Below are 57,671 nucleotides of genomic sequence, written 5' to 3'. Positions count from 1 at the left end.
TTATGCCGCCAGCCAAGCCCGAGCCCTGGGCAGGAGTTCGCAATGCTCTCCAGTATGGGCGGGTCTGTCTGAATCGCGACTCCGCGCACTTCATCACCGACGGACACAACTCCGCCAGCTCCGACGAAGACTCCTTCGTTCTGCATCGAGGAGCAGCAGCACCCGTCATGGGCGAGGATTGCCTGCGCGTCAACGTCTGGACTCCCGAGATTAACGGCACCCATAAGCGCCCCGTCATGGTCTTCATGCACGGAGGCGGTTATACGAGCGGTAATGCCCATGAGCTACTCTCCTACGATGGCGAAAACCTCGCTCGCAATCACGATATCGTTACAGTCACAAACAACCATCGCCTGAACGTCTTCGGCTATCTCAACCTTGCCTCGCTCGGAGGCAAAGAGTTTGCCGAGTCCGCCAATGTCGGCTTGCTCGATCTTGTTGCCGTACTGGAGTGGGTGCGCGACAACATCGTCAACTTCGGCGGCGACCCGAACAACGTCACCATCTTCGGACAATCCGGTGGCGGCGGAAAGGTCTTGGCTCTCATGGCCATGCCTGCGGCAAAGGGCCTCTTTCACCGCGCAATCGTGCAAAGCGGACCATACCTGAAGGTCCTCCCCCCCGAGTATTCCGCTCGTGTCGCTGAACTCGTTCTAAAGGAGCTTGGCCTTTCCCCATCTCAGGTGGACCAGTTACAGCAGGTCTCAGTCGATCGTCTAGAGGGCGCAGGAGTAGAGGCAATCAAGAAGATGCCTGACATCGAAGGATCGCCCCTGCGTCGCTCCTTCGGATTAAGCGGCTGGGGTCCAACAGCCGATGGCCTTGTACTGCCGCAACATCCCTTCGATCCCGCGGCCCCCGCAATCTCTGCCTCAGTGCCCATGATCACCGGGACCAATCTGAACGAGTTCATCAATGGAGTGGACCGTCCCAACGCAAATAGCATGAGCCTTGCAGAGCTACATCGTCTAATACAGCAGGGCCTCGGCGACAAGAGCCAAGCCATCATCGAAGCCTATCGGCGAGACTACCCCAAAGCCAATCCATTCAGTCTTTATGCAACGATTGCGGCCTCCTCTGTCCGTCATGGATCCTTCGAACAGGCTCGCAGAAAAGCCGCTCTTCACTCAGCCCCGGTCTACAGCTACATCTACTCTTGGCGCACTCCCGTACTCGATGATCGACCCGGCCCCTTCCACGCCGCCGAGCTTGCCTTCGTCTTCGATAACGCCGATATCTGCGACCATTACAGCGCCGGCTCTCCCGAGGCATCTGCGCTTTCCAGACAGATGAGTACAGCCTGGGTAAACTTCGCGCGCACCGGCAACCCAAACCACAACAGCATCCCCCATTGGCCCGAATACACCGCCGAGAATCCTGCGACCATGTACTTCAATACCCCATGCGAAGTGCGCATCGACGCCGAAGGCGAAGGTCTGCGGCTCATCGCTCACACCTAAGAGGAACCAAGGCAAACATGAATCCCCTGAGCAGACGTGAGTTTCTTCAATCCATCGCAGCAGCCGACACAGGGGCTCTTGTTAGCCATATGCTGCCGAATCTTGCTCTAGCCCAGCCAGCTTCCTTCACCACACCTGCATCCATGCCAAAGCGTGCCGACGTGCCCACCGAGCTGCACATCTTCGCCGAAGGCGGCCACGACTGCGGCCCTCGCCTCTCCTCCTCCCCATCTCCTATTGGCCGTCTTATGCCGAGAACTGGCTGCGCACCATTTACATGCTTCCCCTAACCGACTCGAAGTAAGAAGTCCGCACCACAACGCTACAAATATTCTTTCGGAGCTTGCATAGTACCGTTTGCTGATCTATGGTTGCTTTTAATAGAGGACCAAATTAGTCTGCATTTCAGATTGAAGCTTCCGTGGAGTCTTTTGGCGAAGCGCCACGGCAGTTTCGGAGGTCGACGAGGAAGGTTGCCGCGCTGCCCTGCCGGGTCGCTCGACAGCCTTCACCCACAAGGAGATGGCTGCATGGGCAGTAGAAGGCAACCCCAACAAAAGAAAACTCCATTCCACACTCAGCGGCGTCTCTCCTGCGCAGTTTTAATGTTGCGCGGCAGGCATATCCCTGCCGCACAAGACGTTTGAAAACATCACAACGGACGTTCTTTCAGGCAGTCTTTTGGCGAAGCGCCTGGAAGAGCTGGAGATCGATCAACCAAGGTGGAAGGCTCGTTCTTAAAGGGCCTCCTCCGCAACCTCGAAAGGCGAGGCGATGCGAAAAACAGTACTGGCACTTGTTTTGTTGAGCTGTACCTCTCTCTGGTCACAAAGCAGCGGCAGGCATGTCGCGGGACGCGTACTCGATCCCCAGGGCAACGCAGTGGCGCACGCAGAGCTAACCCTGCGCAGCGCCCTGAGCGGTACGGCGCAAAAGACGCAGTCCAACAACAGCGGCAGCTACACCTTTGCAGAGGTCTCCCCAGGCGAGTACATCCTCACCGCCACAGCATCGGGGCTCGCGCCGAACACCCGCTCAGTCCAGGTAAAGTCCAGCAGCATGTCCACACCCGCGGACATCGCACTCTCCGTCGCCACCGTGGAACAGAGCGTCGTCGTGGTCTCCGCATCGCGCGTGAAAGAGCTACAGCAGGACTCTCCCCTGCCCATCGATGTAGTCACCAAACAACGAATCGAGCGTACTGGATTCGAGAGCGTGGCCGACATACTCAGTGAGTTGCCCGGCGTCGTCACTCGCAACAACTCCTCCTACTCAGGCTCATCGCAGGAGCAGATCGACGGCGTCGCCTCGCAGGACATCCTGGTCCTGCAAGACGGCCTGCCCATCGTAGGAGCACGCGGCATCAACAGCGGCATCATTGACCTCGATCAACAAAATATAGGCCGACTGGACCGCGTAGAGGTAGTGCGCGGCGCAGCCTCCTCCCTCTATGGCACCGACGCCATCGGCGGCGTCATCAACATGATCACGCATGAGCCTATCCATCCCATCGAGGGTGGCCTCCGCCTCTCAGGTGGAACCCTGGGAGCCATCGACGGCGATCTAGACCTCGGCACGCAGTGGAAGCAATGGACCGCGTTCACCGACCTCGAGCTTCACCACATCAACTCCTACACATTGTTTCCCGGCGACGAGAGCACCATCGGAGCCAACAACCAGCGTTACGACGGCCTCGTCAAGCTGCGCTACAGCGTCAATCCGCGAGCTTCTATCGGATACACCGGCAACGCCTACCGCAACTCCTCCAACGGCAAGAGCGACGACATGACCGGCACAGCCTCCTCCGGCTACGACTACGCCGCCAGCAACGACAGCACCCAGACCCATGCGCTCGTCGGCGACTTCCTCCCCACCTCGACCACAGCCGTGCAGACTCGCCTCTATGAAGCCCGCTTCGACTCCAACTCTTACTCCGCCCCCATCAGCACGGACAATAGCCAGGGCGCACAGTTCGATTACGGCAACCTCTACGAGTGCTATCACCGCGCCGACGCAACCATATCGCAGCAGATCGGCTCATGGCAGTTCCTCCAGGGCGGCGATGAGTGGTCGCAAGACTCGTATCGCGGCTTGAACCGCATCGTCGGCGACGACAACGGCCAACAGGTCACCACGAACGACGTCTGGCTGCAAGACCGCATCCAGCCATGGAAGAGACTGATCGTCAACCTCGGCGGCCGCTACAACCACCACTCCCTCTACGGCAGCCACGTCGTCCCCAAGATCGGCCTCGTCTACAAGGTCAACGATCACTGGACGCTTCGCAGCGCCTACGGCAAAGGCTTCCGCTCCCCCTCCCTCGGCGAGCTGTACTACCTCCTGCTCCACCCCGAGTACTTCTACCAGGTCATCGGCAACCCAACCCTGAAGCCCGAACACAGCGAGAGCTACTCCGTCGGAGCCGACTATCAGGTCAACCGTTACAGCCTCGGCATCACCCTCTATCGCAACAACCTGAATCACCTCATCAACTACATCGACGCAGGCTTCCCGCCCACCGAAGCCGCACTCGATGCCCTGCTCGCCCAGTACGGCATCCCTCCCTCCTTCGGAGCCATACCCGGCATCGAAACCTTCGTCTACACCAACGTCGATCAGGCCTATACCCAAGGCATCAACCTGCGCGGCAGCCTGCTCCTCAACCGCAACCTGAAGGTCGATGGCTTCTACGCCTATCTCGATCCCTACGACGTCACCGACAAGCAAACACTCACCGAACGCAGCCGCAACTCCGGCTACTTCCGCACCGAATACGTCTCGCACCGCCTCGGTCTCATCGCCAACATCCGCGGCAACTTCTTCGGCAAGTGGCTACTAAGCAATGGTACCCACGAGCAGGCCTACGCCCTCTGGAACCTTTACGCGTCCAAGGATATTCATCGCGGCCTGCAGGCCTACGGAGCCATCAACAACCTGGCCAACAGCCGCGACAGCCTGCTCACGCAAACCCCTCCCACCTACGATCGCACCGACTACGGAAGAACCTTCCGCATCGGCCTGCGTTACACCTTCCCGCACGAATAAACAGGTCTCCGAGATCGCTCGAGGTACACAAAATGGATCGCAATAATGTGACGTTGGCAGAGTACCCCGGATTGGGCAAAGTTCGTCTTTGCGAATGCAGTTCGATCCACCTCAGTCTCGGTCCCGTGACCGTGACGCTTGCCCCGGACGCCTTCGCCCAGGCAGCCGGACTCATCCGCCATGCGATGGAATCGCTTGCCGTCATCGTAGCCGCAGGGGAATTAGACCAGGAACCGTTACAACATCTCAAACCCAATCCCAGCCGATTCACTCACTGACATCCTGGAGTAACGATGAAGAAAACCTTGATACATCCTGCAATTCTGCTCGCCTGTCTTCCAGCTATCGCCTTCGCGCAGGCTCCGCACAAGCCCACGCGCGAAGGCGTGCTTCTGCTCGCACACGGCGGCAGCGCGCAAGAGTGGAACGAAGAGGTTCGCCACGTAGCCGACCAGGTCGATCTCACAACACCCACAGAGATCGCCTTCGGCATGGCCACCCGCTCCACCATGCAGTCAGCCATCAACCGACTTGTGGCGCGCGGCGTTACCGACATAGTAGCCGTGCCGCTCTTTGTAAGCTCGCACAGCTCCGTCATCGACAGCACAGCCTATCTTCTTGGCCTTCGCAAGCAAGAGCCGGAAGACCTGAAGATGTTTGCCTCCATGGATCACGGCAACGGCATGGTGATGGATCACGAAGCGATGCAGCACGACACGGCTGTATCATCCGAAGCCGAAAAACCAATCGTCTCCCCCGTGCCCATTCACATGGCATCCGCACTCGACCATCATCCCATCGTCGCCGAGATCCTTCGCGACCGCGCCGCGTCCATCAGCAGCAATCCCGCGCACGAGGTAGTCATCCTGGTCGCCCACGGTCCCGTGCCGGACGACGAGAACAAGCTCTGGCTTAGCGACATGGGCGTTCTGGCCAAAGAGCTAGGCGAGCAAACACACTACGCCGCAATCCAGTCTCTCACTCTGCGCGATGACGCCGACAAGCCGGTAAGAGATGCCGCCACACAGCAACTGCGCGAGAAGGTCGAACAAGCCAACAAATCTGGCAACACAGCACTGATTGTCCCCCTGCTACTCTCCTACGGCGGCATCGAAGAGGGTCTTCGCAAACGTCTCTCCGGCCTGACCTATAAGATGCCCACACAGGCTCTACTCCCAGACACAAGGATCGTGAACTGGGTCAAAGAGACAGCACGCATCAATGGCGCGGACTTAGCCCAGACACAACACTAAGCAAATGGTTCTTACTCAAGTGCCCATCTCTCTTCTGAGAGATGGGCACTTGAGTCTATAACTAGTGAACCGTCTGATTCGTATTTGTAAATGTCTCACGACGCTGGCACAGCTCACGCACCGCGACAATCTTCGCTTCAAGCGTACTGATCGCCTGGTGATGCAATTCCAACATGACGACAAACTCCTCAAGCGTAACCGAGAAGGCAAGCTCTCCGGCGGTGATGTGGATAGCACCACACTGACAGGCGAAGATCGCCCCCTGTGGAGTATGAGCGAGAAGAATACGTGAATCGGCCATGGATTCCTCCTGGAATCTGCGAGCAGAAGTTCGACTGCAACGGGAGTTGGACTGCGACAGTGGAAAAGGAGAGTGGCCGAGATTCGGAAGCGAGAGCATCACTCCTCGGTCTGCCATACATGAGTTCAGGTACTGAAGATACGAGGGCAGCGGTCTCTGCTGAAGATGCCTCGATACCCCACTTGCGTCATAAGGCTTGGAGGTGAAGTGAATCACATCGCCCGGCCAGAGCATCAAGCTGCCACTCTGCGGCGGATGGCGGTTGACAAGAATCTGCCCTCGTCCGATCAATGCTCTTGCCTCAGCAAAGCTTCCGGCAAAGCCCATGCGAAACGCAACGTTATCGAGCCGTCGCTCGAGCAGACTTACAAAGCCTTCAAGCGGATGCGCAGGATCAAGCGACCAGGCATCCCGCAGCAGCCCGGGAAGATCCTTCTCCTGCAACCCATAGTAAGTAAGCACTGTGGGTTCACGCTGTCGTCGATACGTTAAGCCCCATCGCCAGACACTATCGAGCACACGATCTACATGGAGCAAGCCGAGCATACCCATGCAACTTCTCCTGAACTACGAAGTTGCAGGCGACGACATCGTGCCTCGTCAGCCTGCAGGTTTCGATCTCCCAAATCTCGCAAGGCTTCGCCAAAAGACTCTTGCGGAACTTGTATGGACTTACCGAAGCTACTCGCCTCGACGATATGAGACTATATCGGTCTGATATTAAAAGAAAGCCCACCACAACGAATCATTCCATCCATGCATTGAACGGAACAAAGCACGCAGCGAATGGCAATCCATGTTCAACCGACTTGTCGAACAGCGACAAGAAACGGCCGCCGATTGAACGACTCCTTCAACCAACGGCCATTTCATCTTCTTCCTGTATCGAGAATCCACACTCGCTTGAACCGGCCTCTCACCGGCAACCGCTAGACCGTATCGGCGAGCTGCTGTACATCGCCGCCGCGCCAAAGCCTCCAAGCAAACCTTCTGCTTCCGCTTGTGGAGCGCCTCAGCAGCCTGCTCACGAGCGACTCCGTGCATTGGGTTGTCCTGGTTATCCTGCGCCTGCAACGCAATCTCATTACAAAGAATGCCTTGCAGCGTGTCGATGCCGCCGTGAGGGTGTTCTTGCTGACTTACTCAACCCCCTCAAAGAGAGGCCCCCGCAGCAGTCTTTTTGGCGAAGCGCCACGAGGGCCTGGAGATCGACAACCCGAAGGCTGACGACTATCTCTCATCATAGACGCTTCGGATCAGTCACGGAAACCAGCAACGACACGTTCCCGTCAGCCCGGACTACTCCCTCGCCACGTTGGTCAGGTGAAGCGCAGTGGCATAAAAATCTGCCGCCGCTGCTTCAATCTTCCGAATGGTCCTTCGGCTGGCTGCGAACTCCCGCGCATGCCCCGGCCCAAAATCGAAGTGTACCGCAGCCTCCAACTGCTGCATATTAGCAAGCTCCAGAGAGACCGAGGCGCGTAGCGTCGATAGCGCCCGTGCTGTCTTCTTAGCATCCTGTTGAGCCGCAGCCAAGTGGAGCTTCTGAGCTGCCGACTCAATGCGGCTCAGCACCTCACCAAGCGCCGTACTGGTCCGCACCGGCCACAGTTGATCGAAGATAAACCACATCACCAGGATGCCGATCCCGATACCGATGACACGATCCCGCGCCGGAGCAATCAGAGTAGCAGCACTGAATCCAGGCAGCGTCGTAAGAAAAAAGGCAAAGCCGATCTGCACTCCGACATAGCCCATCCTTGGGCTGCGAAGCACCCATCCCGAGAGCAGCGAGATAGTCCCAACCACCAGCACCAGCGAGGTGATCGAGTCCATATTCGGAAAGAGAAAAGAGACAGTAGTGATGCCAAGCGCACCACCAAGCGCCGCACCCGAGAAGCGATAGATCTGCTTCTGCTTCATCGCACCGGTAGAGCTAAGTCCGGTAAAGAGAACCGTAACGACGCAGGTAAGAATCCCAGGCCATGCGATAGCGTTATAAAACACGTAGCAAACCATAGCTGCCAGGGTCAGCTTAAGTGCATAGAACGCGGCGTCCGCAGTCTGAAAGGCGTTCGGAAGAAAGAACCCCGCAAAGGGCGAAGACGACATACCCGATTCATACACTTCAATAGCCGGCTCTTCCGAAGTTGTCTTGTCGAATACAGAGTATTGCAACAGCTCCGAATACAGCTCCCGCAGATACGCAGGAGCATCGTGCGAAAGCGGTTCACCGATAAAACTCTCCTCGTTCAGCAGACGATCACACTGCGCTGCCACCACGGCGAAGTACATTCGATCTCTTACCGTGCGCTGGCTCGTCAAGCTGATGAGCGCACTCTTTTCCAGCACGCGAGTAAGCAGCCCAATGCGATAGTGAATACCCACCGGGATCTCCGCAATATCGAAGCTGCCATCACGAAGCCGGTTATAGAGCTTATTCAGATGGCGATCCCCCGCATGAGCATATTGCAGAATAGCGTTCTGCAGCGGGCGCAGTTGGATTGACTGAAGAGCAGGATCGCGATCAATCTCCTCCATCTCTTCTTCCATCGCCAGAAGATGGAAGAAGCGTGAAAGCACAGTGAGCCGCCTCTTCAACTCGAGCTGCAACTCACCTGCCGGATGACTCGTTCCAAACAAATATTCGACAGCGATGGCGCTGAGCAGCACAATCCCGAGTGAGGCCAGGTTATACAGGCTCGACGTCACAATCGCGCTGGCGCCACGGTGCGCGTCCCACGAAGAGAGATCTACGAAGCCATAGAAGCCGAAGATGGTAAAGAGCAAGGGATACGTAGTCGCAGCCATGCAGAAGCCTGCCACAAGAACACCCAGCAGCAATCCAAAAAAACGGGCAACCTCGGTGCCATCCATCACCTGCACCCACACAAGAGAAGCAGCACACGCCAGTACTGCTCCGCCAAAGATATTGAGGCCGCTCCGCAGACTCACGCCCGGCCTCTCACGCTGTAACAAAAAGAGCAAAGCCAGCGCCAGCGAGATGCCCGGAACACGAAGCGTCATAGCCAGCACTAGCGCAATCGTGACACCCAGAGCATCGCGCGCGCTTCCGGAGAGCCGTCCCGGAAAGGGAGCAAGCTCCGCCTGCAAAGTACGCGCGATCTTGAGAGTAACGTTGGTCTTCGGCATAGAGAGGCTTTAACGAACTACCGTAATTGCAGTGGCGCCGACGCGGAAGAAAGTAGGATCGGGATCGACTACGCGGATGCGAACAGGAAAGCGCGCCGAGAGATGAACCCAGTTGAGAGTACGCTCAATATCGGGAAATCCTCCCGCAACGCCACCATCCTCAGGAAAGACGCCGCGTCCAACACTGTCGACGACTCCGTTGAAGCGCCGTCCAGGATGCTCCATCAAGTAAACCTGAGCATGCATCCCCGGCTGTATCCGCTTGAGTTTCGACTCGCGATAGTTCGCCAGCACCCACCACGTGCTGGTATCGATCAGCGTAAACATCGCCGTGCCCACATGCGCGTAGGCACCCTGCGAGATGTTCATGTTAGTGACATAGCCATCAAAGGGCGCGCGCACCCTGCACCACTCCAGATTCAACTCCGCCTGCTGCACCCTGGCAGCACGGCTGGGACGCTCCGCCATCAGCGTCTCAAGCGTATCGACTGTATGCTGCGCCTCTCCCAGCTTCGATTGCGAAGCCTGAAAGTTCGCGCTTGCAGCCTGCTTCGCCGCCAGCGCCATCGACTCCTGCGCCTGCGACTGAAGCACCTGTGAGCTAGCCTCACGATAGGCATCTTCAGCAACGCGCACAGCCGTCTGCGCCTGATCCACCTGTTGCGTCGTCACATAGTGCTTCGCAAGCAGAGGCTCGATGCGCTTGTAATCGTTCTGCTCAAAAGCAAGCCGCGCATTAGCCGAAGACTCAGCGGCCTGCGCACGTTCTACAGCAGCCTTGGCGGCAAGATAGCTTCCCTGCGCCGCGCTGATGCTGCTCTGCGAGCCCGCTACCCCAGCACTGGCCGCACCTACCGCACTCTGCTGCGCTGCAATGCGGCGGCGCTCATCATTGATCTGACCTTCGAGCGTAGCCTGATCGGCCTTAGTCTGCGCCAGCGCATATTCAAAGGGCCGCGGATCGATCTCAAAGAGCACATCGCCCTTATGAACGACCTGGTTATCCTTCACGGGAAGACTTACCAGCCTCCCCTCAACCTCAGAAGCGAAGGCAATCGAGTTAGCCCTAACCGTGGCATCGTCCGTGCGCGGATGGCTATCGACCTGAAAGATCGACAGCGTCAGCAGCACAAGTGCAAGCACGACGACGCTGATTCCAATGAGACGACCGAGTATGCGCTTATCGTTGAACATTCTATGAGTCACCTTCAGGCGAAGAAGCAAAGCCAGAGCAGGCAGGTAAACAGCACCACCATGCCGGGATAGATGATGGCAGGATGGCCGATCATGTAGCTGAGTCCCTGCCTGCGCAACAGAGAGTGAGCCGCGAAGCTGAGTCCTACCCCGCAGACAAGCGAGATCATCCAGCCAGGAAAATAAGAGCCGACAATCTCCACGTTGGGATTGCGATTACAACCCGCGACAAACAAGGCGAGCGGCAGTATGGCAAAGAGGCGCAGCAGCGTTCTCACGGATGAACTCCTGTAGGAGATGTAGTGTTCTTGAGCAAGTCACCTGTCGCATAACCGAGCGCCACGGCACTCTGCATAAACTGCGCCTGAGACCGAACAACAGCCAGTCGAGCCTGCGCCAGTTCGCGCTCCGACTGCACGACATCGACAAGCGAACGAACACCATACTTATATGCGTCGAGCGAGGAGTCGTAAGAGGTCTGCGCCGCTTGGAGGAAGCTCTGCGAAGACCTCTGCTGCTCAAGAGCGGTCTGGTAATCGACATACGCAGCCCACACCTCGCGCGTCACCGAGTCCTGCGCAGCGCGCTGCTCTTCTACGGCCGACCTCTGCTCAGCAAGCGCCGCAGCAACCTCATGGCGGCGCGCGCCATTGAACAGCTCCCAACGCAGCTTCACCTCAGCCGACCACGTCGTGACGCTGGCAGGACCAAGCTCACCCCAGTCTGCCGTGGGCCAGGTCGAGGTCTGTCCACCCGTAGCATCAAAACCCACAACCGGAAGGTACGCCGCATGCGCCGCGCGATACGCATCCTTTGCGCGGCGCACCTCCTGCGCCCTGGCGAGCAGATCAGGCCGCGACTTCCACGCCGTCTGTATAAGCTCTTCAACGTTGCGATCCATCGGGTCTGGCGAATCGTTCTGCTGTGGCTGAATCTCAATCTCAGTCGTCGGCTCAACGCCAATAGATTCGGTGAGAGCCAGCTTCGTCTTTTTCACCTCACCCACAGCCGCGGCCAGATCGAACCTGGCCTCAGCCACACCGGCCTGCGCATTCTGCACATCGGGCAAAGTCGCCCGGCCGTTATCGAACTGGGACTGCGCGTTCTGCAGCAGCGTCTCGGCAGTCTGCAAAATCATCTGAGCAGCCTCAAGATGGCCCGACGCCTGCTGTGTCTGGTAGAACCCCGCCGAGGTACTGTAAGCAATCTTCTGATGGACACGGCTAAGGCGCAGCGTCGAGGCAATCTCAAGCGCCTTGCTGCCGTCCACCTTCGCTCCACGGCCAAAGTCCAGCAGACTATACTCCAACTGCAACTGAGCCGCGACAATCGGCTGCTCCACAGTCACATAGCCTCGTGGCGCAATCGGTTTAGGAAAAGGAACAATAGCGCGAACATCGCTTCCCTGTCCCGCCAGCGTAATCAGCGGAAGATAGAGCGCACGATCCACTCCAGCCAGCTCCAGCGACCTCTTCGCTGCCTCCCACGCGATGCGTCCTTCGGGATTTGCCATCTCGGCAATATCAACTAACTCAGGCAGCGTATAGACACGCTTTCGATCCAGAGTCGGGATGGGCCGGTTCGACCGAAAGGAGCCGATACACCGGCTCGCATCTCTGGCCGTCACGATCATCCTGCAGGATGCATCCTCAAGCGCCGGTCGCGCAGTCGAAACCGAGGCAGCGGCAGGACCATTGCGATCCGTGCCTTGCGCCACCGCATAGGTAGCTCCCCAGGCAGCGCAGAGAATCCAAGGCAGAAGTCGGCCACGCCTCACAACGGTCTCAGACAATTGTGCCCCCTCTGCATATCTTCGATTTTTGTTTACACCGTACACAGATGCAAGTATACACCGTAAACAAAAGATGTATAGTAGGAAGTATGGCTGTTCGAGTTTCAGCAACACCTGCAGAAGGCACCGCCCTCCGCGATCGAATCATCGACGCGGCGAGCAAGGTGTTTATTGAAGAGGGCTACGAAAGCTTCTCGATGCGTCGCGTCGCGCAGGAGGTCGGATGTTCGCAGATGGCCATGTACCGTCATTTTGCGAACAAGGAGGCGCTGACCCAGCATCTCTGCAGCGAGCTCTACTCCCGCTTCGCCACAAAGATGAACCGCGAGATAGAGGCGGCCTCCGATCCACGGGAGCAGTTACACCGGTTTATCGCTGCGCTCATTCGCTTCGCCACCTCCTACCCCGACCACTACTCGCTGATCTTCCTCGAGCGCCACACCAACCCCGAGGAAAACTCCGAGCGCGAGCAACTGGGCAAGGAGTTCATCCAGAAGATACACGGCATCGTCCGCAGCCTCCTCGATGCGGACACACCGGACTCCGTGGTGCAGACCAAGCTACGCCAGTTGCTGACCTGCCTGCATGGAACAGCAGCCCTGTTGATCGCCCATCCCAAGGCCTACGGCTTGACCAGACAGAAGGCTCTTGATGACGTGGAAGCTACCTTTCGCGGTCTGCTCGGCTATTGATTCTTCATCAACGCTTGAGCACCGAAGCCAGCAGTACCGAAAAACCATTCCAGGCAATCTGAACCCCGATGCAGAGCAGGATAAAGGCGACCACTCGTAGAATCCCGTGCGCCGTTGAAGGCGAGATCGCGGTCGTTATCTTTCGTGCATAGCTATAGCAGAAATACACCAGCGCGCTAAGAACAAGGACAGCGCAGAACAGCCCCGCATGTCCCAGCAGACTCTGCGCAAACACCCCACTCGAAAAACGCGCACTCAGGGTCAGCATCACCACCAGCGTCCCCGGCCCCGAGGTCACAGGAAACGTAAATGGGTAGAAGGCCTTCTGCTCCAGATCCCTCATGCTTCGATCCGCGCCGATCTGAATCTCGTCCTGCTTACTGTTCATACTGGCCGCGGCACTTTTTTCGTTCAGCACCGACCAGCCGATCGCAGCAATGACGATGCCGCCTGAAACCTGCACAATCGGCAGCGATATCCCAAAGAAGTTCAGGATGGCCGAGCCGAGCAGCTCGAATACTGCCAGGAAGATGATGTTGTTGATGGCAATCTTCCGCGCCAGCGAGCGATACACCGCTGGAGGAGCCTCCCCGACAAGCCCCAGAAAGACCAGGGCTGAACCCAGAGGATTAATCAACGGCAACAGAGCACTAAAGGCGATCAGAAACGAATTCCAAAGTAGCAAGGGGGACTCTCCGCGACAAGATTCCATCCTACGAAATCCTGCTAGTAGTGTAGGAGAATCTTTGCCCCGCCCCAGTCGAGATCGAAAATCATCGAACTCAAACGCTCTCCCTCGGATTATCCCCACATCGATTCGAGTAATACTGCGAGCCCGCCGCCTCTCTATCGCTCTAAATTAGAGCCATGCCTGACTCGACGCCCGCCGCCTCCCACTCCGCGCAGCTTTGGAACACCACAGCCTACGCCGCCAACGGCCGCTTCGTCGCCACCCTGGCCACCGCCGTCACCGACCTCCTCAACCCCCAACCCGGCGAGCAGATCCTCGACCTCGGCTGCGGCGACGGAGCCCTAACCGCCCAGCTCGCCGCCTCCGGAGCCATCCTTCGCGGCGTCGACGTCTCCCCCGCTATGGTCTCCGCCGCCCGAGCCCGCAGCCTCCAGGTCGACCAAGCCAGCATCTCCGACCTCCCCTACTACCAGCAGTTCGACGCCGTCTTCTCGAACGCCGCCCTCCACTGGATACCCCTCGCCGCGCAGCCCTCCGCCCTGGCCTCCATCCACCGCGCCCTCCGCCCCGGCGGCCGCTTCGTTGCCGAGATGGGAGGCCAGGGCAACATCGCCGCCATCCGCACCGCCCTCTCGGCCGTCCTCGCTCCCCACGGCCTCGACTCCGAGGCCCTCGCCGCCAGCTTCTTCCCCTCCCCCGCCCACTACCGCTCCCTGCTCGAGACCACCGGCTTCACCGTCCACTCCATCAACCTCATCCCCCGCCCCACCCCGCTCCCCGGCGGCTCCGACGGCATGTCCCTCTGGCTCGAAACCTTCCGCAACGGCGTCCTCGACCGCGTCCCCGACGCCCACCGCGCCGAAGCCCTCTCTCAGACCATCGCCCTCCTGAAGCCAGTCCTACAAGACCCACTCACCGGCGACTGGACCGCCGACTACGTCCGCCTCCGCTTCCACGCCATCAGAAGCTAAACCCGCGCTTCGCGTAATATAGAGTAAGGGTCGGTTTCTAACGTCGCCCCAGACACTCATGCGCCTGCGCTCGTCCCATTTCGTCTTTGGCCTCCTGCTCCTATGTTCGGTGCAGTTCCAGCAGGAGTGCACCTTCCACCTGCTGGCCGGAACGATCTCCCACTGGAGCACAGCCACCAGCCAGCATCACGTCGTCTCCCGCGCCTCCGCGAAGAACCCCATTCGGCGTGAGTCGAACCACGGCATCGTTCTCGAAGCAATGTGCCTGGACTCAGCCTCGGCGGCAGCCCACCGGGCCCCCTGGCCCATGGCTCGTCCGGCGCTGGCAGCGACCATGGTCGGCGTCCACACCGGCCTGCTGCGCGCCTAGTCAGACCTCGCTCCTGACCGGCAACCTGACGAAATAATCCGAACACCTTAGCGTCCTCCAGCGCCGCTCTCGCGCTCTCTTAAAGGAATCCATCCGTGCTCAACTCTGTACTCGCAAAAGTCTTCGGCACCTCGAACGATCGCGCCATCAAGCGCCTCACCCCGCTCGTCGAGCAGGTCAACGCTCTCGAGTCCTCCCTCCAGGGCCTCACCGATGCCCAGCTCCGCGACAAGACCGTCGAGTTCCGCGCCCGCATCGCCAAGGCCATCGAAGGCCTCGACCCCAAAACCGACGCCGACGCCATCTATAAGGCCGAGCAAGCCGCCCTCGACGACCTCCTGCCCGAGGCCTTCGCCGTCGTCCGCGAGGCGGGCCGCCGCGTCGTCGGGATGCGTCACTTCGACGTCCAGCTCATCGGCGGATCGATCCTCCACCAGGGCAAGATCGCCGAGATGAAGACCGGCGAAGGTAAAACCCTCGTCGCCACCCTGCCCACGTACCTCAACGCCTTGGCGGGCAAGGGCGTCCACGTAGTCACGGTCAACGACTACCTCGCCAAACGCGACGCCGAGTGGATGGGCAAGATCTACGGCTTCCTCGGCCTCACCGTCGGCGTCATCGTCCACGACCTCTCCGACACCCAGCGCCGCGAAGCCTACGCCTCCGACATCACCTACGGCACCAACAACGAGTTCGGCTTCGACTACCTGCGCGACAACATGAAGTTCGAGCTGTCCGACATGGTCCAGCGCGGCCAGTACTTCTGCGTGGTCGACGAGGTCGACTCCATCCTCATCGACGAGGCCCGCACCCCCCTCATCATCAGCGGTCCCACCGACCAGACCACTGACAAGTACGCCCGCGTCGACGTCATCATCCCCAAGCTCGAGGCCGGTGAGCTGACCGAGACCATCGACACCAAGGTCTACACCGGCGACTTCGTCATCGACGAGAAGGCCCGCGCCATCACCGTCACCGACGACGGCTGGGAGAAGATCGAAAAGCTCCTCGGCATCGGCAACATCGCCGACCCCGAAAACTGGGACCTCAAGCACCACGTCGAAACGGCCATCAAGGCCCACAACCTCTACAAGCGCGACGTCGAGTACGTGGTCAAGGACGGCGAGGTCATCATCGTCGACGAGTTCACAGGCCGCCTGATGCCGGGCCGCCGCTGGTCCGACGGCCTCCATCAGGCAGTTGAAGCCAAGGAAAAGGTCAGCATCCGCAAGGAAGACCAGACCCTCGCCACCATCACCTTCCAGAACTACTTCCGCCTCTACAAGAAGTTGAGCGGAATGACCGGAACCGCGGAGACCGAGGCCGCCGAGTTCGAGAGCATCTACAAGCTCGAGATCGTCGTCACCCCCACCAACCGCAAGATGCTCCGCATCGAGAACCCCGACGTCGTCTACCGCACGACACAGGAAAAATACTTCGCCGTGGCCGACGAGATCTCCCGCCTCCACGAGCAGAAGCAGCCCGTCCTCGTCGGCACCACCAGCATCGAAAAGTCCGAGCTTCTCTCCGAGATCCTCAAGCGCAAGGGTGTCCGCCACGTCGTCCTCAACGCCAAGTTCCACGAGAAGGAGGCCGAGATCGTCGCCCAGGCCGGACGCCTCGGCATGGTCACCATCGCCACCAACATGGCTGGCCGCGGAACCGACATCCTCCTCGGCGGCAACTCCGACTTCATGGCCCGCCAGGACCTCGTGCGCAAGCAGCAGGCCCGCGCCGTCTCCACCGCCGAGGGAGCCATCCAGCCCGTAGCCGGTCCCGGCATGGTCCGCTTCTACTACCAGTCGCAGGAGTTCGAGACCACCCAGGAGAAGTGGGACGCAGCCATCGCCGCCCACGCCGCCTCGGCCAAGCAGGAGCACGAAGCCGTCATCTCCGCCGGTGGCCTCCACATCATCGGCACCGAGCGCCACGAGTCCCGCCGCGTCGACAACCAGCTTCGCGGCCGCGCCGGACGCCAGGGCGACCCCGGAGCCTCGCGCTTCTACCTCTCGCTCGAAGACGACCTCATGCGCATCTTCGCCCGCGAGTGGGTCTCAGGTCTGCTCCAGCGCCTCGGCATGGAAGAGGGCGTGCCCATCGAGTCCGGCATGATCTCCAAGCGCATCGAGGCCGCCCAGAAGGCCGTCGAGACGCAGAACTTCGAGTCCCGCAAGCACGTCCTCGAGTACGACGACGTCATGAACAAGCAGCGCGAGGCCGTCTATGGCCTTCGCCGCCAGTTGATGGAAGGTGTAGACCAGAAGCAGCTCATCACCGAGGACTACACCTCCACCATCCTCTCGAACATCCTCGACGAGTACGCCCCCGAGAAGGCCAACCCCGACGAGTGGAAGACCGACGCCATCTTCGAGCAGCTCTTCGACATCTTCGGAGCTAAATTTGCCGAAGAGATCGACATCAACTCCCTCAATCGCCACGAGCTGGGCGAGACCATCTTCGAGAAGCTCCAGGCCCGTTACGACATCAAGGAGAAGATCCTTGGCGAGACCCAGATGCGCTACCACGAGCGCATCGTCATGCTCTCGGTCCTCGACGGCTTGTGGAAGGATCACCTCCTCGCGATGGACCATCTGAAGGAGGGTATCGGCCTGCGCGGCTATGCCCAGCAGGACCCTCTCGTCGCCTACAAGAAGGAGTCCTTCGAGATGTTCGAGGGCATGATGCTGCGCTTCCAGGAAGACACGGCCCGCCATCTCTTCCGTATGCAGATCATCGGCCCCGACGGCAACCCGATCGAGTCGGCGGAGCAGCTCGCCGCCGCCCAGCAAGCCCAACAGCAGCTTCCCTCTGCTCCCACCCCGCAGCTAGAAGCCCCGCAGCGCCCAGCCGTCCCGATCCAGGCCCCATCGACCACCATCGACCGGCTGGAGCGCGAGTTCCAGAAGCGGAAAGAACGCGAGCTGGAGCAGGCCCGCCAGGCGGGAGCCGCCTCGACCAACGAAGCCTCCACACCCCGTCGCAGCGGCGAAAAGGTAGGCCGCAACGACGATTGCCCCTGCGGCTCCGGCAAGAAGTACAAACGCTGCCACGGCATCGAAGCCACCAACTAAACCAAAGGCGTCAGGCTCCCAAGCCTGACGCCTTTTCACTTCTGCCATTGCCTCTAAAATACCCCCAAGCCTTACCTAACCCACCCAAAACCTATCATCCCGAGCGAGCGAAGCCGAAGGCCCGCTGTTGCTCTTGCCATTGCCTGTTTTCTTTGTTGTCATTCAGGAGCGAAGCGGAGGAATCTGCTTTTGTTTTTGCCGTTGCTGCTGCTTTTGCTTTTGCTTCTGAGGTAGGTCCGGGCTTTAGCCCGGACATTAAAACTCACCCCAGAAGCGGGCTTTAGCCCCCGAGGTACGCTTTCTTCCGCCTAACCCAAAACATTAAGGGCACGGCTTCAGACGGGCGTTCACACCGCTTCGCCCGCAGGTCGGAAACAAAAAATCTCGCCGCTACGCCACCCTATACCGCTCCGAGAACTGCACGAAGCCCCTAAGACTTCAACAGATCATCCAACAAAAGCCGGGCCTTGGTCGCCAGCGTAACCGCCCCATCCGCATCCCCCGAGTCCAACGCCGCCCTCGCCTTCTTCTGGAAATCCTTCACCTGAGCGATCTGCGCTCGCCGATCCCTGGCCAGCCCAGCCGCGATCCTGGCCAGCCGCCTGTCATTATCCGCAATCAAGCCAACCGCCGCCTGCCGCCGCTCCGTCGAGTCCCCACCCGTCGTCAGTTCCCCAATCACCACCGCATCCGGCATCACCTCTGCATCTGGAGCAGCCGTAGCCGTAGCCACCTGAACCGGCGGAGCCGCAGCCCTCACCGCTGGCCGTCGCCGCAGCCTTCTCAGCTCCCGCTGCACTGCGGCAGCCGACGGCACCGACTCCTGCGACGGCGGCGGCACCTTGGCAATCTCCGCCGCCTCCACCCGCTCCAACGCCGGAAGCGGCAGCATCTCCATCGGAGCATTCGGGACCCTGGGCACCGTCGCCCGCACCCGGTGCAGACACCCTATCGCACCCAGGCACACCGCACCCAGCAGAGCCAGCCTTGCCGCGCTACCTCCCATCCCAACCCAGGCCGGTCTCAAACGATTCCTCCCGCCAGCTCTCCGCGCCGTTCTTCCATCATGGCCGAAGCAAGCGGCAGCCTCAGCGTGAAGGTCGTGCCATGCTCGCCCGCAGTATCGGGTTGAGCAACAGCCGTCCGCACCTCCATGGCCCCGCCGTGCATCTGCAGGATCCGGTACGTCATCGCCAGCCCGATCCCGCTTCCCTTCTCCTTGGTCGTAAAGTACAGGTCGAAGATCTTCGGCATCACCTCCGGCGGAATCCCGCCGCCCTCATCCACCACCTCCAGCACCGCAAACTGCCGCTCCCGCCGCAGCCTGATCCACAGCGTCCCACCCTCCGGCATCGCCTGCATCCCGTTCAGCGTCAGGTTCAGCAGCGCCTGCCGGATCAGCTCTCCATCGGCCCTCACCATCACCGGCTCGGACGGCTCCGCGACCCGCACTACCACGCGGTTCTCCTCCATCTCGCCGCCCGTCAGCTCCACCACCACATTCACCAGCCCTCGCAGATCCTGCTCCCGCAGGTTCACCTCCAGCGGCCGCGAGAAGTCCGCCAGCGTCTGCACCACCCGGTCCAGCCGGTGCATCTCGCCTTCGAGAATATCCACATGCCGCTGCGCCCCCTTCAGCGGACCATTCTGCGACTGATGCTCCTCCAGCTTCCCGCGCAGCAGCTCCAGATGCACCACCATCGCGTTGATGGGGTTCTTCACCTCATGCCCCACGCCCGCCGTCAGCCTGCCGATCGCGGCCAGCCTGCGCGACACCTCCAGCTCCTGCTCCAGCCACGCCGCCGTCTCGATGTCGTGCAGCGTCACCATCGTTCCCATCCCGCCCGCTCCGTGCCCTCGATCCAGCCGGTCGATCGCAATCTCCACCTCGCGCCCATCTTCAAGCGTCACCCGGCTCGAGGCCGCCCCCGCGTCGAACGCCGTCAGCACCGCCGCGCCCAGCGCCGTCTCCGCCGAGAAGATCTCCTCCAGTCGCCTGCCCACCAGCGGCTCCGGGTACTCCCCGACAAAGTGCGCCACCGCATCCGACACCATCACCGCGCGCCTCTCCGGAGTAAACAGCAGGACCCCATCCCGCAGCGTATCGAGCATCTGGTTCAGGTTGGCCTGCAGCGCAGTGTAGCCCTCTTCGGCAGTCCTCATCTGCTGCCCCAGTTGGTCGATGGTATGGGTCACCCTTACCACCGCATCGTCCGTAGCCCCCGGCCATGTGCCGCTGAACCGCTTCGCCCCACTGATCCTCGGCACGCCGCCACCGGCTGGCTTCTCTTCCCGCGTCGTCACAGCCAAAACATCCAGCCGCCTGCTGATCTCCTCAATCGGCCGCAGCGCCACGCTGGCCAGCAGCCCTGCCGCCGCAATCGAGCCGATCCCCGCCAGTACAACGAAAACCACCGCTGCCCTCAGAAAGGGAGCGTAATAGTTCTTCAGAAAACTGGACCGAATCCCCATATGCACCACCAGAAACGGCCTTCCGTTCCGGTCCAGAGGAGCCGTCACATCCAGCACCCGCGCCCGCCCGAACATCTCCCGCATCTGGTTCGTAACGCTGCCGTCCCGCAGCCGGACGAAGCTCATCCTCGGCGCAGCCATCTGTCCCAGCGCGTCGGCATCGGTCGAGATGAGCGTATATCCATGCGCATCGGTCACGCTCACATCCTGCACCGCCGGGCTATAGCGCACGATGGAGTTCATCACATCGCTCAGCGGCTGGTGGCTCCGCAGCGCGTCCGTCACCGCCGCATACAGCGCCGCATCGGTGCGATCCACCGGCGGATGCTCGGGCAGTTCGACCTCGATCGCCTGCCGCGTCATCATCAGCACCTCACGCACCAGCACATCGTCGCTCGACGAGGTCTGCGCGATCCTCTGCCGCAGCAGCTCGCCCAGAAACAGCAGCGACAATACCATCACGATGGCAAAGGTCATCGCCGTAGCTGCCAGCACGAGTTTGGTCTTAAGCCGCATCTACAGGTTTCGCGTTCAGAGCCCAGTCCATCAGGGTACAGTCCTTCAAAGCCGGCCAGACCTCACACTTCCCCCAGCAGGGGAAGATGGATCAGCCAATCCATACAGAGGAGCCCGGGCCCTTACGACTCGCTGTTCGCCGCGGCAGAGGAGTACTCCTTTAGCTTATTCTGAAGCGTCTTCGAGCTGATGCCCAGAATCTCCGCAGCCCTGGTTTTATTGTTATGCGTGGAGAGAAGAGTCTTCAGAATAAGCTGCTTCTCCGCCTCATCCACGGTAGTACCCACCTCGACATGAACCGTAGTGCTACGGTCGTCCACCAAAGCAAGCTGCGGCTCAACCGCCTGCCGCTCCGGATGCGCCGGAGGCGCAAATCCCGCCTCGCCGAAGTGCGGCGGCAGATGCTCCACGCCGATCATGCCGGTGCCAGCCAGAATCGTCGCCCGCTCGATCGTGTTGCGCAACTCACGCACATTACCCGGCCAGTTATACGCCTTGAGCCGCTCCAGCAGAGCGTCGGTCATCCCCGTCACCTTGCAGTGGTGCCGCTCGTTCATATCGTCGATCATCTTCTCGGCGATCGGCTCGATATCTCCCTTGTGCGCGCGGAGCGGCGGCATCTGGATATTAAAAACGTTCAGGCGATAGTAAAGATCCCCTCGCAGCTCACCACTCGCGACAGCCTTCTCCGGGTCTTTATTGGTAGCCGCCACCACCCGCACATCCACCGGCGTCTCCACCTTCGATCCCAGCCGCCGCAGCTTGCGGTCTTCGAGCACGCGCAGCAGCTTGGCCTGAGTCGCGGCAGGCATCTCGCCGATCTCATCGAGCAGCAGCGTCCCTTCCTCCGCAAGCTCAAAACACCCGGCCCGTCGCTCGAGCGCCCCGGTAAACGCGCCCTTCTCATGTCCAAAGATCTCGCTCTCGATCAGCGTCTCCGGTATCGCCGCGCAGTTCACCGCCACAAAGGGCTTGCCCCGCCGCGAAGAAAGATCGTGCAGCGACCGCGCCACCAGTTCCTTGCCCGTGCCGCTCTCGCCCGTCACCAGCACGCTCACATTCGACGGAGCCACACGCTCGATCAGCGAAAAGATCGCCCGCATCTCCGGCGACGAGCCCACCAGCGGCCCCAACACGCCGGTATCTCGAAGCTGCCGCCGCGTAGCCTCCAGCTCCACGTCGGCCTCGCGCTGGCGGCTGGCATTCTGCAAGATCACCTTCAGCCTAATCGGGTCCACCGGCTTCGGCAGATAGTCGTAAGCACCCATCTGCATCGCCTCGACCGCCGATTCAATCGACCCCTGCGCCGTCAGCATCACCACGGCCACGCGCTCCTGCATCTCGCTGATCCGGCCCAGTAGCTGCATCCCATCCATGCGCGGCATCTTAAGATCCGTCACCACAATGGCCGGGTTCCACTGCTGCACCTTCTCCAGCCCTTCAACGCCATCAGCGGCGGATTCCGCCCGATACCCCCAGGACTCGACCAGCTCCGCCAGTCCCGTTCGTGCATGGAGTTCGTCTTCGACAATTAAAACTTTTTCCTGCACTTACTACCCTCCGCCGTACCCCAAACAAAAGACAGAATCTCCGATGTCCGTAGGATGCTGATTGTACGTAATAAGTTCCCATCCCAGGAAGTTCTTTCCGGGTCCAGGCATCAGACCACGATATATCCTTATTCCATGCTTGATCCAGAGATCACCGTCGAAGCCTACAACCAGTTACGCCAACAGCCCTCCGCACCGCTCCTCTTGGACGTCCGCGAGCCCTGGGAGGTAGCCACAGCCTCAATCCCCGGCGCAGTCAACATCCCCATGGGCGAGATCACCAGCCGTGCCCACACCGAGCTGGACCCCGATCAACCCATCGTGGTTCTCTGCCACCACGGCGCGCGCTCGCTCTCGGTGACGATGTGGCTTCGCAACCAGGGCTTCGACCACGCCCAGTCGCTCGCCGGAGGCATCGATCACTGGTCCCGCGTCATCGACCCCAGCGTCCCCCTCTACTAGAGGCAATGGCCCCCAAGCGCAGCTTCGACGACGAACTGGCCGCACTCGAATCCCTCCGCGGCGTCGAGCCGGGCCTTGCCGCGCCCCAGCTCGCCAAAGCCCTCGCACTCCGCAACAACTTCCTCGTAGCCAAGGCCGCGAACCTCGCCGTCCATCACGGCCTCGCGTCGCTCGCCCCTCTGCTGGCCGAGGCCTTCCCCCGCTTCCTCGAAAACCCGGTCAAGACCGACCCGCAGTGCTGGGCCAAGAACGCCCTGGCCAAGGCTCTGGCGGCCTTCGAGTGCCAGGAGTCCGCCCTCTTCCTCTCCGGCATGAGGCACCATCAGCTCGAGCCCGTCTGGGGCGGCTCCTCCGACACCGCCGGAACCCTGCGCGGCATCTGCGCCCTCGCCCTGGTGCAGTGTCGCGAGCTCTCCAGCCACCGTGTCCTCCTCCACCTCACCCCACTCTTAGCCGACCGGGAGCCTGCCGTCCGCCTCAACGCCATCCGCGCCGTCGAGCAGGTGGGCACCGACTCCGCGGCCCTCCTGCTGCGCCTGCATGCCGAGCTGGCCTCCGATCCTCGGATACGCGCCGCGCTGGTGCCCGACGACCAACCCGAGCTGCTGGGAGCCTGCTACTCCGGCGTCCTCTCGCTCGAAGGCGAGTCCGCCATCGGCTGGGCCTCGCAGTTCCTGGCGCTTGAGGACGATGCCGCCGCCGAGGCCGCCATGGCCATCGCCCAGACCCACACCCTCGAAGCCTTCAAGGCCCTGCACGCCATCTACGCCAAAATCCGCGACCCGTGGTTCCGCACTGCCGTCCTGCAAGCCATCGCCCTCACCCGCCAGCCGGAGGCGACCGACTGGCTCCTCGACCTGATCGCCCGCGACGATCTCCACGCCTCCGACGCCCATGCAGCCCTCTGCCAATCCGCCCCCTCGGAAGAGACCCGCGACCGCCTGGTCCGGCTAGCCCGCTCCTGCCCGTAACTCGCCACACTCAGGCGGGATAGCCTCAATCAATTTTCTGTCAATCCATTCCCGCCCCAATTGACTTGCCCGTTCCGCCACCCTAACGTCACTCACATGGAAAACATTGACTTCAACCAACTCCTGAAGGACTACAAGCAAGCCATTGATGCCTGGGTCGACGCCATCCGCGCTGAAGAAGCGCTCGCCAACGACGATCACTCTATGGTCGCCATGGAGAACTGGGACACCGCCGGTCTCGTAGTCCACGATACCGAGCTGGCCGCCAAAAAAGCCCGCGACCTCTACAAGAACGCCCTGCGCAAGAAGAACTACGGCTTCTAAGCCATTATCGCGTAACACACTTTAAAATCAATCACTTACAAAACAGAATAGCCGTCTGCTACCCGATTCTGCTACCAGTTTTGTAGGGATAAAGCGCGAACCCGGTGATACGCAGGTATTAGCCCCTAAAGGGGTTACACTTGAGAACACCGGTTCAGCTCTATCTTAGGGTCCGTCTCGCCGATGGATCACATCCATATCTCAAAGCCGCGTTCTCCGCGAACGGGCGGCTAAAGCAGAATCATGCCATTTACAAGGGCCGGGCGATGGAGTTCGCCGGGGCTACCTACTGTCTCCGGTACCGAGAGGAGGACGGTAGGCGGATCTGGCATCCCGTCGGCCCAGATGCCTCCCTCGCCCTGGCCAAGCTCCGCAATAAAATCCTCGAACTTCAGGGAAGCTTGGACCTCGCCCCCGAGACTCCTCCCCAAGGGAAAGATCCCTCTCCTGATCCAACACCAAAGGAGACCCCAACCACCCATCGAGCAAGCTCCTCTCGGACGCCGTCAAAGAATATCTGGCAGAGATGGAGGAGCATCGTTCCAAGGGCACCTTTGTGGCGTACCGTCGAGCAGTTCATCTGTTTTTTCCCCTTGCGGATGAGACAGGCAAGGGGGAAAAACTCAAACGGATCTATGAGAATCGACCACTCGACAGGATCACGCGTCAAGACCTCCTTGAGTTCGTTGCGTTCCTTAGGTCCATCGGAAATGCTCCCAGGACTATCCGTAACCGGGTTGACCACCTTCAAATCTTCTTCCAGCACCAGGGTCTCAAGCCCATCCTCGTGGGGAAGGACCTCCCCCGCTATACGGAGAAAAAGTCCGGGCCTATAGTGGCGACCAGTTGGCAAGCTGTTTGCACACGCGACACAGGACAAGTCCGACCTGTTGCACTTCTTTCTTTGCACCGGTACGCGGGAACAGGAGGGCAAGTATGCTTGCTGGCCGGATGTCGATCTCGACGCAAAACCTACACGATTACTGAGCACCTCGACCTTGGTTACCGCCCCAAAGATAAGGAGGAGGGATCACTCCCCATCTCTGATCTCCTGGTTGAGGTGCTCAAAGCCCGTCGTGCCCGCTATCCACGGACTCGCCTAATCTTCCCCGGTAAACATGGCAAGCCGAATGGGCGTCTGCTCATCACCCTTAAGAGACTCGCTCTTCATGCCGGGGCAAACTATGGGCATTGCATAAACAAGAAGGGCAGGTCATGCGCGTTCCATCCGGTCTGTAAACAGTTCGTCCTGCATAAACTGCGGAAGACCTTTGCTACGATGCTTCATCATAATGGGCTCCCCGCCCAGACCTTGCAGCGATACCTCAGGCACAGCGGCCTTGAGACCACGATCAAGTACATCGCAGACGCCGACGACGCGACGATCCGGACGACCATAAACAGCACGTTTCAGGGTTTCGTTCCTTCTGTGGGGGCTGCCGCATGATCTGCCTTGACTATCATAGCTCCCGAGGATATCGTGCCGAGCGATTCTTCGGCTTTGTTACTTTGTCGCTGACGAACTGGTCGGTACGATATGACGCCCGTTTTATCCACTACTTCCGGGTTGTTGCTCCATCTAAATTGGAGAAGATCGGGGTGTCCCGTTGAGCTGCCCTTTAGGCGTATAGGCTGATCGCGGTGATGAATAACTCCGAAACGTCAAAGAGGGCCACCTTAGCGGTGGCCCTTCTCTCTGGATTGTCGATCGCCTACAGGACGGTCGTTCTTCCCATCGGGATGGGAAGCCCCCATTGTTCCCACCATGCATGGACTCGGTACGCGGCAATTCTCATTCAGTCCGGTCGTATGCTTCTCGCAAACCGACCCTTTTAGACTCGTTTCCATTGAAAAATGAACAGGCGGAGAATTTTGTGCAGCCTTATGCCTTCTTTGTCCCTTTTAGTCAAAGCTGAGACCGCTCCTCATTTTCACTTGGAAGGCTGGATAGCTTCTCGTATGATTTCACGCATTGGCTTGTTTTGCTTTGGTTTCCTGCGTTCGAGCGCCTCAATATCCTTTATCGTTCTCAGTCTTTGCGCGAACGCGCAATCCCCCGCTTATGAGCCTGCGCTACAGTCTGGAACTGTGCCCTTCGAGTCATACCACGGGGGCGATATCGATTCGGTGAATCTGGCGACGGGTGAGCTGACCCTGCATATCCCGCTGGTTTCCTTTCCTCAAAGAGGCGGAAGACTTCATGCGGATTATTCGGTTGTATATAATACGCCGGTAGCCAATGAGGTGTCGTTGAATTGTGGCCCTCATGGCCCTTGCACCAATCTCTGGGAGGGCCTCTTAGCATCCGGACCGACGATTGTCTCTAACACCATTGCTCGACTGGTGTTTAGCCTGACGAACAACGGGAACTGTGCCACACCAGGTGCCTGCTACTCCAATGGGGCCGTCTATGAAGGAGATGGTTCTTCACATCAGATGGGATACATCAACGCTACGTCCCTCCGTGCCCTGGACGGCTCCGGGTACTCAGGAATTTTCGGATCGGACAGTAGCACGACTGTAGTAGACAGCGCAGGAGTCACCTACTACTGTCCTTACCAGGGTAACGGGGCACTTCCATGTACGGCAACTGATCCGAACGGAAATCAAATCAACATAGGCACAAACGGCGTGACAGACACCCTGGGGAGACAGATTCCAGCTCCTCCTAACCCCAGTTCATTCGCTACTGTCCCTGTTTCGAGTACATGGACGGTCCCAGGGCCAAACGGCGCAAGCGCGACATATACGATCGGCACCAATACGGTGCAAATCACGTCCATCACCCTCCCGGATCAGACAAGTTTCACATTCCAGTACCAAACTCTATCTCTCCCGCTTCTTGTGGGGCAGACCCAGGCGAGCACCCTATCCGCGCTAAGCAAAGTGATACTACCCTCTGGAGGGAGTATCTCCTATACCTATTCCGTCGGCGGAGCTGGCTGTTCGGATTCGGGCCTCGCTCATCCCATCGTCACTGCTCGAGCAGTCGATGCAAACGACGGCAAAGGACCACAAACGTGGCAATACGATATCAGTTCTGGAACTGTCATAGACCCACTGGGTAATAAAACAATTCATACGTTCAGCGGAGGACCATGTTTTCCGTATGAGACCGAGACCCAGCAGTTCGACAACGGCGGAAATCTCATTAAAACAGTGTCCAACACCTATTCGTATGTCACATGGCCAAATGCGAATGGAACGCCTTCGACCATTCTTGCTCCCTATGATGTCCTCCCAACCAGTATTACAACCATCTGGCCGAATGGACAGCAGTCCAAAGTGTCTTATACCTATGATCGGGACATGGGCAAGAGTTTCAGTTTCGGCGTCGCTGCGTTTTCCAATGGTCAGGTCGACCTCGGAACGCAACCATCTGGCTATACATCAAAGCCCTGGGCTGTAACGGAGACGGACTATGGTTCGGGAGCGCCTGGGCCAGTATTGCGCACGACCAATACGACATTTCAGTGGGCAAGCAATCCGAGCTACTTTGCCGCCAATCTCCTTACGATTCCCGCGACCGTTAAGACTCTGAACGGAACAGGAGCTCAGGTGGCAGAGACGGATTACACCTACGACGAATCTCAATACCTCTCAACTCCTGGGGTATATGGACATGCGACTACTGTTAACAATGGACTCAGCCCGACGCAGACAACATCCCATGCTCGATACAACAGTCAAGGGATGCCAATCCAGGCTATCGATCCCAAGGGAAATACTACAGCTTACTCTTACGATGGCCCTGGAGCATTTTTGAGCGGGATTCAATATCCCACAACCAGTGGTGTCCAGCATGCCGTGGGCTATACGTTCGATGCGAATACCGGAGCAATAACGTCCCAGACCGATGAAAATGGCGTCGTGACCAGCTACGCGCATAATGACCCACTGGGTCGAGTCACTCAGGTCCGGAGTGCTGTGAACACAGCTCAGGAAAGTTGGACCAGCTATCAATACCCAAGCCCGACACAGGTTACCGTCACTCAGGACAAAAATACAAAAGGGGATGGCATTCTTCATAGCAGTACGGTGTATGACGGCCTGGGCCGAACGATCCATCAGACGGATCCAAGCGGAGCTACTCTCGATACGACCTATGATGGCCTTGGTCATGTCTCCACCGTTTCTAACCCACATTTCACCTCGTCGTCCCCATCAGATGGGACCGCAACCTACACCTACGATGCCTTGGGCCGGACCACCCTTCGGTCGCAGCCGGACGGGACAACATTCAAATGGTTTTATAGCGGCAACAACGTTTTATCTACGGATGAAGCGGGGCACACTTGGTCGCGGGCATATGACGCGTTAGGGCGTATCGGCAATGTCACGGAGCCTAACGGCGCTTCTACCGGCTATGTCTTCGATGCTTTGGGAAACCTTACGACCGCCACTCAAATTGGTATTGGGAGTGAGACGAGACGTTCCCGCACATTTATCTACGATTCACTTTCGCGGCTGACTTCGGCGACCAATCCTGAGACAGGTAAGATCGGCTATACATACGATGCCAACGGCAATGTAATGAGCAGGACCGACGCTCGCGGCATCACGACCAGCTACGGTTACGATACTCTGAATCGTCTCACCAGCAGAACCTACTCTGACGGCGTAACCCCGACAGCCTTGTACGTGTACGACACCAACAACATCAGTTTTAGTCCGACACAGAAGTTTACAACTAGCAACGTCAAAGGAAGGCTGAGTGTAATCTGCGTGAACATTCCTGGAGCCTGCCAGAGTATGACGGTCTATAGCTATGATTCGATGGGACGGACGATTGAGACCTTGACCAGTACGCCGAGCAATCCGACGACGGGAGCTGTCTATGAGGTTTCTGCGGCCTACGATCTTGCCGGAAATATGACGTCCCTGACATACCCAGATGGACGTGTCGTCACGCAGGGCTGGAACGGCGCGAATCAGCTTCAGTCGGTTACTTATGCCAGTTGGAATGGACAGTCCATAGGATACCCGTACATATCCTCGACTGCTTATTGGCCGAATGGAAGCCTTCGGGCGTTATTCTATGGGAACCAAATGGCAAGCGGATATCATATCAATGATCGTTTGCAGATTGACGAGACGAGCCATCTGCAACTTTCTAACAATGCTCGCTACGATGAAAAGCTTTATTGTTTTGGCATGGCGACCTCTCCGATCGACTCCATCTCCCCTCCTTGCGATCAGATCACAAGCGGTAACAATGGAAACGTACTACAGATCAAAGACATCGTGAACAGTGCCAACCTACAGACGTTCAGCTACGACACAGTCAATCGCATTACCAGTGCCTCGGGACTCGGATGGTCGCAGCAATATCAAACCGATTCGTTTGGCAACATGAGCATGATGAGCGGGAACTCGCCGCTCTCCACATTCGATGCAGCGACCAATCGTATCGCGAACCTCCCATGCGCAAGCGCCTTTACTCCGTACGACGCCTCTGGCAACCAACTCTGCGACACCAACCCAACCGGAGGTTTCCGAAAATATACATGGGATGCGGAGGGAAGGATTTTACAAATCGCCGTATCCAGCACTGCCACAGCATTTGAAACCTACCTCTACGATGCTGGCGGCAACCGAATCAGCAAGCGGGGATCTAACGGGAGTTCGACGGAATACATCAACTTCAACGGTCTGGAGTTGGCGGAGAGGAATGGAGATGGGAGTTGGAGTGATTACATCTTTGCCAATGGGCAACGAATCGCCCGATCCGATACGGCGATGGCACCCACAAATCCTCAGAGCAGCACAACCTTCTATCATTTTGGGCGGCTCGGCTCGACCGAGGCTCTGACCGATGGCAATGGCGCTCTTCTCATGTCGAGCCAATACATGCCCTTCGGGCAAGAGATTCCCGCAGGAACAAGCACAAACCATTACAAGTTCACCGGCAAAGAAAGGGATGCAGAATCCGGGCTGGACTACTTCGGGGCTAGGTACTACAGCTCCAACATGGGCAGGTTTTCCAGCCCTGATCCGTCGGGACTTCTGTACGCCGATATTTCAAATCCGCAAAGTCTGAACCTATATACGTATGTCTTGAATAATCCCCTAAGCAATACGGATCCCACGGGACTTACTTGCCAGACCAATTCGTCTGACGGAACTGTCTATGATGACCTGGATGGGAATGGATGCGACGTTGTCGATAAGGCAGATGCGGCTGCGGCACCAAGTGCCACGGTAAATGCCAACGGCCAGCGCGATCTCGCTACGGATACGACGAATGCGGGAATTAATCAGAGTCTTGTCCGCTACTTACAACTCCAAGCTCCTCGTTATTACAAGGGACCACCAATCTCGTCACAGTCGATGCAACTCATTCGAAATGTCGCTAAAAATACGAGTTCCTTGCCAAATGTTTGTGGCGTTGGTGCTGCTGCTTATGGCGGTGATCGTGTCGCCGCCGGACTGTCGGCAGATACTCAAGGCGGTGTGCAGTTCGCCAGCGGAGCAAATATAGCAAATATTCCGGGCCCAGGTGGCTTCGGTGTAAAAGCAAACTACACCATATCAGGAGGAGCTGCCGGCAATGTGTCTTATCAAGCCTATGCTCTTGGCGGCGCGCTGGGAGTCGAGGTTGGCACCCAAAATGGAGATCCAAACGCTATACAATCAGTGAGCTTGGTCGGGAGTGTGCCTGGAAGTTCTGCACCGCACAACTTGGCCGTCTACGCAAACATCGGTTCCCTGGGAGATTCAACCTGTGGGCCTGGCAAATGACGATTGAATTGAATCACGTTCGGTACTACGTCATAGCGGCGGTGGGTGTTGTGGTGCTTGTGCAGGGGGCCCTCACATCTCGGAACCGATCATTAAAAGACGATGATCGGAGTGAGAATCCTTTGATTGCTTGGCCCGCATGGTTCCAACGTATCTTTTTCATATGCGTCGGAGCCGGAATGTTGCTTTTCGCTTTATGGAAGTTATGGCGATCCTAATCCATAGCGTCTCTATCTATCCCGTTATACCGGCAAAGAAAGAGATACAGAATCAGGAAACGACTACTTCGGGGCTAGGTACTACGCATCGTCAATGGGCAGAATGCTGTCACCGGATCCGGGCAACATTGGTGTTGATCGTACTAATCCACAAACGTGGAATATGTACAGCTACGGATTAAACAACCCATTGCGACTCACTGATCCCACCGGAATGTATGTTTGCGAGGACAGCACAGAGTGCAGTTCTCAAAATGATCAAAACTTTGCCAAGGCTCTGGGCGCTGCGCAAAACGCAGTGAATGGTATGGCGGCAGGAGCGGATAGAGATTCCGCTCAACGGGCAATTGATGCATACGGCGCACAGGGCGTTGACAATGGCGTAAATGTTCGCTTCGATGCCAATATTTCAGAGCCAGGTGGCGTGACCGAGGTTAGCGGAACTGCGAACGGAAATAAGAGTGCTGACAATCCAACTGGTCAGAACATAAATGTCACGTTCAAACCAGATGCGATAAACACCGATTGGAGTGGTGGACTTGCAGCACACGAAGGGTCGCATGTCGGGGATGCTTCTGCTTGGGTTAGCTCCGGATTTTCAGCGAGCATGAATCCTACCAGCAACGCTACGGAGCTTCGTGCGTACCAGGTCCAGTTCAACGTAATGAATGGGATTGGAAACAACCTCTACGGACCGAACGGAACCTTCAGTGCAAATATGCAGTACGGGAACGTTCGGGTCGATTGGAAAAAGGGCGACTCTTTCAAGCTGCCTGAATTTCAAATTCTTATCAAGACTGAGAACGGCAATAGAGACTCCAAACCGGCGTTCACAGCAGGAAAAGGAGCAGCTATACAGCCATGAAGAAGAGCCGTTTCAGCCTCTGTCTTTTTCTAGTCGCTTTCTATGTGGCATCGGCCATTTGTCAGCAGTCGTCCCCAAGCGGGAGCAGCACATTCACCATAGATAATTCAAAGCCGTACGTTTATCTTGCAATTGACCATGTCGGGCCACGAAAGCCTCTTCGCGATGGAGAAGTTGAATCTGGCATCTGGTTTAGGTTGAGAAACAACTGCAAGATTCCAATCGTTGTGATCGGGTCAGCGCTGGACACGCAGAAGACAGACCAAGCATCTTGGGTTGGCGATGAGGTCGTTCCAAACGCTCTACCGATTGGGGCTGAGTCAGTAGGCTCGATGATTGGTTATCAGCATGGAGAGGAGAACTTCACAGATATATTCCTGATGCCAAATAATCATGAAGCCGAGATCAAAGGCGGAGAGGCTCTTTCAAAGACCACAGACCACGGGCGAGATTTTATATTACCACGCGGCTACATAGACCTGAATGCTCCGTCTTCTCCTGTTCTCAAAATAGTTCCTCCTGGCGCAGAAGTGCTTTTCAGTGTGCCTGCAAATCATGTGGGGAAATCGTGGCATATGGAGGTTCCATTTAGATTTGCAATAGACCCCCACGTTGCCTTGCGGCAACCTTACAGCTATGTAGCGTTTTTCTGGGACGATCTTCCCGAGGCTTACCGTTCGGGTCACGCGGGTCCAGCAGCGCCGTAGTAAACCTACGACGACGGGGGATGCCTCTATGACGCCCGACTCCACCTGTGCGTCCAAACCGAGTTTTTCGTCATCACGTTATACCGGCAAAGAAAGAGACGCAGAATCAGGACTCGATTACTTCGGGGCCAGGTATTACAGCTCCAACATGGGTAGGTTCTCCTCGCCTGATCCATCAGGGCTTGCTTACGCTGATCAGAGCAATCCGCAGAGCCTGAATCTATACTCCTACGCTCTAAACAACCCGCTCAAGAATACCGACCCAACGGGATTGTATTGCTACTACGGAAGCACTGACGCAGACTCCAACGACGCATCGCAGTACGACTTTCATTCGAGTTCAGGTGAGTGTACTGCAGCGGACGAGAACGGAAATAAAGGCGAGTGGGTACCCGACGCAAGTACCACCGTGAATGTCAACGCAGAGACCGGCGACACCGACACGACCTCGGTGTTCACCGGCAACACGGGAAACGTCCAAAATCAAAGTACCCAGAGCTCTCATACAACCGGCTGCCCATCTGTTCCTACAGCGCCTTCAGGAGTCAGTGTGAATGAGAATATGCAGATTGCAAGGCTTTCGTATCTTCTCCAGCCGCCTCCGTTCAATCAGCTGTGGTTTAGGGATATGGTGAACTACGGCGGTGTGTGGGACTACAAAACCGGAGGAGCACAGTACGAGAACTTCGGTAACTTCAACTACGGTGCTACAGGCACAGCGGCCGGTGCTCCCCCCCTTCACACTCCGTAGAGCGGCGGGTCGGGCACAAAGAGGGCACGCAGGATCACCACAATTCGGCGGTGATCCTGGCAGCTTGCCCGGCATCTTCCTGAACCCTGGCGGTGGAACTGCGCCTTACGGGGACGATCCGAACGATCAGAATTTCATAAATTTGGGAATTAAGTACGCACAGATGGGCTGCACAGGATGATGCCCAGTCCCGAACAAGTGCGGTTGAAAAGGAAGGGGTGATTCATGAAGCAGATCTCGAGAAGTTTGGCAGCCGGAATTCTCGTGCTAATGGCGCTGGTGATCGGCTGCAAAAAGCAACCGTCAAGCTATGAAGTAGCACGCGTCAAGTCGCCAAACGGCAGCTTAGACGCGGTACTGACCGAGACGAATGGCGGAGCAACTACGTCGTTCGGATATGTGGTGAGCATCGAAATCGATGGGGCTAAGACGCTAAATCCGGTAGCCAATCTGTACGGGGCATTAAGAAACGAACAAGCCTATGGGGTAAACCTGAGTTGGGCGGATGACCATGTTCTTCGAGTTCAGTATTTCCGGGCAAAAGCAGTTCAGAACGTCTCCAAGACGGTCAACGTGGGTCGCCAGCAGATTGAAGTCGAGCTACAAAGCGGAATCGAAGACGCTGCCGCACCTTCCGGAGGAATGCACTACAACTTAACGAAGCAGAGCAACTGAGCAACCCACCGAGAGCCCAAATCTCGATTCTGAGACTCGGGCTCCACCTACGATAGAGGTCCACACACTTATGACGCGCTCCATCGTTTGTGCCGCCACAGTGTGTTTTTCGCAATCACGTTTTACCGGCAAAGAACGGGACGCCGAGAGCGGCTTAGATAACTTCGGCGCTCGCTATATGGCGAGTTCGATGGGAAGGTTCATGTCGCCCGATCCGTCGGGATTGCTGTACGCCGATATGCGCAATCCTCAGAGTCTCAATCTGTACAGCTACGTCTTGAACAACCCGCTAATCTACACCGACCCGACTGGTAAGACATGCCAGACAAACTCATCAGATGGGACGGTCTACGACGACAACGATGGAAAGGGATGTGATGTTGTTGATAAAGCTGATGCCGCATATCAAAACAACAAGAATATCAATGTTGTAACCGCTGACGGCTCAAGAAATCTGGCGAATGAAGTTCAGGGTGAAACGGATAACGCTGCTTTAGTGCAGTACGTCAAGAACCAAGCGCCCCGCTATCCCAACTTAACGCCGCCGACTCCCGATCAGTACATAAAGGCGATTGCACTCGCCGCCCCAACCGTTTGCGGAGCAGGAGCTTTTGCATATGGTGGCAGGTCGGTCGATGCCGGACCCGCAAATGGATTTGCCGGAGGAATCGTCGAGGCAGACACACGAGATGAGGTGAGTAAGGGAGCCTTATTCGAAGGCGGCAGTGGCGAAGGGGTTGTTGGCGGGGGCGGTTTGATCGTATCAAGTGATGGGAAGGGGTTGGGTTCTTCAAACTTTATCTATGGTGGTCCCGGTGTTGAAGTTCCTGGTGCTCACGTTGGAGCAGGGCTCGTCGGATTCACGAACGGAGCCGGGGTTTATGGCGAGGTTTCCGCTGGTGGACGAGAAGTGGGAGCAGGTCTTTATGTAAACATCACAAACAATGCTAATTGCATGGAGAAGAAATGATTATTTTTGGACCGGTGGCGGAAGCGGCTCATGGTGGGCACAGTGACCCATCGTTCGATTTACTGGTGGGCTTCGCCGTGCTGGCGCTCACGTGGATCGGTTATTTTAGGCGCGAATCAGGGAAACCCGTGAGCATTTGGATTGCAGTTGCTATCAGCGCGATTTGTGCAGTATTCATTTACTCAGGTCTCGCCGCACTTTTTCATTAGCTAGTTGAGATGCTGGCTGGCTCTCGGTCGACTGGCCGTGGGTCCGACCGTGAGACTCAGAACTACAACTACGACGGCGGTCCAGATTTACGATGGTCTCTGGCATTTGTGCAACTGTAGTGCGTTCTCTGCAATCCCGTTTCACCGGCAAAGAAAGAGACACAGAATCAGGACTGGACTACTTCGGGGCCAGGTACTACGGCTCCAATATGGGCCGGTTTTCCAGCCCCGATCCGTCAGGGCTCTATTATGCTAATCCGACGAATCCACAGAGCTTCAATTTGTACAGCTACGGGCGGAACAACCCCTTGATCAACATCGACCCTACTGGAATGGATTGCATCCACACGAACGTTGACACGGGGGCGTACGAAGGTTTTGAAAGGGGAGACTGCGATAATTCGACGGAGGAGAAAGCGAACAGCGGGCAATATGTGGATGGAACCGTCAACACCATATCCACCACAACAGGGGACAGCAGCGGTCGAGTGACAGGATATAGCGGGACGACGGACGATGGTTTAGGGACGCTTATATCTGGCAGATATCTTGATCCGACCGCCCAACAACTTGACGACGCGAACGTAAATGCGCTCGTTCAGGGTGTTGCTCAGAATACGCATAGCACACCTTGGGTCTGCAATGTGAGTATCAACGCGAGATACCAAATACCTACAACCCAGATAGAGGCGGCCTGAGTCTTGACCGTCACGGCTTTCATATTTCGACCAGCACGCGCGGTGTCGACGGGGGAAACATCGCTTTTGACGCGACCACAAGCGGAACTAAGCCTGGAGCACAAGTGAGCGTTCCAATACCCGACACGCCTTTCAGAGTTTCGTATGGACTTGGAAGTTCTCATCCGACAGTTGGGGTTTCAACAAATTTCCAAAAGGGTGATGGAAAGAACGGTCCTTTCAGTGATGGCGTGTCTACCAGTTTGGGTTATCTCGGCGATGCGACATGCCGCTAAAGGAGGTATATGAATATTTCATCCGGATGGATCTTAATGATCGGTGGTGCTCTTGGGGCATGCGGAATCGCAACTCGCAAAAAGTTCTACCGCTCGGACTTCTCAAATCTGGACGGTGTCGTGACGGAAGAGGATAGGACAACAGAAGTTCAAGTAAACCTGAAAGCGAAGAGACTGCTCATAGCAATTTGCATCGTGATCTTCCTACTAGGGATCTCCCTAATTGAGAGAGACCATAATTGGAATCCGATACAGACCAGAGAACCCGTCGTACGTGGAAGAGAGTAGAGAAATATCCACGCGGCTGATACTAGCGGTCTATGACCATCCCGAAAGCACGCTGCTTCGCATCGAAAGTAAAGTGACAGTTCGTACGATGCAAACCTCCTTCATCTACGACTGCATTCCACGTCTTGTACCGTTGTACGCTTTAGACATATCTCGTTATCCCGGCAAAGAAAGAGACCAGGAATCAGGCAACGACTACTTCGGCCATCGCTACTACAGTTCGAACATGGGCCGCTGGATGAGTCCTGATCCTACGGGCCCAGAATATGCAGACTTGACGAATCCGCAAAGCTTCAACCTCTACTCTTTCGTTCTGAACAACCCATCGGATGACGATCCAAGCAATGGCGGAGCAAGTCATGGCGACTGCGATGCTCAAGGCGGACACTGGACCGATCAATCAAATCCTTGTCACGGTGCTGACGGTTGTGCCGCCACATTCGACTGGAATCCCCCTACGAAGCCGTGCGTACAGCAAGCGTTGAGAGTTGTCGTCGCAGCAGGAGAAACGCCTGGAGAGCCAAACAATGGGTACGGGACTGTAGTTAAAGGTACGGTCATATCTGCACCAGCCTCGACCGGTATATCTCCGGGAACCAAGAATGCGCAAATTGCTGATCCGAGTTCACTGACGGGTCACCCAAACATCTTGGTGCAAGTTGGTCCTGGCCTTCGCAGCACTGCATTTGGCCGCTATCAAATTCTTAGCGGAACCGCGAGAAGCTATGGCTTCAACGACTTTCCCCCAGCGGGGCAGGATGCCGCCGCAAACACGCTTATGGACAAGCGAGGAATGGTCACTGCAGCAATGAATGGACACATCCAGCAGGCTATCCAAAATGGAGGACGTGAACGGGCCAGTCTTCCGGGTTCACCTTATGGTCAACTCACCCAGTCGATGAATAGCGCCATCCAGACCTATGGTTCGACGATCGTTTCTTCGAGCTGTCAATGAGGATCAAAGAGAATATGATGTCCAAAATTTCAATCCATTTCTTGGTTGCGGTCTGCCTCTTCTGTGGATTAGGAGCAATGGGCCAAGAGAAGACCATTCCTTCGGAACAGGTGCAATTTAGTGCCGAAGACGAAAGCGTGACGCAACCCGTCAGCATCCCTCAAGATGCTTGCTCAATCCTTAAGAAGGACAACAATGTGATGGAGGTTTTAGCCAGCCAAAATCTCCAAGCAGACCAGCTTCCAACTTCTTGGTTCGCGGCATCTGAGGTTCATCTTGACGGCCCGAACGAACACGATTATGTAGTTATCGGCAAAGGGATGCTTCAAGGAGCGAATGTGACAACCTTCTGGGTCTTCGCACAGAGACCTCAGGGGCTAAAGCTAGTACTCACGTTACCCGCTCATGACCTGTCTATCAAGCCAACTCGGACTAACGGGTATCGAAATATCCAAGCGGTAATGATGATTGCGGGACGGGTCTCGACAGCAGAACTTCGATTTAATGGGAAGGATTACATAGTGCTAACGAACGCTCTTCAAGTATGACTGCATTAGGCATTTGGTGTGCTTCGCTGATACGCTCCTGCGGATGCTATCGGAACCCTGCTGTTCTGGCTTGGAGCAGCGGCTGGAGAGTAGAAAGCAAAAGCACGCTGCCACGCAGCGGGTTAGGGGTAACACATCACCCCAGAACGGGAGCTGGCTTATTTCACATTTTGAATAGCCTTGCCTCAGCAGTCCGTCTCTCCAGCAGCCCTTCGACCTCTTTACTGCCAGCGTGGTCCCAGTGGAGGAACTGTTCATCTGCATCTGCAATCTGACCAGCGTTAATGTCTCTCAGTAGGGCTGAAGATTCCAGATTGCCCTGCCCCAGATTAAAAGTGAAGTCCACCGGAGCATCGAACTGCGCCTGAGTTAGTTGGCGCGTAACAAGCCGAGAGACAGCATTTTCAGCCGCCCTGAGATCCTGCCACAACAATTGCTCAGCTTCCGCCTTGGTAATGGTCATCCCCGGATGAACGTCTTTACCAGTGTGCCCATAGCCGGTTGAGATTATCCCCGCTATATCTCAATAAGCGAATAGTCTCAAGCCCTCGAACTGCTCTATCAGTTTGATGCCGGCTTCGCTCGTCGTCAACCGCTACCCGCCCTTGACGACTTCAACGAACACCCAGGTGAGTTCCGAGATAAGCGTACTTACCCCTGCCGCTGTTCCGAGTGTCCATCTTTGCCAACCTCGCAGCCTGCCTACCTCCGTCTCAACTACCTGCAATCGCGATGGCTGGCCATTGCCGGTGATGCCGTGCTTGACTTGTACCTCGAGAGCCGTGATCCTCTCTCCTGTGTCTCGTGCGTACTGATTGAAGTCCTCTCTGAGACTGCGTATCTCAGAGAGGATGATCTCCTGCGTGTCCTGCATAAGAAGTATGTCCTCGGGGTACGACGTTATGGGCTTACCTGAGTAGTTGTCAGCACTCCATTGACCATCGTCAATGAGTAGGACTTATGGTTTATGGTATCTATCAGGATGACGCTGGGGAGCGTCACCGGATCGCTATAGCTAGTACCAGTCGGAGTCTCAGTCCGTACATTCGTACCGCCGATGGTCGTTACCATGGTCTGACTGAGGGGAGTCCACAACTGCGAGTACCCCTGGCCACTTCCAGCCAGCTTCGCGAAATAGTAACTGCCGTAGTTGGTGGCGGCGCATCCTAGCGGCGGGCAACTCACATTGATGACAGCACCCCACGGGACTGGCGAGGTTGAAGAGTTGAGGAAGTAGCGATGTGCGCCGACGATGTTGTATCCAATGGGGGCCGTAAGCGTACCTCCATACCCGCTATACATGTTGTTAGGGCCGTCGTTGCTGATTGTCATACCCGGCCATCCTGCTTGCACATTCGTACCCTGATACGCGAAGACGGCCATCCCATTGACACCATTAGTCAATGGGTTGTTGATATTGGCGGTCGCACAGAAGGAGCAGAAACGCATCTGGTGATGGTTGTACATCGTGGCCGTCTCGCCGATCTTCCAATTGCCCGGATTCGGGACTAGATGGAAGGTTCCGTCGATCTGCGGAGGGTTCTGCGGCGGGGTGGTGACAATGCCGCCGGGCTGCGTCAGGTCGCGAACGTCTACGATCTCAGCGGTTGAGATGCGTTCGTACTGCGTATTGCCCTGTATCGTAGACCCAACGTTGATTACAGCGGTTGCCGGAGTGGAGTCAGCCATTCCTGCCTGATTGCATAAGATAAAACCCGGAGCGGTTGGATTTACATAGACTCCGGTGCAAGGGCCGTTATAGTCGCTCGTGCTGGAACTGCTGATGTAGATTGTGTTGTTGAGTATGGGATCAGTGCCTGCCATATAGGAGGATGCGCCGACCTCGAGACTAACCACACCGCTGGCATTGCGAGTTATATTGCCAACCCCAGCGGTTGAACTGTAAGCGTTGTTGCCTGTTTGAAACATGGCCATCTGGCCAAACGGAAACGCTTGATCATAGCCCTGATAATCCTGTGTCGCTCGGATCGTATGAGGGTCACTGGCTCCAAGGATGGGCTGCGGGTAGTGCATCGTGCCAGAGATGTTCGCCGTAATGTCGAGCGCGTTCGTGGTCGCACACAGCCCCCCGAACATGATCCATCCCGCTTCAGGCTTAGTCGATGGTGCGTTGTGCTGATGGATCATCTGAGCTGTGAACGACTGTTGGCCTCCGCTTGCTGGCCCCGTCGGGATTGCAAGGAATCGCTCGTACGCTCCGGAAGCTGCACACGCCCATACTCCATTAACCAATGGATATGGAATGCTTCCAGACAGGAGATTTACTGTAAACGGGGTCGATGGCCAACCAGGATGACTGGAATCGGTTGCAGGGTGATCGACATCCGGAGGGTTAGGTGGTGTTACTGTCGCCGCGAAAGTACCCCATGCGGTTGAGACGGGCACCGTCTCGTTTACCGTGATCGAAGTGGGGGTGATGATACCCCCCGAACTCGTGGTCGCTATCCCCGTGATGTAGCTGGTCGCGACCGGGCTGGCTTCTTCGGTGAGAAACTGTCCTACCCCGGGAACGCTGCAATTAGTGCCGCAGGCGATCTGAACTGTCGTGGCCCCGGTTCCTCCGGTAGTCACATGGCCAGTGATGGGCGACATTATCTCGGTCGACGACGTAGCAATTGTCTTCCAGCCTTCATCAGATGCTGCGTTGGCTCCCCCACGACCAAAGTTGTAGATGTAATGGTCCATAAAATCGCCCGTTCCGCCCTTATAGACACCTTCGCCATGGACCTGAGTGATTCCGGCGGTCAAGAATTGGACACTGTTCGAAAACTGCGAGTAACTGGTCCAATCGCGCGTGGCTCCCGGAGCGATATAGCCGTTCGAGAATCCGGGGTTACTCAGTAGCGCTTGGACGCTGAATAGTTGCTGCCCAGCAGTAGCGCCGTTGTATCCGGGGATGTTATCCACAATCCAGTTGATTTGATTCGCATAGCCAAATCCATTGGCTAGAGGGACGTTCACTGCGTTCTGCGTAATGCCTGGAGTGGTAATTGGAGTGGTTGTAGCCAGAGCATCAACCGTCAAGAGCGCGCTGCCGTTGACGACATGTTGAGCAGTCGAAGGAGCGGTAACAACAGCAGCACAGGTGGGTGAAGTTGGGTCGCAATCAGGAGGGGTAGATTGAGCCCGAACGGGCACGGTCACAAGCAAAGATGCAGCTATGGCGAGAAGAAAGTTGCTCCATTTCATCAGTGAGTCCTCTGCCTTCTGTGAGTGTTATTTGCGTGAACGTTACGCCGCCAATATCCGGCAGGCACTAACTGGGCATGAAGATTGCGCGAAAAATGCTGCTACACGGGGGCCGTTCGCAACTCATACTACCCCAATAACAGCAACTCACTCTGAGAAAAGGGATGACTCAAGCTGCCTGCGCGGCGGGCTTACAGTAGATGGTGAGTTCTTCCGAGGTGGACCACTCGCAAACAGAGGGATCGGCTTCCTGCGCGTTCATCCGGGCGCGAACGCTTTGAGCGCCGAACTGGTCGTTCTCGGTGTCCGAGACCGAGAACGAGACGCCGATCACCTCGAGGTTCTTGCCGATCCATCCGTTCTCCGCAAAGGTGAACTGCATGACATCGCAAGGCTGCATCTGCCAAGCCTCGAGCGACATGGGAAAGTTCCGGTTCCCTGCTGCCGGTTGCGCATCAGATTGATCTTGGCGATGCGCTGGGCTTGGGTGACCGAAATGACGGTTGGCAGCGAGATGTCCTTCGGGAGGACTGCGCCCCCGTCGTCTATTTGAAACTGATTCGCGGGGAGGCCGTGCAGTACATCCTGCGCGTAATACGGGAAGGATGTTGGCCTGCCACCCCTGGCCGTGGCTATCGTACAGATTGCCCGCAACCGAGTACGGGAAATTCGGGGCCGTGTAGGTGTCACTCAACTACAACACCCCCGGGGACTCGATGAGATGCTATACATCCCGGACTGGGAGGAGATGTACTAAGGGGTTGGCCTCCTCGCTTGGGCTATGCTCCTCAGCGATGATGGCTCGGTCCGCTACTTGATTCTCGGGGCCAAGCACAAGGACTCAGGGTGGGACATGAGGGGAGTTTGGTGTGATGTGAGGGACATCGTGAGCGGTGATGGATTCGAGGGCCACCTCAGCCGCGATATGTCCACGCTGACGACCTCTGGGTATGGCGGCGGCATCAGAACTGTCACCGTGGATGATGGCCGCACCACCGCGCCCACCCTCCACCCTGCTCTCCTATGGTCTCGATGCCCTCGCCCTCGCCACCCAGGAGATTGACCAGATCCTCGCACAGATTACCCGTGCACGGCGCAGCAATCCCGCAGCATAATCCCCGGGTGGATTATGCTCTCACATGGACGGCGTGGCCTTACTCCTTCCTCTGCGTCGTCCTCGCTTCTTCCTCGTCCCCTACTCGACATAATCCTGGTCGCCATCTTAAACTAAGTATCATCGGATAATCGGAGGACTAAGCATGACATCCTCCGACAATTAGCGATGAGGCCAACACCCGCGTCGTTATTAGATTTTAGCGCGTAACCGATTGATATTAATTGGTTAGCAAGAGCGTCTTGGGTAACTACGGCTTCTAAGCCCTAGTTCGCTCTGGGATGTGTCTCGTCGTAGACGCGCTGCACCTGCGCCACAGTCAACTGCGTGTACCTCTGCGTAGTCGATAGCCGCTCATGCCCCAGCATCTCCTGGATCGCGCGCAGGTCTGCGCCCTCTTCCAGCATGTGCGTGCCAAAGGCGTGGCGCAGCGTGTGCGGGTGCACGTCAGCCGGAAGTCCCCGGCTGAGCGCGATCGCCTTCACGATGCGGCCCACGCTCCGCGTTGTCAACCGGCAGTCGCCGCGCATCCGCAGGTTCATCAGCAGCGCGCCGCCGTGCACCAGCCCCCCCTTGCCCGCAGCCATCAGCCTGCTCTCCCGCAGCGGCAGATAGGCCCGGATCGCCGCAGCCGCCTCATCCCCCAGCGGCACCAGCCGCTCCTTCTTCCCCTTACCCCGAACCAGCACAGCATCGTTCTGCCACTGGATACTGGTCGTATCCAGCCCCACCAGCTCCGAGTTCCGAATCCCGCAGCCGTAGAGCAGCTCGAAGATCAACCGATCCCGCTCCGGCCACGCCCCGGCATCCTCCTGCTCCTCCCGGTTTCGAGCCCGGCCCACCGGCTGCTCCAGCGAGGTCAACACCCGGTTCACCTCTTCCATACTCGGCACCCGAGGCAGATGTTGCGGCCGCTTGGGCGAACTGACCAGCAACGCCGGATTCTGCGCCACCTTACCCTCCTTGGCCAGCCACTTGAACCAGCTCCGCACCGACGCCAGCGCCCGCGCCGCGCTGGCCTTGGTCAACCCGCGCCCATAAAGTTCCGCCAGATAAGCCCGTATATGCAGATGCTCCACCGCCGCAATCGAGCCGTCCTTCCCCAGCGTCTTGCCCAGGTAAGCGGCAAAGTCGCGCACCTCCCGCGTATATGCCCGCACCGTATGCTCGGACGCCCCGCGCTCATTGCGCAGCATCGCAAGAAACCCTTCAGCTAATCCATCGAATTCACTCATTCCGCAACCCTTATCCGGCCCCTCGGATGATGCTTCCGATGAACCTCTTTCAGGTGCCCCAGTGCAACATGCGTATACACCTGCGTCGTCGCGATATCGGCGTGCCCCAGCAGGGTCTGCACGCTGCGCAGATCGGCCCCATGCTCCACCATGTGCGTCGCGCAGCTATGCCGTAGCTTGTGCGGGCTGGCTGTCCCGTCGGCCGACGCCTTCCGCACCATCTCCCAAATCCACTGCCGCGTCAGCGCATGTCCCCGCACACTCAAAAACAGCGCCCGCTGCAACCCCGCGCCCCGCCGCACCAGCGCCGGACGCCCCCGCAGCAGATAAGCCTCCAGCACCTCGCAGGCCTTCCGCCCCAGCGGGACAATCCGCTCCTTATCTCCCTTACCGCGCACCTGCGCCCGCTGCTGATCGAGGTGCAGATCCTCCTCCCGCAGCGAGCAGATCTCGCTCACTCGCAGCCCGCCGCCGTACAGCAGCTCCAGAATCGCCGAGTCCCGCAGCCGTGCCACCGGAGCATTGGCCGCCCTGGCAGATTCATCTGCCGCTTCCAATATCGACGCCATCTCGCTCTCGGCCAAAGACTTCGGCAACACCTTCCAGCTCGAAGGCGACTCAATATTCACCGTCGGATCGTGCGCCACACGCTTATCCATCAGCAGCCAGCGATACAGTCCCCTCAGCCCGCTCAACTTGCGCGCAATCGACCGCGACTCCACCGCATGACCCCGCAGCCCCTCCAGAAACCCGCTCACGTCGGCCTGCGAAGCCGTAATCAGCAGCCGGTCCTTGCCCTCCACAAACTCGGCGAACTGCTCGATATCCCGCAGATAAGCCTCAATCGAGGCTGGCCGCAGCCCCTTCTCCACCCGCAGATAGTCCCCATACTCCCGCACCAGCGCCACGTTCCCCGAACCGCGCGCAACACCATCCACCACTGGAGCCACTCCCCGCATGAGGGCTATTATCCCGCGCAAACGCCCCTTCCCGACCACCCAACACGCGCCCCGCATCCCCGAAGCCACCCATCTCCGCAACAAATCTCCTCACCGACCGTCCACTGAGCTACAGTGAAGGCAGCGACCCGCCATGCTCAGGACACGGTACTTCCGCGCCCACGAACCCGCCCGCTACGACGCGCTCGACGGCCTGCCTCTCGCCAGCTTCTGGAGCCGAGCCGCCGCCATCCTGATCGACCTCGGCATCCTGCTTCTGCTGCGACTTCCCTTCTCCCATCTCGGCGCGCACGCCAACCAGGTCCTCGATCCCACCAGTTGGCCCTCCATCCTCCACGGGGCCGCCGAAAAGGCCAAAGAGCTTCTCGAATCCGTCCTATACTTCGCCATCGCCCTCAAGCTCGGCAAGGGCCGCACGCCGGGAAAATGGATCATGCGCATCCGCGTCCTCTCGCTCTCGCACGACGAGATCGGCTGGTGGCAGTCCATCGAACGCGGCCTTGGCTATGGAGCATCCCTGCTCGAAGGCGGCTTCGGCTTCGTCCAATACTTCATCAACCGCAACCGCATGTGCGTCCACGACCGCATCGCCGAGACCATCGTGGTCGACACGACCAAAGAAGCCCAAAGGACAACAGATTAAAAGCGTCCTCACGCCGGACGGGCGGCACTTCGTGCGGTTCTCGACGCTTCGCGTAACAACAGCCCCGCCGCTGGTAAACTCATAATTGACATGTTTGAGAATCTAAGCGACAAACTCCAGCGTTCCTTCAAGACCCTCCGCGGCCAGGGCACCATCACCGACGAGAACATCGCCGAGGCGATGCGCGAGATCCGCGTCGCGCTGCTCGAATCCGACGTCAATCTCACCGTCGTCAACACCCTCGTCGAGCAGATCCGCACCAAGGCCATGGGCACCCAGGTCACCACCGCCCTCAGCCCATCGGAGCAGATCGTGAAGATCGTCCACGACGAGCTGGTAGCCCTGCTGGGCAAGGACGTCGCCAAGTTCAAGACCGCCTCGCAGCCCCCCTCGGTCATCCTGATGGCGGGCCTCCAGGGATCGGGTAAGACGACCACCAGCGGCAAGCTCGCCGCCTGGCTCAAGAAGGGCGGCCACCGCCCCATGCTGGTCTCGGTCGACGTCTACCGTCCCGCCGCGCGCGAGCAGCTCGCAATCGTCGCCAAGAGCACCGGCACCAATCTCTACGAGGGCAAGCTGAACGAAGGCGAGGCCAACACCGACGCCGTGCTGCGCCTCGCCAAAGAGGCGAAGCGCGACGCAGCCAACTTCGGCTGTGACATCCTCATCGTCGACACGGCGGGCCGCCTCGGCATCGACGCCACCCTGATGGACGAGATGGCGCAGCTCAAGAAGCTGCTCAACCCATCCGAAATCCTCTTCGTCGCCGACGCCATGACCGGCCAGGACGCGGTCAACTCCGCCAAGGCCTTCAATGACCTGCTCACCATCACCGGCGCTGTCCTCACCAAGATGGATGGCGACTCCCGCGGCGGCGCGGCGCTCTCGATCCGCCAGATCACCGGCGCGCCCATCAAGTTCCTCGGCACCGGCGAGAAGCCCGACGCCTTCGAGCCCTTCCACCCCGACCGCATCGTCAGCCGCATCATGGGCATGGGCGACATCGCCACGCTGCTCGAGCGCGCCGAAGAGAAGCTGGACAAGGGCAAGGCCGAGCAGTTTGCCAAGAAGGCCCTCAGCGGCCAGGGCTTCTCGCTCGAAGACTTCCGCGAGCAGCTTCGCCAGATCAAAAAGATGGGCAGCATGAAGTCGATCCTCAAGATGCTCCCCTCGGTCGGCCCGTTCGCGGGCATCGCCCAGGCGGCGGAGAACGTGGACGAGAGCCAGTTCTCACGCGTCGAAGCCATCATCAACTCGATGACGAACAAGGAGCGCCAGAACGCCGACCTGCTCAACGGCAGCCGCCGCAAGCGCATCGCAGCAGGCTCCGGCACCAGCGTTCAGGAGGTCAACAACCTCCTCCGCCAGTACTCCCAGATGTCGAAGATGTTCAAGACCATGGGCTCCGGCGGCGGCATGAAGGCCCAGCAAAGAATGATGAGCCAGATGCAGGGACGCCAGAAGTTCGGTAGATAAAGAAAGGGCCCCTGTCGGAGAGGATTCTCTCCGACAGGGGCCCTTGTTTATTTCTGCTTCGGTATGCTTTTGGATGAGTGCGCTGTCCACGTCCGGTGTACATCCTTCGCCACCGGCGCACCAGGCTCTCTGCTCTTCGTCGAGACAAACGATCCACTGACAAGATAGACCTGCCCCGTTGGCGCCGTAGAGCTTATATTGTTGCTTTCACTCGTAAACGCCAGCCCATTGCTTCCCCAGCGGATCATGTGCGTCGGCGTTCCGACCACATCTTGCACCGCCAGCGTCCCGATCGGAGTATAGCGATTGATATCGAAGCTCTCGATCGTATAGGTACCGTTGATGGCCCCCGACTGCTGCCCGATGAAGAAGATCACTCCGTTCGCCCCATCAGGAACAGCGATCCCCGAGGCATTGAACTGACCGACCTTCGTCCCATCTACAGGATTGATGATGGTGCCGCCATCGGTATAGAGCAACTGGGTCGTGGAGTCATAATGAAACCCCTCGGAAAATCCACTCGCCACTCCGCCATAGTCCTTGACTGTCCCAAATCCACTCGCAGTTACAGGGACCGTGTAAAAATCGAAGCCGGTATCCTCCGTATTCAGCGCAAACATCTCGGTGCCGGTGGAGTTCCACTGAATCGAGTTGAAGAGATCTCCACCGGTACCTGAACAGCCGATTTCGATGAATCCGCAGAGTGCATTCGGACGAGCCACAGCGTTATCGTAGATCTGCACCCCGCCTTCTTCTTCCGGGCTTATCCCTGGCGTCCCCCGAACCACCGCGACGGTGCCGTCGGCCACTGGCGAGGCCTGCAGATCCAACGCCACATAAGGGCCGTCAAACGAATCTGCCCCGAGTGGAATGGAGATATCGGGCGTCAACCCAGGCAGTGCAAAACGCTGCACGCTGGCTCCTCCATCCAGGCTGGCATACAGATACTTGCTGCTGCTGGAGACAGAGAGCAGATTCGGCTCGCTCCCAGCAAAGGTCGAAGTACCAAGAGCTCCGGTAACTGGATTGAGCGCCTGTACCGCATTGCCGTTGGTTCCAGCCAGGCTCGGCAGCGAAAGATAGATCGACTGGTTCACAGCATCCCAGGCCAGATCATTTGCCGGAACGTTCACCACGGTCAGCCCCGATGCTCCAACCGCATTAATCATCAAGGTAAGGCTCGTAGAGGTTCCGCCGCCAGGAGACGGATTGACCACAGCGATCTGCGCGGTGCCTGCAGCCGCCACGTCTGCGGCGGGAATCTGTACCGTCAGAATCGACGAGCTCTGATAAGACGACGTTACTGCCTGTCCGTTCCAGGTGACGATCGAACCAGTGACGAAATTCCCTCCGTTCAGGGTAATGGACGTCTGGCTGGAACCCACCTGAACAGATAAGGGTGTGAGCGATGTCAGCACGGGAATCGGGTTTGGTATAGGCGATGCCGAGACGGAAAAAGGAAGAGTTCCCGAAGACAAGCCACCTGCATCCGGGGGATCAGTTACGCCCACCTGCGCTGTCGTTGCCGAGGACAGATCGCCGGGGAGCAACGCCATCTGGAGGCTGGTCGAAGAGACATAGAGGGTCGCACGTTCGGTCCCGTTCCAGGTGATCTCCGAACCTGGAACAAAGTTCGATCCTGTAACTGTCAGGGTTTTCCCCAGACTCCCCGCAACAATCGACGTCGGCGAAAGGGTGGAGACGGCAGGAGCAACGGGTGGGGGAGTGGAGTTACTTCCCGAGTTATTGGGGCTGCATCCAATCGACGAAAGCAGTAAAAGACAGGCAGCAAAAGGGACAACTCTACAAAGTGGGGCCTTCATCACACCTACTCAACTGATTTTTTTTCTTGAAGATATTTGTTTGTATCTAAGATTCGGACCGAGGTCAATCACTCCGTTTGTGAAATTCTGGCGACCACTGCTCCAGATCGAGAAAAAGCACGCCCACGCAATATCCCGAGACCTGTAACACTCCAGCTACAATACCCCCAAGACCCCGACATAAAAATATCCCTCTTCGGAGAGCCTGATGAACGACCTAGCCGTCCCTTCTGCGAACCCCTGGCCGTCCCGCATCTTCCAGATCTTCTCCGGTACCTACCTCTTCCTCATCGGCCTCTCCCTGGCCCTGGTTCTGCTCGCCACCGGCGGCCCCAGCTTCTGGTATCTCCCCGCCGCGTTCCTCTTCGCGCTCTCCGGAATCGCCTGGTTCCGCCCGCGCCTCGGAGCCTCCTTCTCGCTCCTCTTCACCCTCATCTTCTTCGTCCTGCTGGTCTCCCTCAAGCCCTGGAGCTGGCCCGAAGCCCGCGCCAAAGGCTTCGCCATCCTGCTCGTCCTGCTGCTCGCCGTCGCCGTCTGCCTCATCCAGATCAGCCGCCGCGGCCTCACCCTCTCAGCCGTCGCCACCGCCGCCATCTGCATTCTTCTCTGCGTCGCGGTCGACCGCATCTTCACCAACCGTCCCCACATCCGCACCCTCACCATGGACTGGACCGCCGACGGCTCCACTCCCTGGACCGACCCCATCCCCAAGGGTCCCAATGGCGACATCCCCGTCCTCATCTTCACCGTCGTTCCCAACGGCTACTGCTACGATGCCGTCTTCTCCGACGAACTCCGCAAGCACCTGCTCTCGCTCAAGAAGAACTCCATCCGCGTGGACTACAACGAGTTCACGACCTTCGGCAAGCCCACCGGCACCTACAACATCCACGCCGTCGAGGGACTGGTCCTCAACAACGGCCGCCGCGCCGTCATCCCCACCAAGAACAGCTACGGCGGCACCATGATGATCCCCACCGCCGGAATGCCCAAGACCTACGAGCCTCTCACCTGCCCGCGTTGAGCCATAGCTAAACTCAGGCCGGGACACCCATCCCGGCCAGCACCTTCCTCATATAGGCGAAGCTCTCCACCACCCCAGGCATCGGATCGTTCTCCTTGATCTCGTACTCGAGATCAACATACCCCGGATACTTGATGTCGATGAGCGCCTGAAAGATCTCCCGCACCGGCATGATGCCCCGCCCCACCTCCACCTGACTATCCTTCGCATCCGCCTTGGCCAGATCCTTCATGTGCACGTCGAAGAGCCGCGGCCCCACCTCGTGGATCGCCTTCACCACATCCGTACCGGCGCGCATGGCATGGCCCACGTCGAGACAACAGCCAATACGCGGGTCCATCCCCTTCACCACGCGCAGCACATCCAGCGGCGAGTGATAGATCTTATCCTCCGGCCCGTGATTATGGATCGCCAGCCGGATATCGTACTGGCGCACAAACCGCTCGATCCTCGGCAGCACAGCCGGGTCAGGATCGCCCGCCACAATCACCCGCGCTCCGGCCCGCTTGGCGTACTCGAACTTCTCGCGGATATCGGCGTCTTCGTCCTTCGGAAAATAAATCGTCCCCACGCCCGTAATCGCAATTCCCGCAGCGCGATAAGCCTCAATCGCCTGCTGCTCCTCCGCAATCGACGTCGAGGGCAGATGATCCTTGGCGTCCTTGCAGTTGATCGTATGGAGCCGCAGCTCCTTCATAAACCCGATCACCTGCGCCCGCGTGAACTGGCGAAAGGTATAGCTCGCCATCCCCAGCCTCACCGGCGCGGCGGCCGTTCGGCCCTGAAAAGCCCGTGCAAAGGGCACCTGTGCAGCGGCCACGGCGAGAGCGCCCGTGCGGAGAAAGTTGCGTCGATTGATACCAGCTACATTCATGGCCGGAATCATACAGCGCCGCCGTCACACAGGTCACCTTCGCCAAGCCGTCCCGCCGCTGCATAATGGAGTATGGCTTCCCTGTTACAGGATCGGCTCGACGCCATCACCACCCGCACCCGCGCCCTCGTCCAGGCCGACCGCCTCGCCGTCTCCGAGCAGGCCACCGCCGACCTCTTCGCCTCCGGCATCGAAGACCGCATCCTGTCCGCAGGCTCGCCCGCGCCTAGCTTCGCGCTCACCGACGCCAGCACCGGCCAGACCGTCCGCTCCTCCGACCTGCTCGCTCTCGGCCCGCTGGTGCTCTCGTTCTTCCGTGGCCGCTGGGACCCGTACTGTGTCACCGAGCTGGAAGCCTGGCGCGATCTCTACCCCACCCTGCGCGAACGCGGAGCCTTCTTCACCGCCGTTTCGCCACAGACCCGCCGCCAGAACGACTTCACCGCCCAGCAGCACGGCCTCAGCTTCCCCCTGCTCTCGGACCCCGGCTGCTCACTCGCCGCCGAGTTCGGCATCATGCACACGGTGCCACCCGCCGCGCGGCGCTACTTCCAATCCATCCTGGTCAATATCCCCTTCGCCAACTCCGGCGGCACCTACGCTACCGCGGATGAGGCCTCGTGGCGACTACCTCTACCCGCGGTCTTCCTCATTCGCCAGGACGGCATCATCGCCTTCGCCGAGGCCCACGCCGACCCACGCGTACGCCCCGAACCCGACGACATCCTGGCCCTGTTATAGCCATCGCCCGCCGCGCCCAAGCCCCTACTTCATATCGATCAGGGCCGCCATCGTCTCCACCCCATCCCACATATTCTGCATCCGCAGATTCTCATTCGCCGCGTGCTGATTATCGTCATGGTTCGCAATCGGCACACTGATCGTCTTCGTATTCGCAGCCCGCTCCATCGCATCCAGCGGCACCGTCCCGCCCGAGGTCGGCAGCAAAATTACCTTTCCCCGAGCACCCTTGATAGCCTCAATCACATCCGCCGCAATCGGCAGGTCCATCGGCGTCCGCGAAGCATTCTCCCCCACATCGCCCTTCATGTACGCCACTTTCGGCTGCGCCAGCAGCTCCGCCCGCGTAGGCTCAGCCGAGGTCACGTAATATCCCTGCGACCTCACATAATCAATCACCCGCTGCTGCTGTACTTTCCAGTCGATCCCGACCACCAGCCGCATATCCAGATTCGCAATCGCGCTCGGAGGAATCGAGTTGGTCGAGTGCGTCCCCGTCTGCCCCGAGGCAATGCCGTTAATATTCAACGTAGGCAGATTCAGCAGCTCGCGCAGAGGCTTGCCGCCGCCATCCGTATGCCCCAGAGCCAGCTCCTGCCGCAACATCCCATCGTTCATCGGAGCCGAAGCCAGAGCCTGCTTCTCGAGCGGTCCCAGCGGCGCAGCCCCCTCGTAAAAGTGCGGAATCAGCACCTTGCCGTCCCCATCCTTCATCCCCGCCAGCAACTGCACCAGCATCATCGCCGGGTTCGGAGCCCAGTTGCCATAATGCCCGCTATGCAGCGACCGGCTCGGCCCGTAGACGACGATCTGCATATGCGTATCGCCGCGCGCGCCGAAGATCACATTCTGCTGCCGCGTCTGGTCCACCGGCCCATCGCACACCAGCCACACATCGCCGCCGATCAGATCGCGATGCGCCATTAGAATCTGCTCCAGGTGAACCGAACCGGCCTCCTCCTCGCCCTCCCATACAAAACGAATATTCGCCTTCAGAGGAATGTGCGCAGCCTTCAACGCATCGAGCGCCGTCAGTTGCGCAAAGATCGCGGCCTTGTCATCCCCGGCACTACGCGCAAAAACATACGGTTCCCCGTTCACCTGCTTCATCACCGGCGTAAACGGAGCGCCATTCTCCCACTCCGAAGCCGTCACGGGCTGGCCGTCGTAGTGCGCATAGAGCACAATCGTCCGCGTAGCACCCGGCGTCTTAATCTCGCCAAAGACCACCGGCGGCGTCCCCGCAGGCAGCCCCGGAGCCGTCAGCAACTGTGCCGCGAATCCACGCTGCGAGAGCTGCTCCACCAGAAAGTCAGCGTTCTTCTTAAGCCCCGCCGGATCGGCAGCCACATTCGGAATCGACAAGAAATCCACGAACTTCTGCGTCAGCTCCGGCTTGCGAGTCGCAGTGTAGTCATGCGCGGCCCGTGGCGCGGGCGCGGCGGGCTGGGCCACCAGCGGGGCAGACATCGTGGCAGACAAGGCAAGAAGCGCAGGCAGGGGAAAGATCCACTTTGAGGGCATGGGTTGAACTTAGCACGCGTCAGCCGGAGTCCCGTACAAATTCCTCCGCAGCTCATTCATATTGGAGTAACGTTTTCCACTTCCGCCCTGCTCAAGCCGGGTCGAACTGTGCTATTCTTTGTTTGTGAGAGAGTGTTGCTGTGCGCGTAAGAGCCGCCCGGCTCCGTATCAAGCGCCGCTCTGGACCATCGACAACATGGTTCTATCATCCTCGATCCTCACATTGGACGCGTAGCTCAATTGGCAGAGCATTCGACTCTTAATCGACTGGTTGAAGGTTCGATTCCTTCCGCGTCCACCAATTATCTCCTCAGAAATCAAGCAAATATCAACTCCAGATCATTTGCTCCACCCGTTTTATTTTTCCAAACCTGACCAAACTTTCGGGGTCTGCCCGGCAAGCAGTATCAGCCAGAGCAGATCGTAAATCTGCTCGATCGATCAAAATAGGGATAGCGAACAGGACGGCGCAAGGAGTACAGTGGCTCCGCTGAGTTACCCAATCGATTACAGAATTGCTTTTTAAGATTTCGCTTGACTCGCTGTATGCCCTCCGGCGAAATTGCAAGTGCATTCCCCTCGCAAACAGACACGCTTCGCAGGAACTAGGCCCTAGCAGCGTCTTATTCCACCGGGTTCCCTCCGGTATTTCCTGGTGTCGATCATGCCGAAACGACTAGCCATCACGATTGCCGGCGCAGTCTCTCTTGGGAGCTATGAAGCTGGTGTGCTCTATGAGGTTTTGGATGCTGTCCATCAGCACAACAATAATTCTGCGACTGCCGCAAGCGATCGAATCGTTATCGACGTATTGACAGGCGCATCTGCCGGTGGCATGACCGCCATCATCCTTGCGCAAAAGCTTATGTACGGAGCGGGCGAGTTTGTCGGGCCATACGATAACCCGCTATACAACATCTGGGTCAAACGAATCTCGCTCGAAGAGCTTCAGAAGCCCGAGGACAGCGAACCAGCCCTGCACTCACTCTTCTCTTCCACCCTTATCGAGACAATCTCGAAAGAGGCATTACTGGCTCGCTATGAAGGAGAGCTGTCACCGAAGGAACGACACAGCGGAGTCGGCGATTTCATTCGCGTGGGCGTGGCGTTGACTAACTTGAATGGCATCGCCTATGGATACGACGTTACCCCGGGAGGTCGCTTCACATACATCGACTACGGTGATCAGTTGTCCCGCGAGGTCGTCGATGCTATGAGTGACACCTCAGATTTTTGGGAGCCACTACGGCAGGCTGCCGTCGCTTGCGGGGCATTTCCCGTTGCCTTTCGTCCTCAAGATGTGTCGCGCTCTGCAAAGATAGAATCAAACGACTATCCCTCTCCCAATCTTGAGAAATGGGCTCAGGACCCTCAACTCTACACGTATTCCGATGGGGGTATTCTGCAGAACCAGCCACTCGGTATGGCAAAGAATCTTGTGGACCTGATTGATTGCCATCAGAATCAGGACAGTCGTTACTATCTATTCGTCTCTCCCCACGCGAAAGATCCTGATACATCCGATACGTTCCATGCGAGAAACGCAGATTACTTCCATCTACTCATGCGTCTGGTTTCGGTGGCGATCGGTCAGTCGGGATTCCAGGATTGGATTACGGCGAAGGACGTGAACACTCGCTTGGCGCTGCTCGATGAGCGTGCCAAGGGGCTCAGGGACGCAATACTGAATCATCAGATCGATGTACCGGCTTTGATGCTTACTTCAAATTCCGTCCTCCTGCTCTTCTTCCCCCACGGCACCCATCGCGCGCCAGGAGCCCGGAAAGATGAGTCACTTCTCGATGCGAAAGATCGCATTCAGAAGCAGTATCACGATTGGGTCAATGATCTGGCTGGAATCCCTGGAGCATCCGATGCCTTCCGCGATGCGGTTCTGGCCTTCGAGACATCGGCTGGTCTTGGAGCTTGTTGCTTCCCTACACTTGAGCGAGCCAAACAGAAAATTGAGCCGGGGTTGAAAGCGGGCTTAGGAAGAAATACGCGGTTTAGAGCACGTTTGCAGCAAGTTCCACAACACATCTGTTAGTTGGAGACTTCACGCCCAGGCATGCACTGGATTTAAGTGAATACGGCTGTCATCGAAGATTTGTACCAATGGTTTTCCTAAATTTAATGTGAGAGCGATACAGGGGAAAACTAAGGATTTTCAGTGTATTTTCGAAGGATACGGTGGAGTCATGCGACGGCTCTCTACTGTTCGGTTGTCGCATGATTTGCGTCCTCCAAGCGAGAGTATTCGGTGTCATTCAGCAGCCCTCCAGAGCGTGCTTTGTCGTTGCCCTTCCTCAGGGCCAAGCAGAAGCGTCCGGTTGCGTCTGTGATTCCAATCGAAGAAAAGGTGCCTTCTTCCACCGATGAGAGCCTAATGGCTGCTCTCAAAGAACGTGATCAGGATGCGCTTTCGGAGCTGTTCCGCCGATACTCCCGCCTTGTCTTCAGCATGGCCTATCGCATCCTTCACGACGCGGGTGAAGCAGAAGAGATCGTACAAGACGTCTTCCTCTACCTCTATCAAAAGGCTGCTCAGTTTGATCAATCCAAGGGAAGTGCGAAAACCTGGATCGTTCAGGTGACACATTCTCGATCGCTCGATCGCAGAGACTTTTTGCATCGCCGACATTTTTACCTTGGTACAGATGTGGCAGATCTCGCGAATACATTGGCAGGAACAAATGATGTGGAACATCACATTGTGTCGAAATGGAATCTAGCCCAGCTACAAATCGCATTGTGCGAACTGCCCGAAAAGCAGCGGCGCACATTGCAGTTGTTTTTCTTCGAGGGGCTTGAGCTCAAAGAGATTGCAGGACAACTTGGCGAATCGCCGGAAAACGTCCGGCACCACTACTATCGCGGCCTTCAGAAACTAAGAAAAAACGGCATCGTGCAGGAACTAAAGGATACTGAGAAGGAATGACCGACAACCATTCTCAATTCGACCATGATCGGTATGAAGAGCTTTGCGCTCTCGCCACGGCAGGTGCCCTGACGACGGAGGAATCGGCGGCCCTCTTGACTCATCTCAATCAGTGTGCGGAGTGCAACAAAGTTTTCGCACAATATCAAAGCCTTGCCAATGAAGGTATGTCGATGCTGACCGATCTTCATCGGTCAACACCGGAAGTTGCACAGTTCGATGAAACATCGGCATTAGCGCGACTCTTAGATACGGCAAAACATTCCCCGCCGAACACGAAGTCAAAACATCTCTCACCTTTTCCATTCGTGCCTTCTATCGTGTGGCGCGGAGTTGCAGCAGCATCCATTCTGGGCTGCATAGGCTTCGGTTCATACCATCTTGGAGAACGTAGACACAGAGACGCTGCTATCGTTCCCACGTTCTTACCTGTTCAGACGAGCAACGTCGATAGTGACACGCAGAAGGTAAAGCTCGCACTGCAAGCATCCCAAAGACACGAAGCAGAGTTGCAATCTCTCGTGTCTACAAGCAGCGCGCAAATCGAGAAGTTGCGCGCGGATGCTAAAGCGGCGCAGGCTCGCCTGGATAATCTCACAGCTTCCTTGACGGCATCCAAAACGGACGCCGCCTCGCAGATCGTCAGCCTCACCGAGCAGAGAGATGCCGCCAACGCACGGCTTCGCGATGCTCAGCAGTCTTATCAGACCGTGCAGGACGAATTGAACAACTTACGGTCGCAACGCAAACAAGACCTCGTGCGAATCGCATCCTTGGAGAGCCAAGTGGGAGGTCTCACTGTTGCGGTAAATGATCAGGACAAGCGTACAAAGAACGATGAGCAATACCTTGCGTCCGACAAAGATATCCGCGACCTTATTGGTGCCCGCAATCTCTACATAGCGGACATCATGGATGTGAATGAGACCGGGCAGGCGCGCAAACCATTTGGTCGCGTGTTCTATACCAAAACAAAATCGCTGATCTTTTACGCGTACGATCTGGATCGTCAGCCCGGAGTAAAACAGACCAGCACGTTTCATGTCTGGGGGCGGACAAGCGCGAACGACCGCCAACCCATCAATCTCGGTTTACTCTACTTGGACAGCGAGACGAACCGCCGCTGGACGCTACGTGTGGACAATCCAGAGCAACTCGCGAGACTGGATGCGGTCTTCGTTACGATCGAACCCGGGAAGCAGATCGAAAAGCCTAGTGGCAAGCCTTTCCTCTATGCATCGCTACGGCGCGAGCCAAATCACCCGTAGCTTTCCTTTGTGAAGATTAGATTACTTCTCTGAGAGAAGCGGTACAGATCCCGAGCTGGCCCCGTACTTGCGGATGTAGCCACCCAATCTGCTCACAGACCTCAGAGGAGAAATCCATCCTAATGCGCCGCCTAGCTGCTTACTTGTTTTTTGTGCTGTTCTTCGCCGGTCGTGTGTTTGCTCAGGGAAGCAATGCGAGTCTAACGGGAGTGATCCAGGACTCCTCGAAGGCCTTCATCCCCGACGTACGCGTGCTCGCCATCAACACCGATACAAACCAGAAATTTGAGGCGAAGACCAACAAAGACGGGAACTACAGCATTCCCTCACTGCCAGTTGGCCCGTATCAAATGCAGATTGAAAAATTAGGCTTCCGCACAATCCTCAAAGAAGATTTATTTCTGCACACGCAAGATGTACTGCAGATCAACTTCCAGATGGCCGTGGGATCGACTTCCGAAACGGTCACAGTAACTGGCGAAGGCGCACCGATCAACACGTCGGACGCAACCGTAGGCACCGTGATTGATCGCCAGTTTGTGGCGGACATACCGATGAACGGCAGAAGCTTCCAATCCCTGGTTGCCCTATCGCCAGGAGTATTGACCAACACGCCACAGGCTTCTGCTGCCACTCCAGCGAATAACAATCAGG

General features: G+C 57.8%; 49 protein-coding genes, 1 tRNA gene and 1 pseudogene (2 of these 51 cut by a window edge). 33 read left to right on the top strand and 18 right to left on the bottom strand.

What is annotated here, in order from left to right; all coding sequences use genetic code 11:
- The 4 genes from FTO74_RS07420 to FTO74_RS07405 form a co-directional block, all read left to right on the top strand.
- Nucleotides 1-1,460, top strand: the 3' portion of a protein-coding gene (locus tag FTO74_RS07420; RefSeq protein ID WP_162537576.1) for a carboxylesterase/lipase family protein. 304 nt of this gene lie to the left of the window's left edge; 1,460 of the gene's 1,764 nt are visible here — the last part of the coding sequence; the start codon falls outside the window, past its left edge; the stop codon is at nt 1,458-1,460.
- A 774-nt stretch (nt 1,461-2,234) separates the two neighbouring features.
- On the top strand, nt 2,235-4,505 hold the full coding sequence (locus tag FTO74_RS07415) for a TonB-dependent receptor (protein ID WP_162537575.1): 2,271 nt from the start codon (nt 2,235-2,237) through the stop codon (nt 4,503-4,505).
- 32 nt (nt 4,506-4,537) lie between these two features.
- Nucleotides 4,538-4,783, top strand: coding sequence for a hypothetical protein (locus FTO74_RS07410; RefSeq protein WP_162537574.1), 246 nt, complete (start codon nt 4,538-4,540; stop codon nt 4,781-4,783).
- 15 nt (nt 4,784-4,798) lie between these two features.
- Entirely contained in the window at nt 4,799-5,758 is a 960-nt protein-coding gene (locus FTO74_RS07405; RefSeq protein ID WP_162537573.1) for a CbiX/SirB N-terminal domain-containing protein, read from the top strand.
- Between the two features lie 61 nt (nt 5,759-5,819).
- Here FTO74_RS07405 and FTO74_RS07400 read toward each other — a convergent pair whose 3' ends face one another.
- The 5 genes from FTO74_RS07400 to FTO74_RS07380 form a co-directional block, all read right to left on the bottom strand.
- Nucleotides 5,820-6,611, bottom strand: a complete 792-nt coding sequence (locus FTO74_RS07400; protein WP_162537572.1) for a S4 domain-containing protein — start codon at nt 6,609-6,611, stop codon at nt 5,820-5,822.
- 747 nt (nt 6,612-7,358) lie between these two features.
- Nucleotides 7,359-9,212: an FUSC family protein gene (locus FTO74_RS07395; protein WP_162537571.1), complete on the bottom strand. Its 1,854-nt coding sequence runs from the start codon at nt 9,210-9,212 to the stop codon at nt 7,359-7,361.
- Between the two features lie 9 nt (nt 9,213-9,221).
- Nucleotides 9,222-10,406, bottom strand: coding sequence for an efflux RND transporter periplasmic adaptor subunit (locus FTO74_RS07390; protein WP_162537570.1), 1,185 nt, complete (start codon nt 10,404-10,406; stop codon nt 9,222-9,224).
- Between the two features lie 14 nt (nt 10,407-10,420).
- The gene (locus tag FTO74_RS07385) at nt 10,421-10,684 is read right to left on the bottom strand and encodes a YtcA family lipoprotein (RefSeq protein WP_162537569.1); all 264 of its coding nucleotides are present in this window, start codon (nt 10,682-10,684) and stop codon (nt 10,421-10,423) included.
- Nucleotides 10,681-12,039: a TolC family protein gene (locus tag FTO74_RS07380; RefSeq protein ID WP_255462623.1), complete on the bottom strand. Its 1,359-nt coding sequence runs from the start codon at nt 12,037-12,039 to the stop codon at nt 10,681-10,683. Before FTO74_RS07380 ends, FTO74_RS07385 begins: the two co-directional genes overlap by 4 nt.
- A gap of 248 nt (nt 12,040-12,287) precedes the next feature.
- On the opposite strand from FTO74_RS07380, the gene FTO74_RS07375 reads away from it, so the two are divergent.
- Entirely contained in the window at nt 12,288-12,890 is a 603-nt protein-coding gene (locus tag FTO74_RS07375; RefSeq protein ID WP_162537567.1) for a TetR/AcrR family transcriptional regulator, read from the top strand.
- 7 nt (nt 12,891-12,897) lie between these two features.
- On the opposite strand, the gene FTO74_RS07370 is transcribed toward FTO74_RS07375, so the two are convergent.
- Entirely contained in the window at nt 12,898-13,575 is a 678-nt protein-coding gene (locus FTO74_RS07370) for a MarC family protein (protein ID WP_162537566.1), read from the bottom strand.
- Between the two features lie 182 nt (nt 13,576-13,757).
- Between FTO74_RS07370 and FTO74_RS07365 the strand changes: the two genes are divergently transcribed.
- From FTO74_RS07365 to secA, 3 genes are all read left to right on the top strand, one after another.
- Nucleotides 13,758-14,552 carry a class I SAM-dependent methyltransferase gene (locus FTO74_RS07365; protein WP_162537565.1) on the top strand — a complete coding sequence of 265 codons (795 nt, stop codon included), beginning with the start codon at nt 13,758-13,760 and terminating at the stop codon, nt 14,550-14,552.
- 58 nt (nt 14,553-14,610) lie between these two features.
- Nucleotides 14,611-14,922, top strand: coding sequence for a hypothetical protein (locus tag FTO74_RS07360; protein ID WP_162537564.1), 312 nt, complete (start codon nt 14,611-14,613; stop codon nt 14,920-14,922).
- Nucleotides 14,923-15,017: 95 nt separating this feature from the next.
- A complete protein-coding gene (secA, locus tag FTO74_RS07355; RefSeq protein WP_162537563.1) occupies nt 15,018-17,993 on the top strand; it encodes a preprotein translocase subunit SecA in 2,976 nt (991 codons plus the stop codon).
- A 430-nt stretch (nt 17,994-18,423) separates the two neighbouring features.
- On the opposite strand, the gene FTO74_RS07345 is transcribed toward secA, so the two are convergent.
- The 3 genes from FTO74_RS07345 to FTO74_RS07335 form a co-directional block, all read right to left on the bottom strand.
- Complete coding sequence (locus FTO74_RS07345; RefSeq protein ID WP_162537561.1) at nt 18,424-19,020, bottom strand: hypothetical protein; 597 nt, start codon at nt 19,018-19,020, stop codon at nt 18,424-18,426.
- Nucleotides 19,017-20,981 carry an ATP-binding protein gene (locus FTO74_RS19900; protein ID WP_162537560.1) on the bottom strand — a complete coding sequence of 655 codons (1,965 nt, stop codon included), beginning with the start codon at nt 20,979-20,981 and terminating at the stop codon, nt 19,017-19,019. Before FTO74_RS19900 ends, FTO74_RS07345 begins: the two co-directional genes overlap by 4 nt.
- Before the next feature lie 122 nt (nt 20,982-21,103).
- A complete protein-coding gene (locus tag FTO74_RS07335) occupies nt 21,104-22,531 on the bottom strand; it encodes a sigma-54 dependent transcriptional regulator (protein ID WP_162537559.1) in 1,428 nt (475 codons plus the stop codon).
- Between the two features lie 135 nt (nt 22,532-22,666).
- Here FTO74_RS07335 and FTO74_RS07330 point away from each other — a divergent pair, with 135 nt between their 5' ends.
- The 3 genes from FTO74_RS07330 (at nt 22,667) to FTO74_RS07320 (ending at nt 24,288) form a co-directional block, all read left to right on the top strand.
- Entirely contained in the window at nt 22,667-22,993 is a 327-nt protein-coding gene (locus tag FTO74_RS07330; protein WP_162537558.1) for a rhodanese-like domain-containing protein, read from the top strand.
- Between the two features lie 5 nt (nt 22,994-22,998).
- Complete coding sequence (locus tag FTO74_RS07325; RefSeq protein ID WP_162537557.1) at nt 22,999-23,964, top strand: hypothetical protein; 966 nt, start codon at nt 22,999-23,001, stop codon at nt 23,962-23,964.
- Nucleotides 23,965-24,060: 96 nt separating this feature from the next.
- Nucleotides 24,061-24,288: a hypothetical protein gene (locus FTO74_RS07320; RefSeq protein ID WP_162537556.1), complete on the top strand. Its 228-nt coding sequence runs from the start codon at nt 24,061-24,063 to the stop codon at nt 24,286-24,288.
- Between the two features lie 391 nt (nt 24,289-24,679).
- Here the strand turns inward: FTO74_RS07320 and FTO74_RS07315 are convergent, their stop codons facing one another.
- Nucleotides 24,680-25,141, bottom strand: a complete 462-nt coding sequence (locus FTO74_RS07315) for a hypothetical protein (RefSeq protein WP_162537555.1) — start codon at nt 25,139-25,141, stop codon at nt 24,680-24,682.
- Between FTO74_RS07315 and FTO74_RS07310 the strand changes: the two genes are divergently transcribed.
- The 12 genes and pseudogenes from FTO74_RS07310 (at nt 25,076) to FTO74_RS07255 (ending at nt 38,188) form a co-directional block, all read left to right on the top strand.
- Complete coding sequence (locus FTO74_RS07310) at nt 25,076-25,735, top strand: tyrosine-type recombinase/integrase (RefSeq protein ID WP_255462621.1); 660 nt, start codon at nt 25,076-25,078, stop codon at nt 25,733-25,735. The genes FTO74_RS07315 and FTO74_RS07310 overlap by 66 nt on opposite strands.
- 1,319 nt (nt 25,736-27,054) lie before the next feature.
- Entirely contained in the window at nt 27,055-31,029 is a 3,975-nt protein-coding gene (locus FTO74_RS07305) for an RHS repeat-associated core domain-containing protein (RefSeq protein WP_162537553.1), read from the top strand.
- A gap of 252 nt (nt 31,030-31,281) precedes the next feature.
- Nucleotides 31,282-32,112, top strand: a pseudogene (locus FTO74_RS07300) (RHS repeat-associated core domain-containing protein); the annotation flags it as partial.
- Entirely contained in the window at nt 32,109-32,819 is a 711-nt protein-coding gene (locus FTO74_RS07295; RefSeq protein WP_162537552.1) for a hypothetical protein, read from the top strand. The pseudogene FTO74_RS07300 and the gene FTO74_RS07295, both read left to right, overlap by 4 nt.
- A 28-nt stretch (nt 32,820-32,847) precedes the next feature.
- Nucleotides 32,848-33,570 (top strand): RHS repeat-associated core domain-containing protein, encoded by a 723-nt coding sequence (locus tag FTO74_RS07290; RefSeq protein ID WP_162537551.1) that lies wholly within the window; start codon nt 32,848-32,850, stop codon nt 33,568-33,570.
- A gap of 225 nt (nt 33,571-33,795) precedes the next feature.
- The gene (locus FTO74_RS07285) at nt 33,796-34,245 is read left to right on the top strand and encodes a hypothetical protein (RefSeq protein ID WP_162537550.1); all 450 of its coding nucleotides are present in this window, start codon (nt 33,796-33,798) and stop codon (nt 34,243-34,245) included.
- Between the two features lie 70 nt (nt 34,246-34,315).
- Nucleotides 34,316-35,215: an RHS repeat-associated core domain-containing protein gene (locus FTO74_RS07280; RefSeq protein ID WP_162537549.1), complete on the top strand. Its 900-nt coding sequence runs from the start codon at nt 34,316-34,318 to the stop codon at nt 35,213-35,215.
- Nucleotides 35,212-35,424 (top strand): hypothetical protein, encoded by a 213-nt coding sequence (locus FTO74_RS07275; protein ID WP_162537548.1) that lies wholly within the window; start codon nt 35,212-35,214, stop codon nt 35,422-35,424. The genes FTO74_RS07280 and FTO74_RS07275 overlap by 4 nt, the downstream gene beginning before the upstream one ends.
- A gap of 92 nt (nt 35,425-35,516) precedes the next feature.
- Nucleotides 35,517-36,122: an RHS repeat-associated core domain-containing protein gene (locus FTO74_RS07270; protein ID WP_162537547.1), complete on the top strand. Its 606-nt coding sequence runs from the start codon at nt 35,517-35,519 to the stop codon at nt 36,120-36,122.
- Between the two features lie 284 nt (nt 36,123-36,406).
- Complete coding sequence (locus FTO74_RS07265) at nt 36,407-36,685, top strand: hypothetical protein (RefSeq protein ID WP_162537546.1); 279 nt, start codon at nt 36,407-36,409, stop codon at nt 36,683-36,685.
- Nucleotides 36,672-37,640, top strand: a complete 969-nt coding sequence (locus FTO74_RS07260) for an RHS repeat-associated core domain-containing protein (RefSeq protein WP_275938919.1) — start codon at nt 36,672-36,674, stop codon at nt 37,638-37,640. The genes FTO74_RS07265 and FTO74_RS07260 overlap by 14 nt, the downstream gene beginning before the upstream one ends.
- Nucleotides 37,641-37,654: 14 nt before the next feature.
- Complete coding sequence (locus tag FTO74_RS07255; RefSeq protein WP_162537544.1) at nt 37,655-38,188, top strand: hypothetical protein; 534 nt, start codon at nt 37,655-37,657, stop codon at nt 38,186-38,188.
- Nucleotides 38,189-38,351: 163 nt separating this feature from the next.
- Here the strand turns inward: FTO74_RS07255 and FTO74_RS07250 are convergent, their stop codons facing one another.
- The 3 genes from FTO74_RS07250 to FTO74_RS07240 form a co-directional block, all read right to left on the bottom strand.
- Nucleotides 38,352-38,696, bottom strand: a complete 345-nt coding sequence (locus FTO74_RS07250; protein ID WP_255462620.1) for a lysozyme — start codon at nt 38,694-38,696, stop codon at nt 38,352-38,354.
- Nucleotides 38,697-39,088: 392 nt separating this feature from the next.
- Nucleotides 39,089-40,285, bottom strand: a complete 1,197-nt coding sequence (locus tag FTO74_RS07245) for a hypothetical protein (RefSeq protein WP_162537543.1) — start codon at nt 40,283-40,285, stop codon at nt 39,089-39,091.
- Between the two features lie 1,282 nt (nt 40,286-41,567).
- Nucleotides 41,568-41,819: a hypothetical protein gene (locus FTO74_RS07240; protein WP_162537542.1), complete on the bottom strand. Its 252-nt coding sequence runs from the start codon at nt 41,817-41,819 to the stop codon at nt 41,568-41,570.
- Between the two features lie 559 nt (nt 41,820-42,378).
- Between FTO74_RS07240 and FTO74_RS19695 the strand changes: the two genes are divergently transcribed.
- Nucleotides 42,379-42,513: a hypothetical protein gene (locus tag FTO74_RS19695; RefSeq protein ID WP_255462551.1), complete on the top strand. Its 135-nt coding sequence runs from the start codon at nt 42,379-42,381 to the stop codon at nt 42,511-42,513.
- Nucleotides 42,514-42,778: 265 nt separating this feature from the next.
- Here the strand turns inward: FTO74_RS19695 and FTO74_RS07235 are convergent, their stop codons facing one another.
- Nucleotides 42,779-43,747, bottom strand: coding sequence for a tyrosine-type recombinase/integrase (locus tag FTO74_RS07235; RefSeq protein ID WP_162537541.1), 969 nt, complete (start codon nt 43,745-43,747; stop codon nt 42,779-42,781).
- Complete coding sequence (locus tag FTO74_RS07230) at nt 43,744-44,706, bottom strand: site-specific tyrosine recombinase (RefSeq protein ID WP_162537540.1); 963 nt, start codon at nt 44,704-44,706, stop codon at nt 43,744-43,746. The genes FTO74_RS07235 and FTO74_RS07230 overlap by 4 nt, the downstream gene beginning before the upstream one ends.
- Before the next feature lie 133 nt (nt 44,707-44,839).
- On the opposite strand from FTO74_RS07230, the gene FTO74_RS07225 reads away from it, so the two are divergent.
- Both FTO74_RS07225 and ffh read left to right on the top strand, forming a co-directional pair.
- Nucleotides 44,840-45,349 (top strand): RDD family protein, encoded by a 510-nt coding sequence (locus tag FTO74_RS07225; RefSeq protein ID WP_162537539.1) that lies wholly within the window; start codon nt 44,840-44,842, stop codon nt 45,347-45,349.
- 90 nt (nt 45,350-45,439) lie between these two features.
- Nucleotides 45,440-46,825, top strand: a complete 1,386-nt coding sequence (gene ffh / locus FTO74_RS07220) for a signal recognition particle protein (RefSeq protein WP_162537538.1) — start codon at nt 45,440-45,442, stop codon at nt 46,823-46,825.
- Between the two features lie 47 nt (nt 46,826-46,872).
- Here ffh and FTO74_RS07215 read toward each other — a convergent pair whose 3' ends face one another.
- A complete protein-coding gene (locus FTO74_RS07215) occupies nt 46,873-48,648 on the bottom strand; it encodes an IPT/TIG domain-containing protein (protein WP_162537537.1) in 1,776 nt (591 codons plus the stop codon).
- A 208-nt stretch (nt 48,649-48,856) separates the two neighbouring features.
- Here FTO74_RS07215 and FTO74_RS07210 point away from each other — a divergent pair, with 208 nt between their 5' ends.
- The gene (locus FTO74_RS07210; protein ID WP_162537536.1) at nt 48,857-49,672 is read left to right on the top strand and encodes a hypothetical protein; all 816 of its coding nucleotides are present in this window, start codon (nt 48,857-48,859) and stop codon (nt 49,670-49,672) included.
- 13 nt (nt 49,673-49,685) lie between these two features.
- Here the strand turns inward: FTO74_RS07210 and FTO74_RS07205 are convergent, their stop codons facing one another.
- Complete coding sequence (locus tag FTO74_RS07205) at nt 49,686-50,546, bottom strand: sugar phosphate isomerase/epimerase (RefSeq protein ID WP_162537535.1); 861 nt, start codon at nt 50,544-50,546, stop codon at nt 49,686-49,688.
- A 72-nt stretch (nt 50,547-50,618) separates the two neighbouring features.
- On the opposite strand from FTO74_RS07205, the gene FTO74_RS07200 reads away from it, so the two are divergent.
- The gene (locus tag FTO74_RS07200) at nt 50,619-51,287 is read left to right on the top strand and encodes a redoxin domain-containing protein (RefSeq protein WP_162537534.1); all 669 of its coding nucleotides are present in this window, start codon (nt 50,619-50,621) and stop codon (nt 51,285-51,287) included.
- 24 nt (nt 51,288-51,311) lie between these two features.
- Here the strand turns inward: FTO74_RS07200 and FTO74_RS07195 are convergent, their stop codons facing one another.
- Entirely contained in the window at nt 51,312-52,811 is a 1,500-nt protein-coding gene (locus FTO74_RS07195) for a M20/M25/M40 family metallo-hydrolase (protein ID WP_255462550.1), read from the bottom strand.
- A gap of 225 nt (nt 52,812-53,036) precedes the next feature.
- Between FTO74_RS07195 and FTO74_RS07190 the strand changes: the two genes are divergently transcribed.
- From FTO74_RS07190 to FTO74_RS07170, 5 genes are all read left to right on the top strand, one after another.
- Nucleotides 53,037-53,112 (top strand) — tRNA-Lys (locus FTO74_RS07190).
- 363 nt (nt 53,113-53,475) lie between these two features.
- Nucleotides 53,476-54,858 (top strand): patatin-like phospholipase family protein, encoded by a 1,383-nt coding sequence (locus tag FTO74_RS07185; RefSeq protein ID WP_162537533.1) that lies wholly within the window; start codon nt 53,476-53,478, stop codon nt 54,856-54,858.
- 291 nt (nt 54,859-55,149) lie between these two features.
- Nucleotides 55,150-55,749 carry a sigma-70 family RNA polymerase sigma factor gene (locus FTO74_RS07180; protein ID WP_162537532.1) on the top strand — a complete coding sequence of 200 codons (600 nt, stop codon included), beginning with the start codon at nt 55,150-55,152 and terminating at the stop codon, nt 55,747-55,749.
- Nucleotides 55,746-57,017 (top strand): hypothetical protein, encoded by a 1,272-nt coding sequence (locus FTO74_RS07175; protein WP_162537531.1) that lies wholly within the window; start codon nt 55,746-55,748, stop codon nt 57,015-57,017. The genes FTO74_RS07180 and FTO74_RS07175 overlap by 4 nt, the downstream gene beginning before the upstream one ends.
- Nucleotides 57,018-57,139: 122 nt before the next feature.
- Nucleotides 57,140-57,671, top strand: partial view of a TonB-dependent receptor gene (locus tag FTO74_RS07170; protein WP_162537530.1) — the 5' portion only. The gene runs 2,675 nt beyond the window's last position; only the first 532 of its 3,207 coding nucleotides appear in the window; its start codon is at nt 57,140-57,142; the stop codon falls past the right edge of the window.

This window comes from Granulicella sp. WH15 (assembly GCF_009914315.1).
Lineage (GTDB): Bacteria > Acidobacteriota > Terriglobia > Terriglobales > Acidobacteriaceae > Edaphobacter.
This window is presented reverse-complemented; position numbering and strand designations above follow the sequence as displayed.

Bases quoted from the DNA above. Each gene is read 5' to 3' on its own strand.
- FTO74_RS07415 (WP_162537575.1), top strand. From the start codon at position 2,235: ATGCGAAAAACAGTACTGGCACTTGTTTTGTTGAGCTGTACCTCTCTC.
- FTO74_RS07410 (WP_162537574.1), top strand. From the start codon at position 4,538: ATGGATCGCAATAATGTGACGTTGGCAGAGTACCCCGGATTGGGCAAA.
- FTO74_RS07405 (WP_162537573.1), top strand. From the start codon at position 4,799: ATGAAGAAAACCTTGATACATCCTGCAATTCTGCTCGCCTGTCTTCCA.
- FTO74_RS07400 (WP_162537572.1), bottom strand. From the start codon at position 6,611: ATGGGTATGCTCGGCTTGCTCCATGTAGATCGTGTGCTCGATAGTGTC.
- FTO74_RS07395 (WP_162537571.1), bottom strand. From the start codon at position 9,212: ATGCCGAAGACCAACGTTACTCTCAAGATCGCGCGTACTTTGCAGGCG.
- FTO74_RS07390 (WP_162537570.1), bottom strand. From the start codon at position 10,406: ATGTTCAACGATAAGCGCATACTCGGTCGTCTCATTGGAATCAGCGTC.
- FTO74_RS07380 (WP_255462623.1), bottom strand. From the start codon at position 12,039: ATGATCGTGACGGCCAGAGATGCGAGCCGGTGTATCGGCTCCTTTCGG.
- FTO74_RS07375 (WP_162537567.1), top strand. From the start codon at position 12,288: ATGGCTGTTCGAGTTTCAGCAACACCTGCAGAAGGCACCGCCCTCCGC.
- FTO74_RS07365 (WP_162537565.1), top strand. From the start codon at position 13,758: ATGCCTGACTCGACGCCCGCCGCCTCCCACTCCGCGCAGCTTTGGAAC.
- FTO74_RS07360 (WP_162537564.1), top strand. From the start codon at position 14,611: ATGCGCCTGCGCTCGTCCCATTTCGTCTTTGGCCTCCTGCTCCTATGT.
- FTO74_RS19900 (WP_162537560.1), bottom strand. From the start codon at position 20,981: ATGCGGCTTAAGACCAAACTCGTGCTGGCAGCTACGGCGATGACCTTT.
- FTO74_RS07330 (WP_162537558.1), top strand. From the start codon at position 22,667: ATGCTTGATCCAGAGATCACCGTCGAAGCCTACAACCAGTTACGCCAA.
- FTO74_RS07325 (WP_162537557.1), top strand. From the start codon at position 22,999: ATGGCCCCCAAGCGCAGCTTCGACGACGAACTGGCCGCACTCGAATCC.
- FTO74_RS07320 (WP_162537556.1), top strand. From the start codon at position 24,061: ATGGAAAACATTGACTTCAACCAACTCCTGAAGGACTACAAGCAAGCC.
- FTO74_RS07295 (WP_162537552.1), top strand. From the start codon at position 32,109: ATGAAGAAGAGCCGTTTCAGCCTCTGTCTTTTTCTAGTCGCTTTCTAT.
- FTO74_RS07290 (WP_162537551.1), top strand. From the start codon at position 32,848: ATGACGCCCGACTCCACCTGTGCGTCCAAACCGAGTTTTTCGTCATCA.
- FTO74_RS07285 (WP_162537550.1), top strand. From the start codon at position 33,796: ATGAAGCAGATCTCGAGAAGTTTGGCAGCCGGAATTCTCGTGCTAATG.
- FTO74_RS07280 (WP_162537549.1), top strand. From the start codon at position 34,316: ATGACGCGCTCCATCGTTTGTGCCGCCACAGTGTGTTTTTCGCAATCA.
- FTO74_RS07275 (WP_162537548.1), top strand. From the start codon at position 35,212: ATGATTATTTTTGGACCGGTGGCGGAAGCGGCTCATGGTGGGCACAGT.
- FTO74_RS07270 (WP_162537547.1), top strand. From the start codon at position 35,517: ATGGTCTCTGGCATTTGTGCAACTGTAGTGCGTTCTCTGCAATCCCGT.
- FTO74_RS07265 (WP_162537546.1), top strand. From the start codon at position 36,407: ATGAATATTTCATCCGGATGGATCTTAATGATCGGTGGTGCTCTTGGG.
- FTO74_RS07255 (WP_162537544.1), top strand. From the start codon at position 37,655: ATGATGTCCAAAATTTCAATCCATTTCTTGGTTGCGGTCTGCCTCTTC.
- FTO74_RS07245 (WP_162537543.1), bottom strand. From the start codon at position 40,285: ATGTTCGGGGGGCTGTGTGCGACCACGAACGCGCTCGACATTACGGCG.
- FTO74_RS07240 (WP_162537542.1), bottom strand. From the start codon at position 41,819: ATGTCGCTCGAGGCTTGGCAGATGCAGCCTTGCGATGTCATGCAGTTC.
- FTO74_RS19695 (WP_255462551.1), top strand. From the start codon at position 42,379: ATGATGGCCGCACCACCGCGCCCACCCTCCACCCTGCTCTCCTATGGT.
- FTO74_RS07235 (WP_162537541.1), bottom strand. From the start codon at position 43,747: ATGAGTGAATTCGATGGATTAGCTGAAGGGTTTCTTGCGATGCTGCGC.
- FTO74_RS07230 (WP_162537540.1), bottom strand. From the start codon at position 44,706: ATGCGGGGAGTGGCTCCAGTGGTGGATGGTGTTGCGCGCGGTTCGGGG.
- FTO74_RS07225 (WP_162537539.1), top strand. From the start codon at position 44,840: ATGCTCAGGACACGGTACTTCCGCGCCCACGAACCCGCCCGCTACGAC.
- ffh (WP_162537538.1), top strand. From the start codon at position 45,440: ATGTTTGAGAATCTAAGCGACAAACTCCAGCGTTCCTTCAAGACCCTC.
- FTO74_RS07215 (WP_162537537.1), bottom strand. From the start codon at position 48,648: ATGAAGGCCCCACTTTGTAGAGTTGTCCCTTTTGCTGCCTGTCTTTTA.
- FTO74_RS07210 (WP_162537536.1), top strand. From the start codon at position 48,857: ATGAACGACCTAGCCGTCCCTTCTGCGAACCCCTGGCCGTCCCGCATC.
- FTO74_RS07205 (WP_162537535.1), bottom strand. From the start codon at position 50,546: ATGAATGTAGCTGGTATCAATCGACGCAACTTTCTCCGCACGGGCGCT.
- FTO74_RS07200 (WP_162537534.1), top strand. From the start codon at position 50,619: ATGGCTTCCCTGTTACAGGATCGGCTCGACGCCATCACCACCCGCACC.
- FTO74_RS07195 (WP_255462550.1), bottom strand. From the start codon at position 52,811: ATGCCCTCAAAGTGGATCTTTCCCCTGCCTGCGCTTCTTGCCTTGTCT.
- FTO74_RS07185 (WP_162537533.1), top strand. From the start codon at position 53,476: ATGCCGAAACGACTAGCCATCACGATTGCCGGCGCAGTCTCTCTTGGG.
- FTO74_RS07175 (WP_162537531.1), top strand. From the start codon at position 55,746: ATGACCGACAACCATTCTCAATTCGACCATGATCGGTATGAAGAGCTT.